This window comes from Burkholderia sp. KL41 (genome assembly GCF_057005415.2).
The window spans coordinates 2,382,142-2,437,175 of sequence record NZ_CM174446.1 but is presented as its reverse complement, the minus strand read 5'-3'; the positions used below and the strand labels follow the sequence as shown (position 1 = coordinate 2,437,175).

Annotated in this window: 59 protein-coding genes and 1 pseudogene (2 of these 60 only partly in view); 40 read left to right on the top strand and 20 right to left on the bottom strand. The window is 66.4% G+C overall.

Annotation, left to right across the window (positions count from 1 at the left end):
• The 12 genes from uppS to PQB87_RS11400 all read left to right on the top strand — a co-directional run.
• On the top strand, window positions 1-564 hold the 3' portion of the coding sequence (gene uppS, locus PQB87_RS11455; protein ID WP_006478494.1) for a polyprenyl diphosphate synthase. It extends 219 nt beyond the left edge of the window; only the last 564 of its 783 coding nucleotides appear in the window; its start codon lies beyond the left edge, outside the window; the stop codon is at window positions 562-564.
• The gene (locus PQB87_RS11450) at window positions 558-1,379 is read left to right on the top strand and encodes a phosphatidate cytidylyltransferase (RefSeq protein WP_059687324.1); all 822 of its coding nucleotides are present in this window, start codon (window positions 558-560) and stop codon (window positions 1,377-1,379) included. Before uppS ends, PQB87_RS11450 begins: the two co-directional genes overlap by 7 nt.
• A 15-nt stretch (window positions 1,380-1,394) precedes the next feature.
• The gene (locus PQB87_RS11445) at window positions 1,395-2,591 is read left to right on the top strand and encodes a 1-deoxy-D-xylulose-5-phosphate reductoisomerase (RefSeq protein WP_027787091.1); all 1,197 of its coding nucleotides are present in this window, start codon (window positions 1,395-1,397) and stop codon (window positions 2,589-2,591) included.
• An 11-nt stretch (window positions 2,592-2,602) separates the two neighbouring features.
• Window positions 2,603-3,988 (top strand): RIP metalloprotease RseP, encoded by a 1,386-nt coding sequence (rseP, locus tag PQB87_RS11440; protein WP_153488530.1) that lies wholly within the window; start codon window positions 2,603-2,605, stop codon window positions 3,986-3,988.
• Window positions 3,989-4,049: 61 nt separating this feature from the next.
• Complete coding sequence (gene bamA, locus PQB87_RS11435) at window positions 4,050-6,359, top strand: outer membrane protein assembly factor BamA (protein ID WP_057056463.1); 2,310 nt, start codon at window positions 4,050-4,052, stop codon at window positions 6,357-6,359.
• 64 nt (window positions 6,360-6,423) lie between these two features.
• A complete protein-coding gene (locus tag PQB87_RS11430) occupies window positions 6,424-6,921 on the top strand; it encodes an OmpH/Skp family outer membrane protein (RefSeq protein WP_059687326.1) in 498 nt (165 codons plus the stop codon).
• Window positions 6,922-6,937: 16 nt separating this feature from the next.
• Window positions 6,938-8,017, top strand: coding sequence for a UDP-3-O-(3-hydroxymyristoyl)glucosamine N-acyltransferase (gene lpxD, locus PQB87_RS11425; protein ID WP_021159111.1), 1,080 nt, complete (start codon window positions 6,938-6,940; stop codon window positions 8,015-8,017).
• 129 nt (window positions 8,018-8,146) lie between these two features.
• Complete coding sequence (gene fabZ / locus PQB87_RS11420; RefSeq protein WP_021159112.1) at window positions 8,147-8,614, top strand: 3-hydroxyacyl-ACP dehydratase FabZ; 468 nt, start codon at window positions 8,147-8,149, stop codon at window positions 8,612-8,614.
• A gap of 58 nt (window positions 8,615-8,672) precedes the next feature.
• Window positions 8,673-9,461, top strand: a complete 789-nt coding sequence (gene lpxA, locus PQB87_RS11415) for an acyl-ACP--UDP-N-acetylglucosamine O-acyltransferase (protein WP_021159113.1) — start codon at window positions 8,673-8,675, stop codon at window positions 9,459-9,461.
• Window positions 9,462-9,464: 3 nt separating this feature from the next.
• Window positions 9,465-10,634 carry a lipid-A-disaccharide synthase gene (lpxB, locus tag PQB87_RS11410; protein ID WP_059687327.1) on the top strand — a complete coding sequence of 390 codons (1,170 nt, stop codon included), beginning with the start codon at window positions 9,465-9,467 and terminating at the stop codon, window positions 10,632-10,634.
• Window positions 10,631-11,275 (top strand): ribonuclease HII, encoded by a 645-nt coding sequence (gene rnhB / locus PQB87_RS11405; RefSeq protein ID WP_021159115.1) that lies wholly within the window; start codon window positions 10,631-10,633, stop codon window positions 11,273-11,275. The genes lpxB and rnhB overlap by 4 nt, the downstream gene beginning before the upstream one ends.
• Window positions 11,272-12,048 carry a TrmH family RNA methyltransferase gene (locus PQB87_RS11400; protein WP_059494106.1) on the top strand — a complete coding sequence of 259 codons (777 nt, stop codon included), beginning with the start codon at window positions 11,272-11,274 and terminating at the stop codon, window positions 12,046-12,048. Before rnhB ends, PQB87_RS11400 begins: the two co-directional genes overlap by 4 nt.
• 103 nt (window positions 12,049-12,151) lie before the next feature.
• Here PQB87_RS11400 and ppsR read toward each other — a convergent pair whose 3' ends face one another.
• Window positions 12,152-12,967 (bottom strand): posphoenolpyruvate synthetase regulatory kinase/phosphorylase PpsR, encoded by an 816-nt coding sequence (gene ppsR / locus PQB87_RS11395; protein WP_021159117.1) that lies wholly within the window; start codon window positions 12,965-12,967, stop codon window positions 12,152-12,154.
• Window positions 12,968-13,342: 375 nt separating this feature from the next.
• Between ppsR and ppsA the strand changes: the two genes are divergently transcribed.
• The 3 genes from ppsA to PQB87_RS11380 all read left to right on the top strand — a co-directional run bounded on the left by ppsA (window position 13,343) and on the right by PQB87_RS11380 (window position 17,351).
• Window positions 13,343-15,742 carry a phosphoenolpyruvate synthase gene (ppsA, locus tag PQB87_RS11390; RefSeq protein ID WP_059687330.1) on the top strand — a complete coding sequence of 800 codons (2,400 nt, stop codon included), beginning with the start codon at window positions 13,343-13,345 and terminating at the stop codon, window positions 15,740-15,742.
• 205 nt (window positions 15,743-15,947) lie between these two features.
• Window positions 15,948-16,382, top strand: coding sequence for an NfeD family protein (locus PQB87_RS11385; protein WP_048020913.1), 435 nt, complete (start codon window positions 15,948-15,950; stop codon window positions 16,380-16,382).
• Between the two features lie 33 nt (window positions 16,383-16,415).
• Window positions 16,416-17,351: an SPFH domain-containing protein gene (locus PQB87_RS11380; protein ID WP_014896750.1), complete on the top strand. Its 936-nt coding sequence runs from the start codon at window positions 16,416-16,418 to the stop codon at window positions 17,349-17,351.
• Window positions 17,352-17,609: 258 nt separating this feature from the next.
• Here PQB87_RS11380 and smpB read toward each other — a convergent pair whose 3' ends face one another.
• Entirely contained in the window at window positions 17,610-18,056 is a 447-nt protein-coding gene (smpB, locus tag PQB87_RS11375; protein WP_006478511.1) for an SsrA-binding protein SmpB, read from the bottom strand.
• A gap of 98 nt (window positions 18,057-18,154) precedes the next feature.
• Between smpB and PQB87_RS11370 the strand changes: the two genes are divergently transcribed.
• Window positions 18,155-18,592: a type II toxin-antitoxin system RatA family toxin gene (locus tag PQB87_RS11370; protein WP_027787100.1), complete on the top strand. Its 438-nt coding sequence runs from the start codon at window positions 18,155-18,157 to the stop codon at window positions 18,590-18,592.
• A gap of 4 nt (window positions 18,593-18,596) precedes the next feature.
• A complete protein-coding gene (locus PQB87_RS11365; RefSeq protein WP_021159122.1) occupies window positions 18,597-18,920 on the top strand; it encodes an RnfH family protein in 324 nt (107 codons plus the stop codon).
• Window positions 18,921-18,974: 54 nt separating this feature from the next.
• Here PQB87_RS11365 and PQB87_RS11360 read toward each other — a convergent pair whose 3' ends face one another.
• The 3 genes from PQB87_RS11360 to PQB87_RS11350 form a co-directional block, all read right to left on the bottom strand.
• Window positions 18,975-19,970 (bottom strand): DMT family transporter, encoded by a 996-nt coding sequence (locus PQB87_RS11360; protein ID WP_489241845.1) that lies wholly within the window; start codon window positions 19,968-19,970, stop codon window positions 18,975-18,977.
• 134 nt (window positions 19,971-20,104) lie between these two features.
• Window positions 20,105-20,788: a Vgb family protein gene (locus PQB87_RS11355; protein WP_489242844.1), complete on the bottom strand. Its 684-nt coding sequence runs from the start codon at window positions 20,786-20,788 to the stop codon at window positions 20,105-20,107.
• 31 nt (window positions 20,789-20,819) lie between these two features.
• Window positions 20,820-22,040, bottom strand: coding sequence for a helix-turn-helix domain-containing protein (locus PQB87_RS11350; protein WP_233344692.1), 1,221 nt, complete (start codon window positions 22,038-22,040; stop codon window positions 20,820-20,822).
• A 124-nt stretch (window positions 22,041-22,164) separates the two neighbouring features.
• On the opposite strand from PQB87_RS11350, the gene PQB87_RS11345 reads away from it, so the two are divergent.
• The 6 genes from PQB87_RS11345 (at window position 22,165) to guaA (ending at window position 27,857) form a co-directional block, all read left to right on the top strand.
• Window positions 22,165-22,929: a DUF899 domain-containing protein gene (locus tag PQB87_RS11345; protein ID WP_060068136.1), complete on the top strand. Its 765-nt coding sequence runs from the start codon at window positions 22,165-22,167 to the stop codon at window positions 22,927-22,929.
• Entirely contained in the window at window positions 22,907-23,764 is an 858-nt protein-coding gene (locus tag PQB87_RS11340) for a copper chaperone (RefSeq protein ID WP_369869728.1), read from the top strand. Before PQB87_RS11345 ends, PQB87_RS11340 begins: the two co-directional genes overlap by 23 nt.
• Before the next feature lie 38 nt (window positions 23,765-23,802).
• The gene (locus PQB87_RS11335; RefSeq protein WP_489241842.1) at window positions 23,803-23,991 is read left to right on the top strand and encodes a hypothetical protein; all 189 of its coding nucleotides are present in this window, start codon (window positions 23,803-23,805) and stop codon (window positions 23,989-23,991) included.
• Between the two features lie 51 nt (window positions 23,992-24,042).
• Window positions 24,043-25,503 carry an IMP dehydrogenase gene (gene guaB / locus PQB87_RS11330; protein WP_048020927.1) on the top strand — a complete coding sequence of 487 codons (1,461 nt, stop codon included), beginning with the start codon at window positions 24,043-24,045 and terminating at the stop codon, window positions 25,501-25,503.
• Window positions 25,504-25,509: 6 nt separating this feature from the next.
• Window positions 25,510-26,121, top strand: coding sequence for a hypothetical protein (locus PQB87_RS11325; protein WP_059490060.1), 612 nt, complete (start codon window positions 25,510-25,512; stop codon window positions 26,119-26,121).
• Between the two features lie 116 nt (window positions 26,122-26,237).
• Window positions 26,238-27,857, top strand: coding sequence for a glutamine-hydrolyzing GMP synthase (gene guaA / locus PQB87_RS11320; RefSeq protein WP_027787108.1), 1,620 nt, complete (start codon window positions 26,238-26,240; stop codon window positions 27,855-27,857).
• Window positions 27,858-28,161: 304 nt separating this feature from the next.
• On the opposite strand, the gene PQB87_RS11315 is transcribed toward guaA, so the two are convergent.
• Window positions 28,162-28,521, bottom strand: coding sequence for a hypothetical protein (locus tag PQB87_RS11315; protein WP_489241838.1), 360 nt, complete (start codon window positions 28,519-28,521; stop codon window positions 28,162-28,164).
• 180 nt (window positions 28,522-28,701) lie between these two features.
• Here PQB87_RS11315 and PQB87_RS11310 point away from each other — a divergent pair, with 180 nt between their 5' ends.
• Complete coding sequence (locus PQB87_RS11310) at window positions 28,702-30,057, top strand: glycosyl hydrolase family 18 protein (protein WP_489241836.1); 1,356 nt, start codon at window positions 28,702-28,704, stop codon at window positions 30,055-30,057.
• A 203-nt stretch (window positions 30,058-30,260) separates the two neighbouring features.
• Here the strand turns inward: PQB87_RS11310 and PQB87_RS11305 are convergent, their stop codons facing one another.
• Both PQB87_RS11305 and PQB87_RS11300 read right to left on the bottom strand, forming a co-directional pair.
• Window positions 30,261-30,878, bottom strand: coding sequence for a 3'-5' exonuclease (locus PQB87_RS11305; protein ID WP_059494117.1), 618 nt, complete (start codon window positions 30,876-30,878; stop codon window positions 30,261-30,263).
• 235 nt (window positions 30,879-31,113) lie between these two features.
• The gene (locus tag PQB87_RS11300) at window positions 31,114-31,767 is read right to left on the bottom strand and encodes a DJ-1/PfpI family protein (RefSeq protein WP_174413470.1); all 654 of its coding nucleotides are present in this window, start codon (window positions 31,765-31,767) and stop codon (window positions 31,114-31,116) included.
• A gap of 108 nt (window positions 31,768-31,875) precedes the next feature.
• On the opposite strand from PQB87_RS11300, the gene PQB87_RS11295 reads away from it, so the two are divergent.
• A complete protein-coding gene (locus tag PQB87_RS11295; RefSeq protein ID WP_042975612.1) occupies window positions 31,876-32,430 on the top strand; it encodes a TetR/AcrR family transcriptional regulator in 555 nt (184 codons plus the stop codon).
• 131 nt (window positions 32,431-32,561) lie between these two features.
• Here the strand turns inward: PQB87_RS11295 and PQB87_RS11290 are convergent, their stop codons facing one another.
• The 5 genes and pseudogenes from PQB87_RS11290 to PQB87_RS11270 form a co-directional block, all read right to left on the bottom strand.
• On the bottom strand, window positions 32,562-33,026 hold the full coding sequence (locus PQB87_RS11290) for an acetyltransferase (protein ID WP_059624065.1): 465 nt from the start codon (window positions 33,024-33,026) through the stop codon (window positions 32,562-32,564).
• A 154-nt stretch (window positions 33,027-33,180) separates the two neighbouring features.
• Window positions 33,181-33,636: pseudogene (locus PQB87_RS11285) on the bottom strand (NUDIX hydrolase); the annotation flags it as partial.
• A gap of 46 nt (window positions 33,637-33,682) precedes the next feature.
• Window positions 33,683-34,567, bottom strand: coding sequence for an NAD(P)-dependent oxidoreductase (locus PQB87_RS11280; protein WP_111939887.1), 885 nt, complete (start codon window positions 34,565-34,567; stop codon window positions 33,683-33,685).
• Window positions 34,568-34,664: 97 nt separating this feature from the next.
• Window positions 34,665-34,988, bottom strand: coding sequence for a gamma-butyrobetaine hydroxylase-like domain-containing protein (locus PQB87_RS11275; RefSeq protein ID WP_174413468.1), 324 nt, complete (start codon window positions 34,986-34,988; stop codon window positions 34,665-34,667).
• Complete coding sequence (locus PQB87_RS11270; RefSeq protein WP_489241832.1) at window positions 34,985-35,980, bottom strand: HEAT repeat domain-containing protein; 996 nt, start codon at window positions 35,978-35,980, stop codon at window positions 34,985-34,987. The genes PQB87_RS11275 and PQB87_RS11270 overlap by 4 nt, the downstream gene beginning before the upstream one ends.
• Window positions 35,981-35,998: 18 nt before the next feature.
• Between PQB87_RS11270 and PQB87_RS11265 the strand changes: the two genes are divergently transcribed.
• Complete coding sequence (locus PQB87_RS11265) at window positions 35,999-36,205, top strand: hypothetical protein (protein WP_489241830.1); 207 nt, start codon at window positions 35,999-36,001, stop codon at window positions 36,203-36,205.
• Here the strand turns inward: PQB87_RS11265 and PQB87_RS11260 are convergent.
• The 3 genes from PQB87_RS11260 to PQB87_RS11250 are packed head-to-tail and all read right to left on the bottom strand — an operon-like array spanning window position 36,174 to window position 38,937.
• The gene (locus PQB87_RS11260) at window positions 36,174-36,419 is read right to left on the bottom strand and encodes a 4Fe-4S dicluster domain-containing protein (protein WP_006764074.1); all 246 of its coding nucleotides are present in this window, start codon (window positions 36,417-36,419) and stop codon (window positions 36,174-36,176) included. The genes PQB87_RS11265 and PQB87_RS11260 overlap by 32 nt on opposite strands.
• 11 nt (window positions 36,420-36,430) lie before the next feature.
• The gene (locus PQB87_RS11255; protein WP_489241828.1) at window positions 36,431-38,170 is read right to left on the bottom strand and encodes a fumarate reductase/succinate dehydrogenase flavoprotein subunit; all 1,740 of its coding nucleotides are present in this window, start codon (window positions 38,168-38,170) and stop codon (window positions 36,431-36,433) included.
• Window positions 38,167-38,937: a GntR family transcriptional regulator gene (locus PQB87_RS11250; RefSeq protein WP_489241826.1), complete on the bottom strand. Its 771-nt coding sequence runs from the start codon at window positions 38,935-38,937 to the stop codon at window positions 38,167-38,169. The genes PQB87_RS11255 and PQB87_RS11250 overlap by 4 nt, the downstream gene beginning before the upstream one ends.
• A 324-nt stretch (window positions 38,938-39,261) precedes the next feature.
• On the opposite strand from PQB87_RS11250, the gene PQB87_RS11245 reads away from it, so the two are divergent.
• From PQB87_RS11245 to PQB87_RS11195, 11 genes are all read left to right on the top strand, one after another.
• Entirely contained in the window at window positions 39,262-40,518 is a 1,257-nt protein-coding gene (locus PQB87_RS11245; protein ID WP_489241824.1) for an MFS transporter, read from the top strand.
• Between the two features lie 279 nt (window positions 40,519-40,797).
• The gene (locus PQB87_RS11240) at window positions 40,798-41,199 is read left to right on the top strand and encodes a DnaJ family domain-containing protein (RefSeq protein WP_006478536.1); all 402 of its coding nucleotides are present in this window, start codon (window positions 40,798-40,800) and stop codon (window positions 41,197-41,199) included.
• The gene (tadA, locus tag PQB87_RS11235) at window positions 41,196-41,792 is read left to right on the top strand and encodes a tRNA adenosine(34) deaminase TadA (RefSeq protein ID WP_021160355.1); all 597 of its coding nucleotides are present in this window, start codon (window positions 41,196-41,198) and stop codon (window positions 41,790-41,792) included. Before PQB87_RS11240 ends, tadA begins: the two co-directional genes overlap by 4 nt.
• Before the next feature lie 100 nt (window positions 41,793-41,892).
• Window positions 41,893-42,831 (top strand): muramoyltetrapeptide carboxypeptidase, encoded by a 939-nt coding sequence (gene ldcA / locus PQB87_RS11230; protein ID WP_301862435.1) that lies wholly within the window; start codon window positions 41,893-41,895, stop codon window positions 42,829-42,831.
• A gap of 307 nt (window positions 42,832-43,138) precedes the next feature.
• On the top strand, window positions 43,139-43,843 hold the full coding sequence (locus PQB87_RS11225) for a GntR family transcriptional regulator (protein WP_048020953.1): 705 nt from the start codon (window positions 43,139-43,141) through the stop codon (window positions 43,841-43,843).
• Window positions 43,844-43,992: 149 nt separating this feature from the next.
• Window positions 43,993-45,477 carry an NCS1 family nucleobase:cation symporter-1 gene (locus PQB87_RS11220; RefSeq protein WP_059687348.1) on the top strand — a complete coding sequence of 495 codons (1,485 nt, stop codon included), beginning with the start codon at window positions 43,993-43,995 and terminating at the stop codon, window positions 45,475-45,477.
• A gap of 10 nt (window positions 45,478-45,487) precedes the next feature.
• A complete protein-coding gene (locus tag PQB87_RS11215; protein ID WP_059624046.1) occupies window positions 45,488-46,279 on the top strand; it encodes an aspartate/glutamate racemase family protein in 792 nt (263 codons plus the stop codon).
• Between the two features lie 148 nt (window positions 46,280-46,427).
• Window positions 46,428-47,381 (top strand): allantoinase PuuE, encoded by a 954-nt coding sequence (gene puuE / locus PQB87_RS11210; protein WP_027787128.1) that lies wholly within the window; start codon window positions 46,428-46,430, stop codon window positions 47,379-47,381.
• Window positions 47,378-47,899, top strand: a complete 522-nt coding sequence (gene uraD, locus PQB87_RS11205) for a 2-oxo-4-hydroxy-4-carboxy-5-ureidoimidazoline decarboxylase (protein WP_027787129.1) — start codon at window positions 47,378-47,380, stop codon at window positions 47,897-47,899. The genes puuE and uraD overlap by 4 nt, the downstream gene beginning before the upstream one ends.
• 62 nt (window positions 47,900-47,961) lie before the next feature.
• On the top strand, window positions 47,962-48,975 hold the full coding sequence (gene alc / locus PQB87_RS11200) for an allantoicase (RefSeq protein ID WP_489241819.1): 1,014 nt from the start codon (window positions 47,962-47,964) through the stop codon (window positions 48,973-48,975).
• The gene (locus PQB87_RS11195) at window positions 48,972-49,484 is read left to right on the top strand and encodes an ureidoglycolate lyase (protein ID WP_027787131.1); all 513 of its coding nucleotides are present in this window, start codon (window positions 48,972-48,974) and stop codon (window positions 49,482-49,484) included. Before alc ends, PQB87_RS11195 begins: the two co-directional genes overlap by 4 nt.
• An 86-nt stretch (window positions 49,485-49,570) precedes the next feature.
• Here PQB87_RS11195 and PQB87_RS11190 read toward each other — a convergent pair whose 3' ends face one another.
• Entirely contained in the window at window positions 49,571-50,536 is a 966-nt protein-coding gene (locus PQB87_RS11190) for a LysR family transcriptional regulator (protein WP_111939879.1), read from the bottom strand.
• A gap of 152 nt (window positions 50,537-50,688) precedes the next feature.
• Between PQB87_RS11190 and PQB87_RS11185 the strand changes: the two genes are divergently transcribed.
• Window positions 50,689-51,093, top strand: coding sequence for a RidA family protein (locus tag PQB87_RS11185; protein WP_059687351.1), 405 nt, complete (start codon window positions 50,689-50,691; stop codon window positions 51,091-51,093).
• Window positions 51,094-51,119: 26 nt separating this feature from the next.
• Here PQB87_RS11185 and PQB87_RS11180 read toward each other — a convergent pair whose 3' ends face one another.
• Complete coding sequence (locus PQB87_RS11180; RefSeq protein ID WP_489241816.1) at window positions 51,120-51,935, bottom strand: aminotransferase class IV family protein; 816 nt, start codon at window positions 51,933-51,935, stop codon at window positions 51,120-51,122.
• 134 nt (window positions 51,936-52,069) lie between these two features.
• Between PQB87_RS11180 and PQB87_RS11175 the strand changes: the two genes are divergently transcribed.
• A complete protein-coding gene (locus PQB87_RS11175; RefSeq protein WP_489241814.1) occupies window positions 52,070-52,990 on the top strand; it encodes a LysR substrate-binding domain-containing protein in 921 nt (306 codons plus the stop codon).
• Window positions 52,991-53,065: 75 nt separating this feature from the next.
• Window positions 53,066-53,476, top strand: a complete 411-nt coding sequence (locus PQB87_RS11170; RefSeq protein ID WP_233344677.1) for an ACT domain-containing protein — start codon at window positions 53,066-53,068, stop codon at window positions 53,474-53,476.
• Between the two features lie 104 nt (window positions 53,477-53,580).
• Here the strand turns inward: PQB87_RS11170 and PQB87_RS11165 are convergent, their stop codons facing one another.
• Both PQB87_RS11165 and uraH read right to left on the bottom strand, forming a co-directional pair.
• The gene (locus PQB87_RS11165; RefSeq protein WP_021160368.1) at window positions 53,581-54,774 is read right to left on the bottom strand and encodes a urate hydroxylase PuuD; all 1,194 of its coding nucleotides are present in this window, start codon (window positions 54,772-54,774) and stop codon (window positions 53,581-53,583) included.
• Between the two features lie 52 nt (window positions 54,775-54,826).
• A protein-coding gene (gene uraH / locus PQB87_RS11160) for a hydroxyisourate hydrolase (protein WP_233344676.1) crosses the window boundary here: on the bottom strand, window positions 54,827-55,034 show its 3' portion. 146 nt of this gene lie beyond the right edge of the window; only the last 208 of its 354 coding nucleotides appear in the window; its start codon lies beyond the right edge, outside the window — the gene reads right to left on this strand; the stop codon is at window positions 54,827-54,829.

The window sequence follows — 55,034 nt, the reverse complement described above, 5'->3', positions numbered from 1 at the left end:
TGGCGCCGGCCGAACGACGAAGTGTCGTTCCTGATGCGGCTCTTCATCACCGCGCTCGAGCGCGAGGTCGGCAAGCTCCATGCGAACGGGATCCGCCTGCGTGTCGTCGGCGATCTCGACCGTTTCGAGCCGCGCATCCGCGAACTGATTCGCCGCGCCGAAACCAAGACGGCGCGCAACACCCGTCTTACGCTCACCATCGCGGCCAACTACGGCGGCCGGTGGGACATCCTGCAGGCGACGAAGAAGCTCGTCGAGCAGGCCGTGCGCGAAGGGCGCGAGGTCGAGGTGACCGAGGACGCGTTCGCGCCGCACCTGGCGATGGCCTATGCGCCGGAGCCCGATCTCTTCATCCGTACCGGTGGCGAGCAGCGCGTCAGCAACTTCCTGCTGTGGCAGCTCGCGTACGCCGAATTCTATTTCACCGACAAATACTGGCCGGATTTCGACGGCGCGGCGCTGGCCGACGCCATGGCGTCGTATACGGAGCGCGAACGTCGTTTCGGCCGCACGAGCGCACAGCTCGAACCGCAATCGCAGAACGCCGACTCCCTTTCATGCTGAAAACCCGTGTGATCACGGCGATCGTGATGCTGGCGGTACTGCTGCCGGTGACGCTGTTCGCGCCGCTCACCGCGTTCGGCGCGCTGATCGGCGTCGTGCTCGTGTTCGCCGCGTGGGAATGGGCGCGCCTGCTCAAGCTCGGCGGCGCCGGCCCGGTCGTCTATGCCGTCGTCGCGGCGCTTGCGCTCGCGGCAACGGTGCCGCTCGGCGTCGATGCGGCTTCGTCCCGTCCCCTTTTCATGGCAGCCGGCGTGTTCTGGCTGCTGGTCGGCCCGTTCGCGCTGCGGCGCAAGCCCGAACTCGCGGGCGGCGTCTGGCGGCCGTTCCTGCTGGCGGCCGGCCTCGTGGTCTTTGCGGCCTGCTGGCATGCGCTCGTCGCGGCGCGCGCGCTGGGCGTGCCGTTCGTGCTGTCGTTGCTTCTGGTCGTCTGGCTGGCCGATATCGGCGCATACTTCGCGGGCAAGGCCTTCGGAAAGCGTAAACTGGCCGTCACGATCAGTCCCGGCAAGAGCTGGGAAGGCGCGATCGGGGGCTGGCTCGCCGTGATGGCCGTCGCCGGTGTCGCGATGGTCGTGCACGCGTTCGAGCCGACCCTGTTTTCCGCGTTCGCCGTGCGTTACGGGATGCCCGGCGCGTGGGCCGCACTTACGCTGCTGGTCGCGTACAGCGTGATCGGCGACCTGTTCGAGTCGCTGCTGAAGCGGCAGGCGGGCGTGAAGGATTCGAGCGGACTGCTGCCTGGCCATGGCGGCGTGCTCGACCGTGTCGACGCGCTGCTTCCGGTGCTGCCGCTCGCGATGCTGCTGCTTGGTTAAACCACTATTTCTGTTATGCAAAAACGTCTGACATTGCTCGGTTCCACGGGCTCGATCGGAGACAGCACGCTCGACGTGGTCGCGCGCCATCCCGAGCGTTTCTCGGTCTACGCGCTGACCGCACACCGCAACGGCGACAAGCTGGTCGAGCAATGCCTGCGCTTCGCGCCTGAAGTGGCGGTGGTCGGCGATGCCGCGACCGCCGCGCACGTCGAAGCGAAGCTGCGTGCGGCGGGCAGCAAGACGACCGTGCTGCACGGGCCGCAGGCGCTCGTCGACGTGTCGAAGAGCGACGGTTGCGACACGGTGGTCGCGGCGATCGTCGGCGCGGCCGGCCTCGCGCCGAGCCTCGCGGCCGCGCGCGCCGGCAAGCGCATCCTGCTCGCGAACAAGGAATCGCTGGTGATGTCGGGCGCGATCTTCATGGACGCCGTGCGCGACCATGGCGCGATCCTGCTGCCGGTCGACAGCGAACACAACGCGATCTTCCAGTGCATGCCGCGCGACGAGAACGAGCACGGCGGGATCTCGAAGATCATCCTGACCGCGTCGGGCGGCCCGTTCCGCACGCGCGAGCCGGCCACGCTCGTCGACGTGACGCCGGACGAGGCGTGCAAGCATCCGAACTGGGTGATGGGCCGCAAGATCTCGGTCGACTCCGCGACGATGATGAACAAGGGTCTCGAGGTGATCGAGGCGCACTGGATCTTCGGGCTGCCGGGCGACCGGATCGACGTGCTGATCCATCCGCAGAGCGTGATCCATTCGCTCGTGTCGTACCGCGACGGCTCGGTGCTCGCCCAGCTCGGCAACCCCGACATGCGCACGCCGATCGCGCACGCACTCGCGTTCCCCGAGCGCGTCGATGCGGGCGTCGATCAGCTCGACCTCGCGCAGATCGCCCAGCTGTCGTTCGAGAAGCCCGATTACGCGCGCTTCCCGTGCCTCGCGCTCGCGCTGAAGGCACTCGAGGAAGGCGGTATCGCGAGCGCCGCATTGAACGCGGCGAACGAAGTGGCGGTCGAAGCGTTTCTCGCGCGCCGCATCGGCTTCATGGCGATTGCGGCGACGGTCGACGCCGTGCTCAACACGCTGCCGAACCGCGCGCCCGACGGGCTCGACGACGTCCTGGCGGCGGATGCAGAGGCACGCCGCCTCGCCGCCGAGATCATTGCCAAAGCGCCTGCGCCACGCGTGGAGCGCACTGTCTGAATGGGGTGCTCATGAACGTGCTGGTCGAACTGATCGCGTTTGCGGTGGCGATCGGGGTGCTGGTCGTCGTGCATGAGTACGGACATTATCGCGTCGCGCGCTGGTGCGGCGTGAAGGTGCTGCGTTTCTCGATCGGCTTCGGTCAGCCCGTCGCGCGCTGGGTCAGCCGCCGGACAGGCACCGAGTGGACGCTCTCCGCGTTGCCGCTCGGCGGCTACGTGAAGATGCTCGACGAGCGGGATCCCGGCCCCGGCATCCCGCCCGAGGAGCTCGGCCAGGCGTTCAACCGGCAATCGGTCTACAAGCGCATCGCGATCGTCGCGGCCGGCCCGATTGCCAACTTCCTGTTGGCAATCTTCCTGTTTTCCGTCGTATTTGCCACCGGCGTGACCGAGCCTGCCGCGATCGTCGCGCCGCCGGCCGCCGGTACGGCGGCGGCGCGCGCGGGCTTCGACGGTGGTGAGGCGATCGTGTCGATCCGCAACGTGCGCACGGGCGACGCGCAAGGCGGCGAGTCCGAGCCGGTAAGGTCGTGGTCGGACCTGCGCTGGAAGCTGCTCGCGGCCGCGTTCGATCACCGCGAGATCGTGCTCGGCGCGCGCGACGGCAACACGACGTTCGATTTCCGCGTCGACCTGCGCAACGTTCCCGAAAGTCAGCTCGACGACGATTTCATGGCCCGTCTGGGTTTCGAGGCCGGCGGCGGCACGCTGTCGGTCGCGTCGGTGCAGCCCGGCAGCGCGGCGGAACAGGCGGGCCTGAAGTCCGGCGACAAGCTGGTCGCGCTCGACGGCAAGCCGATCGGCGGCGCGACGCGCTTCATCGATTTCGTGAAACACCATGCGGGCAAGCCGCTCGAGCTGCAGATCGAGCGCGACGGCGCCGCGCAGACGGTGTCGATCGTGCCGCAGATGCAGCGCGACGACGAATCGGGGCAGCAGGTCGGCCGTATCGGTGCGGCCCTGTCGATGCATGCGCCGTCCGTCGACGTGCGTTACGGGCCGATCGAGAGCCTGCGGCTCGGCGCGCACCGCACGTGGGACATCTCCGTGTATTCGCTGCGGATGTTCGGGCGCATGATCACGGGCAACGCGTCGCTGAAGAACCTGTCCGGCCCCGTGACGATTGCCGACTACGCGGGCAAGAGTGCGCGGCTCGGTCCGTCGGCGTTCCTGTCGTTCCTCGCCCTTGTCAGCATTAGCCTTGGCGTCCTGAACTTGTTGCCGATTCCCGTTTTGGACGGGGGGCATCTGTTATATTATGCGGTTGAAGCCGCGACCGGGAAAGCCGTCTCGGAGCGCTGGCAGCTGATTCTGCAAAGAGCCGGGTTGATCTGCATCGTCGCGTTGTCGGCGATCGCGCTGTTCAACGATCTGGCTCGGTTAATCCATTTCTGAAGCGTCAGGCGGCGGCCGCTGGGCAGCCGCCTGATTTGATGCAGCTAAATATTGGGGATGCATGTTGTTCAAACCTCATCGTTTTGTACCTAAGACAGTTGCAGCGGCCGCGCTCGCCGCGCACGGCCTCGCGGCGCATGCAGCGGCACCGTTCGTGGTGCAAGACATCAAGATCGAGGGGCTGCAGCGCGTCGAAGCGGGTTCGGTGTTCGCCTACCTGCCGATCAAGCAGGGCGATACCTTCACGGACGACAAGGCATCCGAAGCAATCCGCGCGCTGTACGCGACGGGCTTTTTCAACGACGTACGCATCGCCACGCAGGGCAACGTCGTGATCGTGCAGGTGCAGGAGCGTCCGGCCATCGCGTCGATCGACTTCACCGGCACGAAGGAATTCGACAAGGACAACCTGACGAAGGCGCTGCGCGCGGTCGGCCTTGCCGACGGTCGTTATTACGACAAGGCGCTCGTCGACAAGGCGGAGCAGGAGCTCAAGCGCCAGTACCTCACGCGCGGCTTCTACGCGGCCGAGGTCAAGACGACGGTCACGCCGGTCGACGCGAACCGTGTGTCGATCCTGTTCGCGGTGGCCGAAGGCCCGAGCGCGAAGATCCGCCAGATCAACTTCATCGGCAACAAGGCATTCAGCACCAGCACGCTGCGCGACGAGATGCAGCTGTCCACGCCGAACTGGTTCTCCTGGTACACGAAGAACGACCTGTACTCGAAGGAAAAGCTGACGGGCGACCTCGAAGCGGTGCGCTCGTACTACCTGAACCGCGGCTATCTCGAGTTCAACATCGATTCGACCCAGGTGTCGATCTCGCCCGACAAGAAGGACATGTACCTGACGGTCACGCTGCACGAAGGCGAGCCGTACACGGTGTCGGGCATCAAGCTGTCGGGCAACCTGCTCGATCGCGAGGCCGAACTCAGCAAGCTGATCAAGATCAAGCCGGGCGACCGCTTCTCGGCCGAAAAGCTGCAGCAGACCACCAAGTCGATCGTCGACAAGCTCGGTGAATACGGTTATGCATTCGCGACCGTCAACGCGCAGCCGGACATCGACCAGGCGAACCACAAGGTGAACCTGAACCTCGTCGTCGATCCGAGCCGCCGCGTGTACGTGCGCCGGATCAACGTCGTCGGCAACACGCGCACGCGCGACGAAGTCGTGCGCCGCGAAATGCGCCAGCTCGAAAGCTCGTGGTTCGATTCGAACCGCCTCGCGCTGTCGAAGGATCGCGTGAACCGTCTCGGCTACTTCACCAACGTCGACGTGACGACGGTGCCGGTCGACGGCACGAACGACCAGGTCGACGTGAACGTGAAGGTCGATGAAAAGCCGACCGGCGCGATCACGCTGGGCGCCGGCTTCTCGTCGACGGACAAGGTCGTGCTGTCGGCGGGCGTGTCGCAGGACAACGTGTTCGGCTCGGGTACCAGCCTGTCGGTGAACGTCAACACCGCGAAGAGCTACCGCACGCTGACCGTCACGCAGGTCGACCCGTATTTCACGGTCGACGGCATCAAGCGGATCACGGACGTCTACTACCGCACGTACCAGCCGCTCTACTATTCGACGAGCTCGAGCTTCCGGATCATCAGCGCGGGCGGCAACCTGAAGTTCGGCATTCCGTTCTCGGAAGTCGACACCGTCTACTTCGGCGCCGGCTTCGAGCAGAACCGTCTCGACGTCGATTCGAACACGCCGCAGAGCTACCAGGATTACGTGAACGAGTTCGGCCGCGTGTCGAATACGGTGCCGCTGACGGTCGCGTGGTCGCGCGATGCGCGTGACAGCGCGCTGATTCCGAGCCGCGGCTACTTCACGCAGGCGAACATGGAGTACGGCGTACCGGTCGGCAAGATCCAGTACTACAAGGCCGACCTGCAGGCCCAGTACTACTATTCGTTCTCGCGCGGCTTCATCCTGGGCCTGAACCTGCAAGGCGGCTACGGTAACGGTATCGGCAACCCGTACCCGATCTTCAAGAACTACTACGCGGGCGGTATCGGCTCCGTGCGTGGCTACGAGCCGAGCTCGCTGGGCCCGCGCGACACGAAGACGAACGACCCGATCGGCGGTTCGAAGATGCTCGTCGGCAACATCGAGCTGACGTTCCCGCTGCCGGGCACGGGCTACGACCGCACGCTGCGCGTGTTCACGTTCCTCGACGGCGGTAACGTGTGGGGCAACGCGCCGGGCGGCACAAGTACGGGCGCCAACGGCCTGCGTTACGGCTACGGTGTGGGTCTCGCGTGGATCTCGCCGATCGGTCCGCTGAAGCTGAGCCTCGGCTTCCCGCTGCAGAAGCACGAAGGCGACCAGTACCAGAAATTCCAGTTCCAGATCGGGACGGCGTTCTGACCGAACGCATGACAACAGCAACGAGAGGGTAATTTTGCTAACCGGTAAGTTTTCGAAACGAGTGATGTGCGCGCTGACCGTTGTGCTGGCCTTGGGCGCGGCAACGGTGCACGCACAGGACGTCGCCCGCATCGCGGCGGTCAATTCGGATCGGATCCTGCGCGAGTCGGCGCCCGCGAAGGCGGCGCAGACGAAGCTCGAAGCCGAGTTCGCGAAGCGTGACAAGGATCTGCAGGATCTGGCGGCACGCCTGAAGTCGATGTCCGATTCGCTGGACAAGAACGGCGCGTCGCTGTCGGCGGCCGACCGCGCGCAGAAGCAGCGCGATCTCGCCCAGCTCGATACCGACTTCCAGCGCAAGCAGCGCGAGTTCCGCGAAGACCTGAACCAGCGCCGCAACGAGGAGCTGGCGGCCGTGCTCGAGAAGGCGAACAAGGTCATCAAGCAGATCGCCGAGCAGCAGAATTACGACCTGATCGTGCAGGAAGCCGTGTACGTCAGCCCGCGCATCGACATCACCGACAAGGTGCTCAAGGCGCTCGCGTCCGGCTCGACGAACTGAACGGAGCAGACGACGAATGGCATTGACGCTTGAGGAACTCGTAAAGCGGTTCGGCGGCGAGATCGCCGGCGACGCACAGTGCAAGGTGGGCGGGCTCGCACCGCTCGACCAGGCAGGCCCGCAGCAACTCGCGTTCCTCGCGAATCCGAAGTACCTGTCGCAGGTCGAGTCGACCCGCGCCGGCGCGGTGCTGATCGCGCCGAAGGATCTGGAAAAGCTGGGCGCGGCCGCGACGGGTCGCAATTTCATTGTCACGCCGAATCCGTACGCGTATTTCGCGCGCGTCGCGCAGATGTTCATCGATCTGGCCACGCCGCAGCGTGCCGCCGGCGTGCATCCGAGCGCGACGATCGATCCGGCCGCGCAGGTCGCCGCGAGCGCGGTGATCGGCCCGCACGTGACGGTCGAGGCCGGCGCGGTGATCGAGGACGGCGTGCAGCTCGACGCGAACGTCTTCATCGGCCGCGGCACGACGATCGGCGCGGGCTCGCACATCTATCCGAACGCGTCGGTGTACCACGGCTGCAAGGTCGGCCCGCGCGCGATCATCCATGCGGGCGCCGTGATCGGCTCCGACGGTTTCGGCTTCGCGCCGGATTTCGTCGGCGACGGCGACGCGCGCACCGGCAGCTGGGTCAAGATCCCGCAGGTCGGCGGCGTATCGATCGGCCCCGACGTCGAGATCGGCGCGAACACGACGATCGACCGCGGCGCGATGGCGGACACCGTCATCGACGAATGCGTGAAGATCGACAATCAGGTGCAGATCGCCCACAACTGCCGGATCGGCGCCTACACGGTGATCGCCGGCAAGGCGGGCATCGCGGGCAGCACGACGATCGGCCGCCATTGCATGATCGGCGGCGCGGCCGGGATCGCCGGCCACGTGACGCTCGGCGACTATGTCATCATCACCGCGAATTCGGGCGTATCGAAGTCGCTGCCGAAGGCCGGCATCTATACCAGCGCGTTCCCGGCCGTCGACCACGGCGAATGGAACAAGAGCGCCGCGCTCGTGCGCAACCTCGACAAGCTGCGCGAGCGCATCAAGGCGCTCGAAGCCGCGCTCGCCGCCCAGGGCGGCACGGGCGCCTGAGCGCATCATGCGAGACCTCGAACCGGGCACGGCCAGCGCAACCGGCCCGGTTTGCCAGACTGGGCCGCACGGCGGCCCGCTTCAGCCTTTGCATCACCACCGCGCAGCCTCTGCGTGAGACGAACCATCATGAGCACTGAAAAAATCAATCTCGACATCCACAAGATCCTCACGCTGCTGCCGCATCGCTACCCGATTCTGCTCGTCGATCGCGTGCTCGAACTCGAACCGCACAAGGGAATCAAAGCGCTGAAGAACGTGTCGATCAACGAGCCGTTCTTCCAGGGGCATTTCCCGAAGCGGCCGGTGATGCCGGGCGTGCTGATCCTCGAGGCGCTCGCGCAGGCCGCGGCGCTGCTGACCTTCTCGGAAGAGCAGCCGAAGGATCCGGAGAACACGCTGTACTACTTCGTCGGGATCGACGGCGCGCGCTTCAAGCGTCCGGTCGAACCGGGCGACCAACTGATTCTGAACGTGACGTTCGAACGCTACATCCGCGGCATCTGGAAGTTCAAGGCGGTGGCGGAAGTGGACGGCAAGGTGGCGGCGGAAGCCGAACTGATGTGCACGGTCAAGACGACCGACGTGGCGCCCTGAGCGACGCGGCACGCACAGGCAACGCAACGCGACACATCACATCGAGAGGCAACGGCGCATGACCAGGATTCATCCCACCGCGATTGTCGAACCGGGCGCGCAGATCGACGAATCGGTCGAGATCGGCCCGTACGCGATCGTCGGCCCGCACGTCACGATCGGCGCGCGCACGACGATCGGCTCGCACAGCGTGATCGAAGGCCATACGACGCTCGGCGAAGACAACCGCATCGGCCATTACGCGTCGGTCGGCGGCCGTCCGCAGGACATGAAGTACAAGGACGAGCCGACGAAGCTCGTGATCGGCAGCCGCAACACGATCCGCGAATTCACGACGATCCACACGGGCACCGTGCAGGACGGCGGCGTGACGACGCTCGGCGACGACAACTGGATCATGGCCTATGTGCACATCGGTCACGATTGCACCGTCGGCAGCCACGTGATCCTGTCGAGCAACGCGCAGATGGCCGGCCACGTAGAGATCGGCGACTGGGCGATCGTCGGCGGGATGTCGGGTGTCCACCAGTTCGTGCGCATCGGCGCGCACTCGATGCTCGGGGGCGCTTCGGCGCTCGTGCAGGACATTCCGCCGTTCGTGATCGCGGCGGGCAACAAGGCAGAGCCGCACGGCATCAACGTCGAAGGGCTGCGTCGGCGCGGCTTCTCGCCTGATGCGATCTCGGCGCTGCGCAGCGCTTACCGCCTGCTGTACAAGAACGGCCTGTCGTTCGAGGAAGCGAAGGTACAGCTGCGCGAGCTCGCGGAAGCGGGCGGCGACGGCGACGCGGCGGTCAAGGCGTTCGTCGAGTTCATCGACGCGTCGCAACGCGGCATCATCCGCTAAGCGATGCCGCTTCCGACCACTCAGCTCCGGCTCGCGATGGCGGCCGGCGAACCGTCGGGCGACCTGCTCGGGGCGTCGCTGCTCGGCGGGCTGCGCGAGCGGCTGCCCGAATCGGCCCAGTATTACGGGATCGGCGGGCAGCGGATGATCGCGCAGGGCTTCGACTCGCACTGGCAGATGGACAAGCTGACCGTGCGCGGCTACGTCGAGGCGCTCGGCCAGATTCCCGAGATCCTGCGGATTCGCGGTGAGCTGAAGCGCCAGTTGCTCGCCGAGCGACCGGACGCGTTCATCGGCATCGACGCACCCGACTTCAACTTCAGCGTGGAACAGGCCGCGCGCGACGCCGGTATCCCGTCGATCCACTTCGTGTGCCCGTCGATCTGGGCATGGCGCGGCGGCCGGATCAAGAAGATCGCGAAGTCCGTCGACCACATGCTGTGCCTGTTCCCGTTCGAACCGGCGATTCTCGACAAGGCAGGTGTCGCCTCGACCTACGTCGGCCATCCGCTGGCCGACGAGATCCCGCTCGAACCCGACACGCACGGCGCGCGCATCGCGCTCGGATTGCCGGCCGACGGCCCGGTGATCGCGGTGCTGCCGGGCAGCCGGCGTTCGGAAATCGCGCTGATCGGCCCGACGTTCTTTGCGGCGATGGCGCTGATGCAGCAGCGCGAGCCTGGCGTGCGGTTCGTGATGCCGGCGGCGACGCCCGCGTTGCGCGCGCTGCTGCAGCCGCTCGTCGACGCGCATCCGCAGCTTGCGCTGACGCTCACCGACGGCCGTTCGCAGGTCGCGATGACGGCGGCCGACGCGATCCTCGTGAAGAGCGGCACGGTCACGCTGGAAGCCGCGCTGCTGAAGAAGCCGATGGTGATCTCGTACAAGGTGCCCTGGCTGACCGGGCAGATCATGCGCCGGCAGGGGTACCTGCCGTACGTCGGCTTGCCGAACATCCTGGCGGGGCGTTTCGTCGTGCCCGAGCTGCTGCAGCATTTCGCGACGCCCGAGGCGCTCGCCGATGCGACGCTCACGCAGCTGCGCGACGACGCGAACCGCCGCACACTGACCGAAGTCTTCACCGAAATGCATCTTTCGCTGCGGCAGAACACGGCTACGAAGGCGGCCGAAGCGGTCGTGCGCGTGCTCGAACAACGCAAGGGGCGCGCATGACCGCAGTACGTGCATCACGCCGCCGCGCGTCGAGCGACGTGCAGGACGGTTTCGATTTCAGCCGGCCCGACGAGATCGTCTGCGGTGTCGACGAAGCCGGTCGTGGCCCGCTCGCGGGGCCGGTGGTGGCCGCCGCCGTGATCCTCGATCCGGCGCAGCCGATCGACGGGCTCGACGATTCGAAGGCGCTGTCCGCGAAGAAGCGCGACGCGCTGTACGACCTGATCGTCGCACGCTCGCGTGCGTATTGCGTCGCGTCGGCAAGCGTCGACGAAATCGACACGCTGAACATCCTGCACGCGACGATGCTCGCGATGAAGCGGGCGGTCGAGGGCCTGTCGCTGCTGCCGACGCTCGCGCAGATCGATGGCAACCGCTGCCCGACGCTGACGGTGCGTGCCGAGGCTATCGTCAGCGGCGATGCGCTCGTGCCGAGCATCTCGGCCGCGTCGATTCTCGCGAAGGTCACGCGCGATCGCATGCTCGTCGACCTGCACGAACGCTTCCCGGTGTACGGCTTCAACGTACATGCGGGCTACGGCACCGCGAAACACCTTGCCGCGCTACGCGAGCACGGGCCATGCGAAGCGCACCGGCGCTCGTTCGCGCCGGTTCGCGCGGCACTCGACCTGATTCGATGAAAAGCATTACTTCCCGCGACAACCCGCTGTACAAGCGCCTGAAGGCGCTCGCGGGTTCGACGCCCCATCAGCGCCGCAGCGGCCAGGCGCTGCTCGAAGGATTCCATCTCGCGAGCGCGTACCTCGATACGGGCGCGACGCCCGAGCTGTGCGTGGCGACCGAAGGCGCACTCGGCCACGCGGAGGCGCAGGCGATCGTCGCGCGCATCGATGCGCAACGGATCGTCACACTGCCCGACGCGCTGTTCGGGCAGTTGTCGAACGTCGTCAACGGCGTCGGCTTCCTGCTGCTCGTCGACCGGCCGGCGCAACCGCTGCCCACTCGCGTCACGCATACGTCGGTCGTGCTCGATGGCGTGCAGGACGCCGGCAACGTCGGCTCGATCCTGCGCAGCGCGGCGGCCGCAGGCGTGCGCCACGTGTTCTGTGCGCCGGGAACCGCGTACGCATGGTCGTCGAAGGTGCTGCGTTCGGGCATGGGCGCGCATTTCCTGCTGTCGATCCACGAGGACGTCGAAGCCGGTGAACTCGCCGAACGCCTCGATGTACCGGTTGCGCTGACCGACTCGCACGGCGCGCAGGCGATCTACGATTGTGACCTGTCGGGCCCCGTGGCGTGGGTGTTCGGCAACGAGGGCGCAGGCGTCTCCGCGTACTGGCGCGAGGTGGCCACGCATCGCGTGACGATTCCGCAGCCGGGCGGGATGGAGTCGCTGAACGTCGCAGCCGCGGCGGCGGTGTGCCTGTTCGAGCAGGTGCGCCAGCAGCGGTGAGCGTGACGCCACGCTCGCGCGTTCCCCGCACCACGAAAAAAGGCCGCGTTCGACGCGGCCTTTTTGTTTCCGGCGGCGGCAGGGCGGCCGCCGGCGCTCGACCTTAGTACGACTGCCGGTCGAGGCGGACTTCCTGCAGGATCGTCGTCGCGATTTCCTCGATCGACTTGTGCGTCGACGACAGCCACTTGATCCCCTCGCGGCGCATCATCGCTTCCGCCTCGTTGATTTCGTAGCGGCAGTTCTCGGGTGCCGCGTACTTGCTGCCGGGGCGCCGCTCGTTCCGGATCTCCGACAGGCGCTGCGGGTCGATCGACAGCCCGAACAGCTTCTCGCGGTGCGAGGCGAGCGCCGACGGCAGCTTGCCGCGTTCGAAGTCTTCCGGAATCAGCGGATAGTTCGCTGCCTTCACGCCGTACTGCATCGCGAGATACAGGCTCGTCGGCGTCTTGCCGCTGCGCGACACGCCGACGAGGATCACGTCGGCCTCCGACAGGTTGCGGTTCGACTGGCCGTCGTCGTGCGCGAGCGAGAAGTTGATCGCCTCGATCCGGGTCTTGTATTCCTCGGTGTCCGCGTTCTGGTGGCCGCGGCCCATCGCATGGCTCGACTTGAGCTCCAGTTCCTGTTCGAGCGGTTCGACGAAACGCTGGAACATGTCGAGCACGAGTGCGTTCGAGCGTTTGACGATGTCGTTCGACTCGCTGTCGACGAGCGTCGTGAACACGATCGCGCGGCGGCCGTCGTGCACGGCGGCCTCGTTGATCTTCTCGACGGTCGCATAGGCCTTGTCGAGCGAGTCGACGAACGGCACGCGCACGAGACGGAATTTCTGGTCGAACTGGGAGAGGATCGAGTGCGCGAAGGTTTCGGCAGTGATCCCGGTGCCGTCGGAGACGATGAATACGGTAGGCAGCATGAATCTGGGCGTCGAGCGTGAAGGGCGGTTGCGCGGGCGGCTGGAGGGTCGCCTCCAGACGCAGTGACAAGGTCGCGCCACATCCGGCAGCCGGCACGGTAGAATAGCGGCAACCTGTTGGATAAGCAATTGCGGGGGCAGGGCGCGAACGGCGCCCCAGGCTTTGCCGCTCGATTCCATAATTCCCGGCAAGTTTGGCGATTTGTCTGCAAATATCGCCCTTCTGCCGGGATTTTTGCAAATCGGGTCGGAAGATTTTCGCCGCTGCGAGTGTTTCTCCAACAGGTTGCGCAAGACGCGCCGCGCCTTTTTGCAAGCGCCCGCGTCCGAGCCCACTTGCGCAATCGAGCATTTTTTTCACACTTAGGGGCTTGTATGACTAACGCAGCAAACGTCGCAAAGGACCAGGCGTATGTAATTCCGTTCGAGCAGTTGCGGATGACCGATGTGGAAATCGTCGGCGGCAAGAATGCGTCGCTTGGCGAAATGATCAGCCAGCTTTCCGAAGCAGGCGTTCGCGTACCCACCGGTTTCGCCACGACCGCGCTCGCGTTCCGCGATTTCCTCAAGCACAACGACCTTACCGACCGCATCGCCAAGCGTCTCGAGTCGCTCGACATCGACGACGTGAAGGCGCTCGCCGAAGCCGGTGCAGAAATCCGCAAGTGGATCGTCGATGCGCCGATGCAGGCACGTCTCGAGCAGGAAATCCGCGAGCAGTTCGACATCCTGAAGAACGGCTCGCCGGGCGAGCTGTCGTTCGCCGTGCGTTCGTCCGCTACCGCGGAAGACCTGCCCGACGCATCGTTCGCCGGTCAGCAGGAGTCGTACCTGAACGTCGTCGGCATCGAAGACGTGCTCGACCGCATGAAGCACGTGTTCGCGTCGCTGTACAACGACCGCGCGATCTCGTACCGCGTGCACAAGGGCTTCACGCACGCGGAAGTCGCGCTGTCGGCCGGTGTGCAGCGCATGGTCCGCTCGGACGTCGGCGCGGCCGGCGTGATGTTCACGATCGACACCGAATCGGGCTTCAAGGACGCCGTGTTCATCACGTCGAGCTACGGCCTGGGCGAAACCGTCGTGCAGGGCGCGGTGAACCCGGACGAGTTCTACGTGTTCAAGACGACGCTCGCACAGGACAAGTACCCGATCATCCGCCGCTCGATCGGCTCGAAGCTGATCAAGATGGAATTCACGCAGCCGGGCGAGCCGGGCCGCGTGAAGACGGTCGACGTGCCGCACGAACAGCGCAACCGCTACTCGATCACCGACGAAGACGTGATCGAGCTGGCGAAGTACGCGGTCATCATCGAGAAGCACTATCAGCGTCCGATGGACATCGAGTGGGGCAAGGACGGCCGCGACGGCAAGATCTTCATCCTGCAGGCACGCCCGGAAACCGTGAAGAGCCAGGCAACCGGCAAGGCCGAGCAGCGCTTCAAGCTGAAGGGCCAGTCGCAGGTGCTCGCGACGGGTCGTGCGATCGGCCAGAAGATCGGCGCGGGCCCCGTGCGCGTGATCCAGGATCCGTCGGAAATGGAACGCGTGCAGCCGGGCGACGTGCTGGTGGCCGACATGACCGACCCGAACTGGGAACCGGTGATGAAGCGTGCGGCCGCGATCGTCACGAACCGCGGCGGCCGGACCTGCCACGCGGCGATCATCGCGCGTGAGCTCGGCGTGCCGGCAGTCGTCGGCTGCGGCGATGCGACCGACATCCTGAAGGACGGCGCGCTCGTCACCGTGTCGTGCGCGGAAGGCGATGAAGGCAAGATCTACGACGGCCTGCTCGAGACGGAAGTCACGGAAGTGCAGCGCGGCGAACTGCCGGAAATCCCGGTCAAGATCATGATGAACGTCGGCAACCCGCAGCTCGCGTTCGACTTCTCGCAACTGCCGAACGGCGGCGTGGGTCTCGCGCGTCTCGAGTTCATCATCAACAACAACATCGGCGTTCACCCGAAGGCGATCCTCGAGTACCCGAACATCGACCAGGACCTGAAGAAGGCTGTCGAGAGCGTCGCGCGCGGTCACGCATCGCCGCGTCAGTTCTACGTCGACAAGCTGACGGAAGGTGTCGCGACGATCGCGGCGGCGTTCTATCCGAAGCCCGTGATCGTGCGCCTGTCCGACTTCAAGTCGAACGAGTACAAGAAGCTGATCGGCGGTTCGCGTTACGAGCCGGACGAGGAAAACCCGATGCTGGGTTTCCGCGGCGCATCGCGCTACATCGCCGAAGACTTCGCGCAGGCGTTCGAGATGGAATGCCGTGCACTGAAGCGCGTGCGCGACGAAATGGGCCTGACCAACGTCGAGATCATGGTGCCGTTCGTGCGTACCGTGAAGCAGGCGGAGCGTGTCGTCGGCCTGCTCGAGAAGTTCGGCCTGAAGCGCGGCGAAAACGGCCTGCGCCTCGTGATGATGTGCGAAGTCCCGACCAACGCGATCCTCGCCGAAGAGTTCCTGGAACACTTCGACGGTTTCTCGATCGGCTCGAACGACCTCACGCAGCTCACGCTCGGCCTTGACCGCGATTCGGGCATGGAACTGCTGGCTGTCGACTTCGACGAACGTGACCCGGCCGTCAAGTTCCTGCTGAAGCGCGCGATCGATACCTGCCGCAAGATGGGCAAGTACGTCGGTATCTGCGGCCAGGGCCCGTCCGATCATCCGGACTTCGCGCAATGGCTGACCGACGAAGGCATCGTGTCGATCTCGCTGAACCCCGACACGATCATCGATACGTGGCAGGCGCTTGCCAACCGGAAGTAACGGTCGGCGATGCCGCTTCGGCGAAAGCGCGGTGCCGCCGCGCTTTCGTTGAAGGCAAAATGCAAGGTTCGTGTTATAAACACCCCGGTACGCACCGGGGTGTTTTTATTTGTCGGTACGCAACGTGCCGATCCGGGCGTGCCGGTCGCCTCCGCTCGCGGCAGCGAATATAGTGAGTATCGGGGGCGTTTTTCTGGAGGCCAAAATGATGTCGGGGCATCTGTTCTGGTGGATCGCGGTGGGCGTGCTGGTCGTGGCCGAACTGCTGACGGGCACGTTCTACCTGCTGATGATCGCACTCGGCTTTCTCGCGGGCGGCTTGCTGCAACTGGCCGGTTTCGCGCCGCACGTGCAGTTCGGCGCGGCGGCCGCGGTCGCGATCGTCGCGATGATCGCGCTGCGCCGCTCGGGGCTCGGCCGCAAGCAGAAGCGCGACACGTCGACGAATCCCGACGTCAATCTCGACATCGGCTCGACCGTTACGGTCGATGCGTGGCGCGACGGCCGCGCGCGCGTGCAGTATCGCGGCGCCGACTGGGACGTCGAGCTGGCGAACGGCGAGCGCGACGATGTGCACGTGTATCAGGTGAGCGCCGTGCGCGGCAATTGTCTCGTGGTCGTGGCGAAACCCGCGGGCTGATCGTCCGCCGATACAACAAGGAGGGAATATTTCATGGATTCGCTGATCATCTGGGTTGTCCTGCTCGTCATCGCGATCGTGATCGTGTCGAAGACGGTGAAGATCGTGCCGCAGCAGCATGCGTGGGTGCTCGAGCGCTTCGGGCGCTATCACGCGACGCTGTCGCCCGGCCTGAATATCGTGCTGCCGTTCGTCGATCGCATCGCGTACCGGCACGTGCTGAAGGAAATCCCGCTCGACGTGCCGAGCCAGGTCTGTATCACGCGCGACAACACGCAGCTGCAGGTCGACGGCGTGCTGTACTTCCAGGTGACCGATCCGATGAAGGCGTCTTACGGGTCGAGCAACTTCGTGCTCGCGATCACGCAGCTCGCGCAAACGACCTTGCGTTCGGTGGTCGGCAAGCTCGAGCTCGACAAGACGTTCGAGGAGCGCGACTTCATCAACCACAACATCGTGTCGGCGCTCGACCAGGCCGCGGCGAACTGGGGCGTGAAGGTGCTGCGTTACGAGATCAAGGACCTGACGCCGCCGAAGGAAATCCTGCATGCGATGCAGGCGCAGATCACCGCGGAGCGTGAAAAGCGCGCGCTGATCGCCGCATCCGAAGGCCGCAAGCAGGAGCAGATCAACCTCGCGTCGGGCGCGCGCGAAGCGGCGATCCAGAAATCCGAAGGCGAGCGCCAGGCTGCGATCAACCAGGCGCAGGGCGAGGCCGCTGCGATTCTGGCGGTGGCCGAGGCGAACGCGCAGGCGATCCAGAAGATCGCGAACGCGATCCAGTCGCAGGGCGGGATGGATGCGGTGAACCTGAAGGTCGCCGAGCAGTATGTCGGGGCGTTCTCGAATCTCGCGAAGCAGGGCAACACGCTGATCGTGCCGTCGAACCTGTCGGATCTCGGCACCGCGATCTCGTCGGCGCTGACGATCGTCAAGAACGCGGGGGCGGCCTCGGGCGGGAAGGCCTGAGTCGGACGTACGCGGTGTGCGAAGGGCGCGCTGCGTGCGATCGGTGTGCGGCGAATCGTCGCGCAGCCGGGGCGCAGATGATGCCCGCGGCACCTTTCTTCAGCCGACGCAGGCGGTATGGCGTGCCGAAAGCCGCCTCGGCCGCCTCGGCCGCGTCGCCTCAGCCGCCGCCGCGCAGCCGGCGTCGGCGATTCACGTAGTCCAAAGCAACACGGCCCGCTTCGAGCGGGCCGTGTCGTTTGCGGGGTGCGTCGCGCGTCAGGTGCCGGCGCGCATGATGCGTGCCTTTTCGCGTTCCCAGTCGCGCTTCTTCTCGGTTTCGCGCTTGTCGTGCAGCTTCTTGCCCTTCGCGAGCGCGATGTCGCACTTCACGCGGCCGCCCTTGTAGTGGAAGTTCAGCGGCACGAGCGTGTAGCCGCGCTGCTCGACCTTGCCGATCAGCTTCTTGATTTCCTCACGGTGCAGCAGCAGCTTGCGCGTGCGAACCGGGTCGGGCTTGATGTGCGTCGAGGCTTCGGGCAGCGGGCTGATATGGGTGCCGATCAGGAAGATCTCGGCGTTCTTCACCACGACGTAGCCTTCCTTGATCTGGCCTCGCCCGGCGCGCAGCGCCTTGACTTCCCAGCCCTCCAGCACGAGCCCCGCCTCGTAGCGTTCCTCGATGTGATAATCGAAGTGCGCTTTCCTGTTGTCGATGATGCTCATGAATGGATTGGGCCAACTCGTTTAAAATCACGATTTTAGCAAAGCGGGGCGAGAATCGCCCGGCTTGCGTTCTCACCTTGAGCGATGCCGCGCGATTTATGGCAGATGTCCAGAAAACCGTATTGATCCGTCATTCGGCGGAACAGATGTTCGACCTCGTCACCGACGTGGCCGATTACCCCAATTTCCTGCCCTGGTGCGGCGGTGTCGAGGTTCGCCGTCAGGACGAGAGCGGGATGGAAGCGCGCATCGACATCAACTTCAAGGGCATCAAGCAGCACTTCGCGACGCGCAACACGCAGCAGCGCCCGACGCGGATCGACATGGAGTTCACGGACGGCCCGTTCAAGAAGTTCACGGGCTCGTGGCGCTTCACGGCGCTGCGTGCCGATGCGTGCAAGATCGAATTCGCGCTGCACTACGAGTTCTCGAACATCCTGCTCGAGAAGATCATCGGGCCGGTGTTCAGCCACATCGCGAACACGTTCGTCGATTCGTTCGTGAAGCGCGCCGACCAGCGCTACGGGAAGGGGTGACGCGATGCTCTCGATCGAAGTCTGTTACGCGCTGCCGGATCGTCAGACGTTGATTCCGCTGTCGCTCCCCGAAGGGGCGACCGTTCGTTCGGCGATCGATGCGAGCGGCGTGCTCGCGCTGCATCCGGAAATCGATCTCGCGAACGCGAAGACGGGCGTGTACGGGAAGCTCGCGCCGCTCGACACGCTGCTCGCCGACCACGACCGCGTCGAGATCTACCGCCCGTTGATCGTCGATCCGAAGCTCGCGCGCCAGCGGCGCGTCGACAAGTCGCGTCGCGACGGCTCCATCGAGGGCCGCAAGTGGATGCACAAGGACGCGCGCTGACGCGGAGCGATCCGCGTCTTTCAGCTCGATTCGTCTGAGCAAACGCCGCGGCGTTCAGTGGGCTGCGGCATTCGCGTTTGCCGCCTCGCTTCCCGGCGCGCTTCCTGACGTCCCGCCGCCGGCGGGCGTGTCGCCATGCCGGCGCACCGATCCATAGACGCCGGCGAGCAGCAGCACCAGCGCGGCGATCTCGAGCGCATGCGGCATCCGCCGGTCGTACACGAACGCGTAAAGCATCGCGAATACGGTTTCGAACACGATCAGCTGGCCCGACAGCGTGAGGGGCAGCCGCTTCGACGCCGCATTCCACAGCCCGTTGCCGAGCCACGACGCACCGATCGCGAGCACGAGGTTCAGCAGCCAGAACAACTGCCAGCGCGACGCGGGCACCGTTTCCTGGAACGTGCCGGCCGGCAGCGCGAGGATCGCGATCCAGACGAGCCCGCCGATCAGGCCCGTCACGACACCCCACAGCACCGACCACTCGTTGCCGCCGAAACGATGATGGCGCTGCAGATAACGTGCATTCGCGACCGCATACCAGGTCCAGCTCGCGAGCGCGCCCGCCGCGCAGGCGATGCCGGCGAGTTTCTGGCCGAGCGTCGTCGCATGCGCGGCCTCGGACGTGAACAGGTCGACGTTGATGCAGACGATGCCCGCGATCACCAGCGCCAGCGGGGCGGCGAGCCGGCGCAGCGGCACGGCGCCGTGGTCGCCGAGGCCTGCGAGCGTCACCGTGACGGGCAGCACGCCGACGATCAGGGAGCTGGGTGCGATGCCGATCAGGTGCACCGCACCGGACAGCAGCATGTAGTACGCGACGTTGCCGATGACGGCGAGCCTGACCAGCGCGACGAGATCCTCGCGGGTCAGCCGCGCGAGCAGCGAGCGGGCGGCCGGCAGCGCGGCCGCGAGCGACACGAGACCGTACATCGCATAGCGGCCGGCGCTCAGCAGCAGCGGCGAGAAGTCGGTCAGCAGCCGCGGAACGAGAAACACCATGCCCCACAGGGCACCTGCCAGGACACCATAGACCACACCGCGCTGCATCGACCGCTCCGAACATGACTGACGAGCGCGCATCTTAGCGACGCCGTCGCGGCGTCGTCTTGTTCATTCCTGCACTCGGTGCAGGCCGGTGGGTGGGCGCGCCGCGCGCAGCAGCGATCGCGGCAGGCGGCGGATCAGTCGTCAGCCGGATCGGGCGTCGCCGCACCGTCGCCCGGTTCCCGCGCCCGCGCGGGCCGCCGCACGGCGCGCAACGTGCCGCTGTTGCCGCCGCCGCAGTAGAAGCGGTCGTGGCCGTCGGATTCGAGCCCCGACACACCGACGCCGACCGGCATGTCGATCTGCTCGAGCACCCGGCCCGTGCGCGGATCGATGTGCCGCAAGTCGGCCTGGTCGGCTTCCCAGGTGCCGTGCCACAGCTCTCCGTCGACCCACGTCACGCCGGTGACGAAGCGGTTCGACTCGATCGTGCGCAGCACGGCGCCCGACTGCGGATCCACCTGATGAATCTTGCGATCGCGGTACTGGCCGACCCACAGCGCGCCTTCGGCCCATGCCAGCCCCGAATCGCCGCCGCCGCCGGGAGCGGGAATCGTCGCGAGCACGCGGCCCGATTCGGGGTCGATCTTCTCGATGCGGTCCTCGACGATCTGGTACAGGTGGCGGCCGTCGAACGCCGTGCCCGCGTGCGCGGCGACGTCGATCGAGCGGACGGTCGTGCCGCGCTCCGGGTCGAGCGCATTCAGCTTGTCGCCGGACGCGTACCACACGTACTTCCCGTCGAACGTGACGCCGTGTACGCCGTCGACGCCGGGAAACGGGCCGTATTCGCGAAGGATCTCTGCACTGGAGCGTTTCATGTTCGTCACCTCGTCGTTCGGTGAGGTCATCCTAATCTCCCGGCAGCGGGGCAGGGAGTAACAAGGTCGTCGCGAAACCGGGCAGCGGCGGCGTCATCCAGCGGCGCGCGCGGCCGCGGCCGAGCGCCTGGACCTTGTCGGCTTCGGCGAGCACGTCGAGCGCGCGCTGCACGGTGCGCTGGCTCGCGCCGAGGGCCAGCGCCAGCGCGGAACTCGACCATGCTTCGCCATCGGCGAGGAGCGCGAGCACGGCTGCGTGGCGATCGTCGACCGGGCGCGCGAGGACGACGGTCTCGCGTACGCCGAGCGGTTCGAGCGCAAAGCCGCGCGGCGTCGCGACGATGTTTGCGAGCGGCCGCAGCACCGCGCGCAACCGGCCGATCTCGACGCGCAGGCGCGCGCGATGCGATTCGTCCGCGTGTTTCGCGCGGAACGCGGCCGCGACGAGCGCGTTTCGCGACACGTCGGCCGGCCATGCCTCGCCGAGCGCGCGGGCGAGCACGAACAGCACCGGCCGCCGCGCGAGCGACACGGTCGTGCGCGCGTCGCGCACCGTGTGGCGGCACGCATCGATGACGAGTGCGTTCGACGCGAACAGCGTCTCGACTTCGTCGAGCTGCACGAGCCGCGACGTGCCGCGCGCGATGAGGCGCGCGGCCGGTGCGTCGAGCACGCGTGCCGCGGTGTCGATCTCGGCCGTCAGCGCGGCGATGCCGGCGTCGCGGGCTGCCGCGCGCGCCCGCACGAGCGCCGCGCGGGCCGCCTGCGTGCGGATGCGGCGCATCGCGATGCCGGCCGCGATCAGCTCATGGGCGGCGCGCGATGCAGCCGGCAGCGGCGCGGGATCGAGATTCGCGAGCATCCGCTCGGCGTCGTCGAGCTGGCCGACCAGCAGCAGCCGTCGCACGCCGAGGTAGCGCGCGTGCGCGGCGTTCGCGCGGTCGCCGTGCGCGTCGAGCGTTGCACAGGCGGCATCGAGCGCGCGTGTCGGCCAGCGCAAGTCGCGCGATGCGAGCGCGATCTCCGCTTCCGCGACGACGCAGCGCGCACGCGCCACGGCCTCCCGAGGGCCGAACGCGCGTGCGGCGCCGCGCACGAGTGTGCGCGCGCGTTCGAAATCGCCGAGCTGCGCCATCGCGATCCCGCGCAGCGCGAGCGCCGGCGCATCGTCGCGCAGCGCGACGCGGTTCAGCGCGCCGAGCGCGTCACCGGCCGCGAGCGCGCGCGCGGCCGCCGTGATCAGCGAATCCATCCGAATCCATCCGAATCCCGACACACTTGTCACTCCCTCCGGCTCGATGCCCGCCACTAATCTAGCACCACGCACACGGCACCGGACGCCGTGCCCGGATACCCATCGGAAGGAGGAACCCGCAATGACGACCCATCTCACCGGAACGCGCGACGAATGGCTGGCCGCGCGGCGAGCGCTGCTCGACGCGGAAAAGGCGCTGACGCGGCAAGGCGACGAACTCGCGCGGCGGCGCCAGGCGCTGCCCTGGGTACGCGTCGACAAGACCTACCGGTTCGACACCGAAGACGGGCAGGCCACGCTCGGCGACCTGTTTCGCGGCCGTTCGCAACTGCTCGTCTATCACTTCATGTTCGGCCCCGACTACAAGGCAGGCTGCCCGTCGTGTTCGGCGCTCGCCGACGGTTTCGACGGCTTCGCCGTGCACCTGGCGAACCACGACGTGACGCTCGCCGCCGTGTCGCGTGCGCCGCTCGCGAAACTCCTCGCTTACCGGCAGCGAATGGGGTGGCGCTTCCCGTGGGCGTCGTCGGTCGGCAGCGATTTCAACTTCGACTTCAATGTGTCGTTCACCGAAACGCAGCAGCGCGCGGGCACCGTCGAATACAACTACGCGCTGGCCGGCCACGCGATGGACATGGATCCGCCGCCGGCACCCGTCGTGCAGTTCGCTGCGACGTGCGGCACCGATGCGCGCACGTATTCGCTCGACCGGCCGGGGATGAGCGCGTTCGTGCGCGAGGACGACGCCGTTTATCACACGTACTCCACCTATGCGCGCGGGCTCGACGGGCTGTGGGGGATGTACCAGTGGCTCGATCGCGCGCCGCGCGGACGCAACGAGGCCGGCCCGTGGTGGCGCCGTCATGACGAGTACGCACGCGGCTGAGCGCGCCGGCGACGGGCGGGGGCGGGCGATGGCACGGCCGCCGGCCGGCGACGCTGGCCCCGGTCCGCGAGCCTTCGGCGCGGCGCTCGCGGCCGTGTTCGCCGTTGCCGCGCTCGCGACCGTGGCGCAGCATGCGTCGATGGCCGCGATGGGCCGCGAACCGATGGCCGGCGGCTGGATGGCTTCGGCCGCATGGCTGCAGCCGTGCGGCCGAAGCGCCGGACGCGCATTCGCGGCGTTCGCCGGAATGTGGGGCGCGATGACGGTGACGATGATGCTGCCGGTGCTGGCGCCGATGCTCTGGCGATACCGGCAGCGCATCGGCCCGGTGGCGACGGCGCGTTCCGCCTGGCTCGTCGTGGTGGCGGGCGCCGGGTACTTCGCGGTGTGGATGGCGCTCGGGACGCTCGTGTTTCCGGCCGGCGCCGCGCTGACGGCCGCCGCCGCACGGTTGCCGGCATTTGCCCGTGCGCTGCCGTTTGCGGCCGGCGCGGTCGTGTCGGTTGCGGGCATGCTGCAATTCTCCGCGTGGAAGGCCCGGCGGCTGGCGTGCTGCCGGCATGCGGCAGGCGACGCACACCGGTCGTCGGCGGTTGCCGGTGCGGCATGGTGGCACGGCGTGCGGGGCGCCATGCACTGCGGCGCCTGTTGCGGGAACCTGATGGCGATCGCGCTGGCGGCCGGCATGATGGACCTGCGCGTGATGGCTGCCGTGACGGTCGCGATCACCGCCGAGCGTCTCGCGCCGCCCGGCGGGCGTGTCGAGCGGATCGCCGGTTGCGTGGCGGTCGGCGGTGGCATCGCGATGATCGCGCGCGCGGCCGGGCTGCTATAACTCAAGGTAGGCAGGCCGATTCGACACGTTGCCGGGCCTTGCTTCGCCGCGACCGCTTCGGCCACGTGACCCGTTTGCAACAGGCAGATGGGCCGTATTGCCGCCCGTTGCGCGAATGGCTCGATGCGGCGGTGAAACGAAAGGCGATCGAAAACGAACCGAACGGCGAACCGAACGATTCGGCCCCCGAACGGCCGAAACCGGCTAAGCCGTTGTTCGTGTTGTGAAAATTCACGGCGCTTCGCGTATAATTCGCTTTTGCGCCCATAGGATTTGCCATGCGTCTGATCCAAAAAGCACTCACTTTCGATGACGTGCTCCTCGTTCCCGCCTTCTCCGACGTTCTCCCGCGCGACACCAGCCTCAAGACCAAGCTGACCCGCAACATCTCCCTGAACATGCCGCTCGTGTCCGCCGCGATGGACACGGTCACCGAAGGTCGCCTCGCGATCGCGATGGCCCAGCAGGGTGGCGTCGGTATCGTCCACAAGAACCTCACGCCGGCCGAGCAGGCTCGCGAGGTCGCGAAGGTCAAGCGTTTCGAATCGGGCGTCGTCCGCGACCCGATCACGGTGCCGCCGCAAATGAAGGTGCGCGACGTGATCGCGCTGTCGCGCCAGCATGGCATCTCGGGCTTCCCGGTCGTCGAAGGCCCGCAGCTCGTCGGCATCGTCACGAACCGCGACCTGCGTTTCGAAACGCGCCTCGATGAGCCGGTCAAGTCGATCATGACGCCGCGCGAGCGCCTCGTCACGGTCAAGGAAGGCACGCCGCTCGCCGAAGCGAAGGCGCTGATGCACAGCCACCGCCTCGAGCGCGTGCTGGTCGTCAACGACGCATTCGAACTGCGCGGCCTGATGACCGTCAAGGACATCACGAAGCAGACCGAGCACCCGGATGCGTGCAAGGACGAACACGGCAAGCTGCGCGCAGGCGCGGCGGTCGGCGTCGGCCCGGACAACGAAGAACGCGTCGAGCTGCTGGTGCAGGCCGGCGTCGACGTGATCGTGGTCGATACCGCGCACGGCCACAGCAAGGGCGTGCTCGAGCGCGTTCGCTGGGTCAAGCAGAACTTCCCGCACGTCGAAGTGATCGGCGGCAACATCGCGACGGCCGCCGCCGCGAAGGCGCTCGTCGAATACGGCGCGGACGCGGTCAAGGTCGGTATCGGCCCGGGTTCGATCTGCACGACGCGGATTGTCGCCGGTGTCGGCGTGCCGCAGATCAGCGCGATCGCGAACGTCGCGGAAGCGCTGAAGGGCACGGGCGTGCCGTGCATCGCCGACGGCGGCGTGCGCTTCTCGGGCGACGTGTCGAAGGCCCTCGCGGCCGGCGCGAACGCGGTGATGATGGGCAGCATGTTCGCGGGCACCGAAGAGGCGCCGGGCGACGTGTTCCTGTACCAGGGCCGCCAGTACAAGTCGTATCGCGGCATGGGTTCGGTCGGTGCGATGAAGGACGGCGCGGCAGACCGCTACTTCCAGGACAACTCGGCGAACATCGACAAGCTCGTGCCGGAAGGCATCGAAGGCCGCGTCGCGTACAAGGGTTCGGTCAACGCGATCCTGTTCCAGCTGGTCGGCGGTGTGCGCGCCAGCATGGGCTACTGCGGCTGCCGCACGATCGACGAGCTGCACGACAAGGCCGAATTCGTCCAGATCACCGCGGCAGGCATGCGCGAGTCGCACGTGCACGACGTGCAGATCACGAAGGAAGCGCCGAACTACCACGTGGACTGATCGCCGATGAAACCGCTGCTGCGAGCCGTGCTGATCATCGATGCCGTGCTGCTGCTGGCGTTCGGCGTGCTGTTCGTGCTGACGCCCTGGCAGTCGCTTTTCAACGCGCTGCAGCTTGCGAACGTCCAGCCGGCGATGCTCGGCCAGGCGTTCGGCATCGCGTTGCTCGGGCTTGCGTGGCTCGCGTTTCATGCGGCGTTCAACGGGGATCTCACCGCGCCCGTCGCGCGCGCGGTCGGCCATGTGTACTGGCTGACCGGCGCGCTGACGATCGTCTGGTCGATCGGCACCGGCAGCGGTCCCGCGCTCGCCGCTGCCGGCAGGGTGCTGTCGGCCGTGGCCGGTGTTGCACTGATCGTGCTTGGCCTCGGCGGCGTGCGGCTCGCATCGGCCGTGCGCCGGCGCGAAAAAGCGCAGGCGCTCGAGGCGCGCGCGCCGGCGCCGCGTCCGGCCGAGCCGGCGATGGCGCAAGCGTCGTCGGCCGCGCCGCAGCGCGTCGAACCCGTCGTCAGCCGTCCCGCGGCGGCGTCGCCGGCCGCCGCACCGTCATCGGCCGCATCCGGCCAATCGTCGTCAGGCACCGTCGCACTCGACGAGCGCCCGCCGATGCAGGATTGACCGGCCATGCGTCGCGCGTGCAGCCTTCCGCCCGACGCCGCTGTCCATGCTTTTGACGCAGCGCATGATGCAAACGATGCGCTGCTTTTCTTATTCTCTTCATCCCGTCCGCAGCCATGCACGACAAAATCCTGATTCTCGACTTCGGTTCGCAAGTCACCCAACTGATCGCGCGCCGCGTGCGTGAAGCGCACGTCTACTGCGAAATCCATCCGAACGACGTGTCCGACGACTTCGTCCGCGAATTCGCGCCGAAGGCGGTGATCCTGTCGGGCAGCCACGCGAGCACGTACGAAGACCACCAGCTGCGCGCGCCGCAGGCCGTGTGGGATCTCGGCGTGCCGGTGCTCGGCATCTGCTACGGCATGCAGACGATGGCCGTGCAGCTCGGCGGCAAGGTCGAGTGGAGCGACCACCGCGAATTCGGTTACGCGGAAATGCGCGCGCACGGCCATACGCGCCTGCTCGACGGCATCGAGGATTTCAAGACCGACGAAGGCCACGGGATGCTGAAGGTCTGGATGAGCCACGGCGACAAGGTGGCCGAGCTGCCGCCGGGCTTCGCGCTGATGGCGTCGACGCCGAGCTGCCCGATCGCCGGGATGGCCGACGAGGCACGCGGGTACTACGCGGTGCAGTTCCACCCGGAAGTCACGCATACGGTGAAGGGCCGCCAGATCATCGAGCGCTTCGTGCTGCAGATCGCCGGCGCGAAGCCCGACTGGATCATGAAGAATCACATCGAGGAAGCCGTCGCGAAGATCCGCGAGCAGGTCGGTGACGAGGAAGTGATTCTCGGCCTGTCGGGTGGTGTCGATTCGAGCGTCGCAGCCGCGCTGATCCATCGCGCGATCGGCGATCAGTTGACCTGCGTGTTCGTCGACCACGGCCTGCTGCGCCTCAACGAAGGCAAGATGGTGCTCGACATGTTCGAAGGCCGCCTGCATGCGAAGGTCGTGCACGTCGACGCATCCGAACAGTTCCTCGGCCACCTGGCCGGCGTGACCGATCCGGAAGCGAAGCGCAAGATCATCGGCCGCGAGTTCGTCGAGGTGTTCCAGGCCGAGGCGAAGAAGCTGTCGAAGGCGAAGTGGCTCGCGCAGGGCACGATCTACCCGGACGTGGTCGAATCGGGCGGCACGAAGACGAAGAAGGCGACGACGATCAAGAGCCACCACAACGTCGGCGGCCTGCCGGAAACGCTCGGCCTGAAGCTGCTCGAGCCGCTGCGCGACCTGTTCAAGGACGAAGTGCGCGAGCTGGGTGTCGCACTCGGCCTGCCGCCGGAGATGGTGTACCGCCATCCGTTCCCGGGCCCGGGCCTCGGCGTGCGGATTCTCGGCGAAGTGAAGCGCGAGTATGCAGACCTGCTGCGCCGCGCCGACGCGATCTTCATCGAGGAACTGCGCAACACGACCGCGACCGCGCAGGATGCGGCTGCCGGCCTGTGCGGCGAAGCCGACGTCGGCAAGACCTGGTACGACCTGACGAGCCAGGCGTTCGCGGTGTTTCTGCCGGTCAAGTCGGTGGGCGTGATGGGCGATGGCCGCACGTATGACTACGTGACGTCGCTGCGCGCCGTGCAGACGACCGACTTCATGACCGCACACTGGGCGCACCTGCCGTACGCGCTGCTCGGCCGCGCGTCGAACCGGATCATCAACGAGGTGCGCGGGATCAACCGGGTCGTGTATGACATCTCGGGCAAGCCGCCGGCGACAATCGAGTGGGAGTGAGCGGTAAAAAGCGCCTCTTGAATCATTGGCTGACGCAGGACCTTGCAGGGTTTTCGTTGCGATCCGCATGGTTCTAAGCCATTGACGTAGAAGCGAACTTTCTACGAATCCGGAGACTGCCCGCCGCGTATGCGCTGCCAATGACAGTGGGGCGGGCGGTAGCCGAATGCACGATTGCGACTCGATAATCTCCGGGTAACGGGATTCGGTCGTGGCAGTAAAACTCCTTCCAGAATGCGGGACGCGGTGCGGGTTTGTGGGCACATCGAGGGCTCGTGATTGGTAACGGTAAAAGCGGTACCAATCACGAGAACAAGAAACGAGGCTCACTGAATTCGCATTCCGCAATCCTCTTGAATCCCGTACAGCCCTGTACAAGATCGCCGACCGCGACGGCATGCATGTCGCAGTATCTCCGGCGGGCATATTTCCTTTCTTCGATACGATTAACCGTATTATTGAGTGAAGAGAAGCGACGGCGGCCGTGCGCCACGTCGAAGCCCTTCGCTGAATGCGTCGCCAGTTGGCGTAATGAAGCCGGAATGGCGAATCCGAAAGTGCATTGTTGCGCTCGACAGGGATTTTGTCGTCGAATTGGTGTCGCGTGTTTCTCCAAAGGATCGATGTTTTTTCGCGCAGTTTGCACCGTTTTATCTTTTTCCACTTCCTATAATGGTCTTCAGCAACGTGGAACGCCTTGGTTCATTACGTGGCTGTATCGTCTCCGGGCGTGACCGCATTGCCGATGCGCCACGGTCAATTGGCCGTGGTATTTGGTGGCCTTCTACTGTAGTTGCAGCGTCGTGCGCCACCGCCAAAAAACGCTACGTCACAGGAAAGAAAAATGGCAAACCTACAAAACGGCATCAATGCGTGGATTTTCTTGAACGAAGACGAACCGCCACAAACCAACTACAACAGTCCCGAAAGTTGCTATCAATCGCTGATCGATTGCAAGGTTTACGACAGTGCAAATTTTCTTGGCATTGCTTTTTTCGAAGTCGTTCCTGCCGCACAGGGTTCCACGATCCAGATCGGCAACGCATCGCATTCGGGTGGGCTGACCAATCAGGATTATTTGAATTTTGTACTCCGTGATGCGCGCCAGGTGAATCCTGGAATCAAATTTCTGGCCACGATGGTGTATTCCGGCGCCAATACATTGGCGGCGGTTTTCTCGGGAGGTGGGGATCCGCAAACGCAGGCGGCCAATTTTGCGAATAATCTGGTGACATATCTCCGGAATAACGGAATGAATGGCCTGGATATCGATTGGGAAGGCGATGTTTCCGATAAAATGACGCGATCGCAGTTCCAGATTCTGTTTTCTGCAATTCGCGCCGAATTCGATCGGCAGCCGGTGAAATATTATCTATCATTCACGCCTGCATGGCCCACCAGTTCGATTGATTACGCTACGGTCAATAGCCAGTTCGATTTTTTCTCGCCTCAATTCTACGACGGCACGCCACTGTCGGATTTTCTTGATGCCGGCATATCGCCGTCCAGGATTGGCTATGGCGCTCAGTTCGAACCAGGAAATTCAGCCCCCAATGCCAGTGCGCAACAGGTCTGGAGCATGGTTTCGGAAGGTTTTTCTTCCGGGGGTACGCGGTACGATTATCAGGACATTTTCGTCTGGCGCTTCAATTCTGGAAACTTCCAGTTCGAGCAGGCGCAGTTCATGATTCTTGATCAACTCGGCAATCCGCCCACCAGCAACACCTTCGACGACACACCGATTATCAGCGCCGCAGGTAATCCCAACCTAACCCGAGTGACGATCCGGTCAGGCGACGTACTCAACGCGGTTCAGGCCGTCAATACCGGGACGGGGCCCTATAACACCGGCACCCAGGGAACGGGAACCGGAATATTTACCTTGGTGCAACACGGCGGAAACAGCGGGACTGCCCAGGTCATCAATATTCCGCTTGACGATCCGATCGTGTCCATTTCCGGCTACACGGGCGTGTGGTACGGCTGGCAATGTGTTTTGCAACTCACATTGACCGGGAAAAGCGGGGCGACTTATGGCCCGTTCGGCAGTATGGCCGGCTCGACCACCCGGAATGGTTTCGTACAGTCTGCTCCGGCCGGACAAAGCGTGGTCGGCTTCAGTGGATCTACGGTGACGGTTCCGTTGGCAGGGGGCAGCCAGACCGCAATCCTTGCGACGCTGAATGCCGTTTTCGCCTGAGGCACCTGATAACGAATTTTCAGTACCTGCGGCAATCGTTGAACAAGGCCATGCGACTGCATGGCCTTTTTTCAATGCGTGTCGGGAGATTCCCAAGCCGTTTTGCGCTCACATGCTGCCTGACTCATGAAACGTCGTGGCACGCGAGATGCGGCAATCGGTCATGTGCCCGACAGCGATCGCCCGCGGCCGTCGACCGATTCTCACGCATGCGCGCCCGCGAGCGAGCGCAGGTACATCGGCACTTTCGCCTTCGCCGTTGCCTGGACACGTGTCATGAGCGCGTGATCGATACGGTCCAGCCCGTAAGTCCGGGCAATGTCCTGCTGCAGCCTGCACCACAGGTGGCTGGCCATTTCGGCATCGACCATCGCCCGGTGCGCTCGTCCCGATTTCGGCAGCCGCAGCATGTCCGCGAGGCTCGACAGGCGATGACTCAGCGCGTCCGGGTAAATGCGTCGCGCCACGAGCATCGTGCAGGCAAAGGCATGCTCGGCCGTCATGCCAAGCAGCCCGAGTTCCGCCTGCCAGAACCGTTTGTCGAAACCGGCGTTGTGGGCCACGACCGCGTGTTTGCCGACGAACGCAGCCGCTTCCTTCATGACTTTCGATGCCGGCGGCGCCGATGCGATCATCTCGTTCGTGATGCCGGTCAGCGCGACGACGTCCGACGGTATGCGTCTGCCTGCATTCATCAGACTCTGGAAACGATCGACGACTTGTCCGTCCCGGAGGAGGATGACGGCGATTTCGGTCGCACGATCACCCAGGTTCGGCGAAAGCCCGGTTGTTTCGAAGTCCAGTACCGCAACGGTTTGCATGGTCGAATCCTGTTGCTTCACGCGGTGTCGTTCAGAGAGGCCGAGAGGTTAGCATTTCCCGGCCCACGACGGACTCGTTCAGCCCGGCAAACAACCATCCGTGCGGCACAAGCCGATCCGATCGATGCCTGGGATCACCCGCGAATGCGTCCCGATGCGCCGTTGGCCTGGCAGGACGCACGAGGCGCGACGATGCAGAAGGGTGCCGGCTATCGACAGCCCATCGATCCGCGCGTCATGCCGCGAGCCCGTTTTCGCCTTCGACGATCCGGATCGGGCCCGTCGCTTGTCCCGCACCCTGCCTGATGCTGAACTCGATCAGGTCCTCGTAAGTCTCCCGTTGCCCGGCAGGCAGCACGGGCAGCAGCGTTTCGCGCCGCTTGTCCGCATCGAACATCGATTCGACCAGCCATCCCGTCAGATAGAGCGACGCAAGGCATCCGCCCGCGGTCGCGACGTTGCCGTGACACACCAGCGGCTGGTCCATCACTTGCAGCCCGACTGCCTGCAAACCCTGCCGCGCTTCGGGGTGCGTCGTCGCGCGGCGCTGCGGTAGCAGCCCGAGCCGTTCGAGAATGAAGGCGCCGCCGCAGATCGACCCGACAAGCTGGCGTTCGGGATCGAGATCGAACGACGGCAGGAAACCGGGATCGGCGAGCGCGGCCGGTACACCTTCCTTGCCGCTCGAAAACAGGACCGCGTCGGCGCGATTGGCGTCGGCGAGCGGGCCGTGCGTCGGGATCGCCAGGCCATGGGCGGAACGCAGCACCGGCTGCGCGCCCAGGATCCGGACGCGCCAGTCCTTGCTGTTGCGACCGAGAATGTCCCACATCAGGAACAGGTCGATATCGGTGAACCGGTCGAATGCGATGAGCGCGATGTCTTTCAAGGCGGACTCCTTATGTAATGGCGCGCTGCCGGAAGCGGCGGCGGCCGTGATAGAGTGCGCAGCCTATCTGTCCATGCCGCACCATACACAGCCTGTATGGCGATGACGATGAGCACACTGACGCGAAATGACTGGATTGCCGCGGGCTTCGACGCCCTCGACGGAGAGGGGTACGCGGGGATTTCGGCCGAGAGCCTCGCGCGTCGGCTGAACGTGACGCGCGGATCGTTCTATCACCACTTCCGCAATCGCGAGGACTTCGTCAGGACGTTGCTGACCGCGTGGGAGGACGACTACACCGCGCGCATGCTGGCGTATGCGGCGGAGGGCCACGGTGCCGGCGACACGCTGTTGCGCTACCTGCGCATTGCCGCCGAGAAACGGCCCGGGCGTGAAATCGCGATCCGCGCCTGGGCGTTGCACGATCCGCTGGTCGCGGAATGCCAGCAGCGCGTCGATGCGGCGCGGCTCGCGTTTGCGATCGACACGTCGCGCCGGCTGGTGCGCACGCCGGGCGAGGCCGAGATCGTCGGGCAGGCCGTGCACTTGTGCCTGATCGGCGGACAACAGGCCGGGCTGCGGCGTGATGCCGACCGGTTCAACGGCTTCGTGCAGCGTGCTTTTTCAATGGTCGAACGCGTGCTGCCGATGCGTCGCCCATGACGCGCCATCTGGCACACGTACCGGTGCGCGCGCGGCATGCGTGGCGCGGACGCGGTAGTACGCAGCCGCATTCGCGTGCCCGGCGCGGGTGACGTGGCGGGCGGCGCGATATCCCTGTCAGGCCAGGTGGGTTACGCGTGCCGTGGCGACGAGGGTGGTGCCGCGCGATGGCGCAGGTGGATCAGCGGATACGGCCGTCCTTGTCCATCGAGCGCCGATCGCCCGCAGCGCTCGAAGCCGAGCCGTTCATAGAATCGTGCCGCCGATTCGTTCTGCTCGTTGACGTCGGTCGACAGGTCGGGATGACGCGTGAGTGCGTCTTCCACGAGCAGGCGCCCGATGCCTGCGCGATGGTGCGCGGGATCGACGAACAGGGCTTCCATGTGACTGCCGTCGAGCAGCATGAAGCCGATCGCATGGTCGGCTTCGTCGACGGCGAGATCGAGCGGCGCACCGGGCAGGAACCCGACCACTTCGGATTCGATCGCGCGACGATCGTCGTCGCTCAGGAAGTGATGCGTGGCGTCGACCGCGTTGCGCCAGATATCCAGCACGCGTGCGCCGTCGGCCTCGGTGGACTTGCGAATTCTGATCATGTCTGACCTGTTTTGATTTGTAGTTTGAAGGTCGGCGGCTCGCCGACACCGTCATGGCCGCGATCGGGCCGCTCGCAAGGGATGCGGGCAGACGGCGTTGTTTCAGGGAATGGCCGGACGCCGTGCGTCGCCGAGGCTCGCTGCACGCTCGATCGCTCGATCGCTCGATCGCTCGGCGCGCGACGTCGCGAACGCCCGCGCTCATCGGCAAATCGTCGCGGTCGAGCTCGGCGAGGTCGAACCAGCGCGCGTCGAGCGCATCGTCGCCGGCAGCAGGTGTGCCGCGCAACCAGTTGCACAGCACCGCGACCATGACGAAATGCTGGCGCACGTTGCCGCCAGCATCGTAATCGAAGGCATCCAGCGCGGTAAAGACGTCGAGTGCCTCGACGTCGACGGTCGTTTCTTCCACGATCTCGCGCACGATCGCGTTCGCAATCGATTCGCCTGCTTCGATCTTGCCGCCAGGAAAGCCCCAGCAGCCGGCATCGGGCGGATTGGCGCGGCGCACCAGCAGCACGTCGCGTTCCCGCAGGACGACGCCGATCACGGCGGGAACGGGGCGTACGGCGGCGATGACGCCGGTCGGGGAGCGGGGCGAATCGGACATGACGGATCGATGCGTGCGCGTGGTCGAGGGGGCGGCCGGTGACGCTTCACCGCGCGTCGTGCGTGCGCTGCTCGATCGCGCGGATCACGGCGACCATGTCGTCCGCGCCGTGTCCGGCCCGCTCGGTCTCGCCGTAAAGCGCGTGGCAGATGTCGAGCAGCGGCGACGCGATGTTGGCGCCGCGCGCGGATTCCGCGACGAGGCGCGCATTTTTCAGCACGTCGGTGATCGCGGCCTGCACCGAGAAATCCGCCGCGACGAGTTTGCCGAGTTTCACGCGCGACACGTCGCTCGCCATCGGTCCCGCGTTCAGCACGTCGGCGAAGCGGGCGAGGTCGATACCGTGGCGTTGCGCGAAATGCGTGGCTTCGGTCAGGCCGGTGACCATCGTGATGAGGAACAGGTTCACGGCGAGCTTCATCGTCAGCGCCGACGGTACGTCGCCGCACACGAAGCTGTCGCGGCACAGCGGCTTCACGAGCGCGCGGACGGCGTCGACGTCGTCCGGCGCGCCGGCGAGCATCACGACGAGTTGACCGGCTTCGGCCGGCTTGCGTGAACCCGACACCGGTGCCTCGACGTAGCGCCCCGACGCGGCGGCGATTTCATCGGCCAGCGCGCGCGAATAACCGGGTGCGTTCGTGCCCATGTTCACGATGGTGTGCCCGCCGACACGGGTAGCGAAACCGGGCGTGCCGCGCGCGAGAACGGCGTCGATCGCCGCGTCGTTCGCGAGCATCAGGATCACGGTGGAGCAGGCGGCGAACACGTCGTCGGCGTGCTCGGCCACGCGTGCGCCGGCGTCGCGCAACGCATCGTCGCTGCCGTGCGACCGGCTCCATACGACGAGCGGCGTGCCGGCCCGCGCGAGATTGAGCGCCATCGGCGTGCCCATCACGCCGAGGCCGATGAATCCGACTGCGGTTTGCATGTTCTGACTCCCACGGTGGGTGGAGACGATCGTGGGCGTCAGTATCGCAGCGTTTCCGCGCGTCTGCCATGTCGTCCCCGCACCCGCGGGAGCCACGTCACGGCCGCGCCGTCGTGTCCGCCCTATCAGCCATGTCTGCCATGTCTGCCATGTCGGCCAGAAACGGCCACGGATAGATGCCGCGGGCATGGCCGTCGCCGAAGAGGGCGCGGATGCCGTAGCCGGCTGCCTCGAGGCCGGCCAGCGTCAGGTCGGGCCGCGTATCGACACGACCGCCGTCGAGCCGGATCCTTCGGCATTCCGCACACGGGCAATCGCCGCGCAGCTGCGCGTAACCGATGTGTTGCGTGCGACCGTCCGGCCAGCGGAGTGTCAACGTGCGTGCAGCGTGATCGAGCGCGATTTCGGTCGGCGCGATCATCGCGACGCCTCGTCGATTTGCCGGATCGCGATTCGCACGGCTTTGCGCACTTCCGGATCGTGATCCTCCAATGCGTGAGTGAGCGCGGCCAACGTCGCGCGGTCGCGCAGTTCACCGAGCGCAAGCGCGGCTTCCTTGCGCAGGTTGCTGATCGCATGCGACAGCAGTGCTGCGACGGCCGGCGCCGCAGCAGCATCGCGCAGTTGCCCGAGCGCACGCGCGGCACGCAAGCGCACCTGCCAGTAGTCGTCGTCGAGCGCGGCGGCGAGCGGGTCGCGCGCGGCCGCAACACGCAACTTGCCGAGCGTCGTGGCCGCTTCCTCGCGCACCTGCCATTCGCGGTCGCGCAGCGCAGCGAGCAGTGCGTCGATGGTGGCCGCATCGTCGGGTGCCGCGAACCCGATCGCGCCGACCGCGGCGCGTCGCACGTCCGCTGCGGCATCGGTGGTCGCGATGCGCGCGAGCGGCGGCAGCGCACGTGGGTCCCTGAGCCAGCCGAGCACCGCGACGGCTTCGGCGCGCACGGCGGCGTGTTCGGCATCGAGTGCGCGCAGCGCGGGCGCGAACGCGCCGGGGTCGCGCAACTCGCGTAATCCGCGCAGCACGGCACGGCGCACGAACGACTCGGGCCGGTCGGCCCATCGGCACAGCACGGTACCCGATGCCGCGTCCTTCAGTTCGGACAGGCTCTGCGCGGCGGTGGCGCGTACACCTTCGTCCGGATCGAGCAATGCGCCGCACAGTGCGTCGACGACGTCGGGCTGTTCCCATGCGCCGAGTACGCGCGCGGCCTCGCTGCGTACGTTGGCCGACGGATCGTCGCACAGTGCCGCAACGAATGACGGCACCAGATCGGATTCCTCGAGATCGGCAAGCTCGATCAGTGCGATGCGGCGCACGGATGCGTCGGGCGCGGCGAGGCGGAGGGCGAGTGCGGTACGATCCGGATCGTGCGTGCCGGGCAGCGAGGCGGTGGAGGAGAAGGCGGTCATGGGCAAAGGATCGGTTCGGTGAAAAAGCCGCTGCTCGCGGAGCGCGATGCATGGGCGGCACGGCATGGAGACGCGAACCTGGCGAACGCCGGCCCGGCCGTCACGTCGTCGATGCACGGCCTGCACGGCCTGCACGGCCTGCGTGGCCTGCACGGCCCGCACGGGCGGCACGACGACGACCGGCCGCGCGCGCTCAGCGCAGCAGGTAAGGGATGTCGACCTTGACCGCGCCGGTCGGGCAGTCGCGCTCGCACGGCATGCAGTACCAGCATTCGTCGAACTGCATGTAGGCCTTGCCCTTGGTCACGTCGATCGCGAGCAGGTCGAGCGGGCACACGTCGACGCAGACGGTGCAGCCCTTGTCGGCAATGCAGCGTTCCTCGTCGATCGTCACGGGCGCGCTGCTGCGCAGGAAGATGTCGTGCGGGGTATGGGGCACGGTAGGGCTCCTCAGAGGGCGGCCGCGAGCGCGGCGGGTTCGCGGATGCGCAGATTCGTGTAGGCGCCGCGATCGTCGTCGGCGAGCGGCACGACGTACGGCTCGACCGGGCGCTTCTCGTTGCGCATCGCGCCGTCGGCGTCCTTGCGCAGCCAGGTGTGGCAGAACCATTCGGCGTCGTTGCGATGAGGAAAGTCGACGCGATGGTGGTACAGCCCCCAGCGGCTCTCGGTGCGGAACAGCGATGCACGCGCAGCCATTTCCGCGCAGTCGCGGATCGCGCGCACCTCGGCGGCGCGCATCAGTTCGTGCGGATGGCTTGCCTTTATTTCTTCGATATCCTCAGTAATGGCGTCAAAGCGCTGGAGGCCAATTTCCATTTTGCGCGTCACCTTCGGCGGTTGCAGATAGTCGTTCACCATGCGGCGCAGCTTGTATTCGACCTGCGCCGGTGCCAGGCCGCGCTCGCGCAGCAGCGGGGCAAGCACGCGCTTGCGTTCGGCGGCGACCTGTTCGTCGTTCACCGGCGCATGCTCGCGGCCGGCCACGTAGTCGGCCGCGTTCTGCCCGGCAAACCAGCCGTACGTAAATGCGCCGAGCATGTAGTTGTGCGGGACGGCCGCCATGTCGCCGGCCGCGTAAAGGCCGGGCACGGTCGTCTCCGCGCGTGCGTTCACGTACACGCCGGACGCGCTGTGGCCGCTGCAGAGACCGATCTCGGAGATGTGCATCTCGACCATCTGGCTGCGGTAGTCGGTGCCGCGCCCCGCGTGGAAGCGACCACGGCTCGGCCGCTCGTTCGTATGCAGGATCTGCTCGATGGTCTGGATCGTTTCCTCCGCGAGATGATCGAGCTTGAGGAACACGGGGCCATTGCCGCTTTGCAGTTCCTGGTAGAACTCCCACATCATCTGGCCGCTCCAGTAGTCGCATTCGATGAAGCGTTCGCCCTTGCCGTTCGCGGTGAAACCGCCGAGCGGGCCGGTCACGTACGCGCACGCGGGGCCGTTGTAGTCCTTGATCAGCGGATTGATCTGGAAGCATTCGAGATTCGCGAGCGCGGCACCGGCGTGATAGGCCATCGCGTAGCCGTCGCCCGCGTTGGTCGGGTTCTCGTACGTGCCCATCAGGTAGCCCGAGGCCGGCAGGCCGAGGCGGCCGGCTGCGCCGCAGCAGAGAATCACGGCCTTCGCGCGGATCACGTGGAACTCGGCCGTGCGGCAGTCGAAGCCGAGTACGCCGCTCGCGCGGCCCTGTGCGTCGGTCAGCACGCGCGTCGCGACGATGCGGTTCGTGATCGCGATGCGTGCGCGCTTCAGTTGCCGGTACAGCACCTTCTTGATGTCGTGTCCTTCCGGCATCGGCAGGACGTACGAACCCATGTGATGGACCTTCTTCACCGCGTAGTCGCCGGTGCCGTCCTTCTCGAACTTCACGCCCCAGCGGTCGAGCTGCTCGATCGTCGCGAAGCTGTGTGTCGCATACGCGTACACGGCTTCCTGGTCGACGATCCCGTCGTTGGCGATCGTGATCTCGCGCGTGTATTGCTCGGGCGTCGCATGCCCGGGAATCACCGCGTTGTTCAGGCCGTCCATCCCCATCGAGATCGCGCCGCTGCGTTTCACGTTGGCTTTTTCGAGCAGCAGCACGCGCAGGGACGGGTCGCGCTCCTTCGCCTTGATCGCCGCCATCGGGCCGGCCGTGCCGCCGCCGACCACGACGATGTCGTATTCCAGCACATGGGTAGTCATCGTTGTTTCCTTGCAGGTTTGCGCGGTTTTTGCCGGTCGATGCGCAGCCGGTACTGGAAGGCATCGCCGCGGAAGTACAGGTATTCGTAGTCGATCGGTGCACCCGACGCGTCATGCGTGAGGCGCTCGATGCGCAGCACGGGGCTGCTTTCCTCGACGTGCAGCGCGTCGACGATCTCGTCGTCGGCGAGGATCGCGTCGATCGACACGTCGGCATGGCCGAGCGGAATGCCGCAGTCGTTTTCCAGCACGAGGAAGATGTCGCGGGTCGCGAGATCGGCACCCGAGAGGCGCTTGCCGAGTGCTTCCGGCACCCAGGTCTGTTCGAGCGACACGGGCTCGCGGTTCAGCAGCCGCACGCGGTGAATCTCGACGAGCGGCGCGCCTTCCGGCACGTTCAGCTTCGTTGCGAGATGGCGGTCGGCCTTGACGGTGCGGACACTGCGTACCTGGTTGACGATCTCGTAGCCCATCGACGACATCGCCTCGGCGAAGCCCTGCAGCGACGTCACGTTCTGGAATGCCTTCGGCTTCGACACGAAGGTGCCCTTGCCGTGCAGCTTGAACAGCAGTCCTTCCTTCTGCAGATCGCCGAGCGCCTGGCGCACCGTGATCCGGCTGACGCCGAACGCCGCGCAGAGTTCGTGCTCGGAAGGCATCCGGCTGTGCGGCGCATAGGTGCCGTCGAGGATGCGCGCGCGCAGCGTGTCCTTGATCTGCACGTAGAGCGGGGCCGCCGACAGCGGCACGACGTTGGGTGAGGTCATCGATCAACTTGTTATGACAAGATCGCTCGAGTGTAGTCAGCGCGATCGCGCGTCCCAACCAACGATTTCTGATTTCGACTTTCCGATTCCGGAAAAGCACGGCGGCAGGGGCGGACCGAACGGACGATCCGGCGTGCGGTGTCGATCCGATCCGCCCATGACGGGCAAAGTGGAGCGGCGGACAATCAAGGCAATTCGCAGGCGCATGTGTCGCGCGTGTCGATTTCCCGATGCGTCGCCCGTCGTATCCATGTCGACCGGGCATTGCGCCACGCGGGTAGCGCCCGGGAACCGAGGATTGCCATAACGAAAAGGAGACATCCCATGCCGGATTCCCGATACCGCTGGGTCATCGTCGCCGCGGGCGGCTTGATGGGCTGCATCGCCATCGGCGCGATGTTTTCGCTGCCCGTTTTCCTGCGCGCGATCGCGCGCGATACCGGCTGGTCGATGACCGGCATTTCCGGCGCGATGACGCTCGGCTTCATCGCGATGGCCTTCGCGAGCATGGGGTGGGGCAGCCTGTCGGACCGCGTCGGCACGCGCCCGGTCGTCATGACGGGTGCCGTCCTGCTGTCGGCAAGCCTCGCGCTGGCGAGCCGCGCGCCGTCGCTGCTCGCGTTCCAGCTTACTTTCGGCCTCGCTGTCGGCGGTGCGACGGCCGCGATATTCGCGCCGATGATGGCATGCGTGACGGGCTGGTTCGACACACACCGCAGCCTGGCGGTGTCGCTCGTGTCGGCCGGCATGGGGATGGCGCCGATGACGATGGCCCCGCTGGCCGCGTGGCTCGTGTCGGTGCGCGACTGGCGCACGTCGATGCTGCTGATTGCGGCGCTGGCGGCCGTCGTGATGATTCCGGTGTCGCTGCTGGTGCGCCGGGCACCCGCGCTCGACGGCGCGCATGCGGCCCCGGCGGCCCCGGCGGCCCCGGCGGCTCCGGCGGCCTCCGCGGCCCTCGCGCCGGCCGCTGACCCCGCGGCGATGTCGGTCGCGCACGCATTGCGTTCGCCGCAGTTCATCGTGCTGCTGCTGACCAACTTCTTCTGTTGCGCGACGCATTCCGGCCCGATCTTCCATACGGTCAGCTACGCGGTGACGTGCGGGATTCCATTGATCGTCGCGGTGTCGATCTACAGCGTCGAAGGGCTCGCCGGCATGGGCGGCCGGATCGCGTTCGGGATCCTGGGCGACCGCATCGGCGCGAAGCGCACGCTGGTGGCCGGGCTGTTTGCGCAGGCGCTCGGCGCGCTCGGGTACGACTTCGTGCGCACGCTCGACGGGTTCTACGCGGTCGCGACCCTGTTCGGCTTCATCTATGCGGGCGTGATGCCGCTGTATTCGGTGCTCGCGCGCGAGAATTTCCCGCTGCGGATGATGGGCACCGTGATCGGCGGCTGCGCGATGGCCGGCAGCCTCGGGATGGCCGCGGGCCCCGTGGCCGGTGGCCTGATCGTCGATACGTTCGGCAGCTATGGCTGGTTGTACGTCGGTTCGTTCGCGATCGGCGTCGGCGCGTTCCTGATGGCGATGATGTTCCGCCCGTTCGCGAAAGCGCGGCCGGAAACGGTGGCCGCGTGACCCGGCGGCGGAAACGCGGGGGGCCCGAATTTCACCGTGTCGGCGCGCCTCGGCCCGCGTTGCCACTGACAAAAAACAGGGCCGGCATTGTGTCCGTTCGCGAGTGTCTGGGCAGCCCGCAGCCCGCTGCGGCGCAGCAGCGCGGCAAATGATGCAGATCGGCACGCATGCGCGGCGATTCGGCCCCTAAAAACGCAATATCGAGCATATATTCGAAGGGCCTGTCATACCCGCGTCACCCTGCTAGAATTCGGCCTGCCGCATTGTTCCGATTGACTGATGAGATTGCTTGACGCCCTGGTCGAACAACGTATTGCCGCCGCCGCCGCGCGGGGCGAGTTCGACGATTTGCCGGGTACCGGCGCGCCGCAGGCGCTGGATGACGACCTGCTCGTGCCCGAGGAGGTGCGGGTGGCCAACCGTATCCTGAAGAATGCAGGCTTCGTGCCGCCGGCCGTCGAGCAATTGCGCGCGCTGCGCAACCTGCACGACGAAGTGCAGGCGGTCAGCGACCGTGCCGCGCGGTGCCGGCTGCAGGCGAAGATCCTCGCGCTCGACATGGCGCTCGAATCGCTGCGCGGCGGCCCGATGGTGATGCCGCGCGACTACTGCCGGCGCATCGCGGAGCGCCTGTGCGAGCGCGGGCTCGACGAAGCGTCCGCCGAAGCGGGGCCGATGTGACGTCCGACGCGCTGCACGACGCAGCCCGCCCGGCAGACACCCCGGCGGCCGAACCCGCCGCCGATTCCCCCGTTCCCGAAGCTGCGCCCGTATCGGCGCGCGACCTGCATTTCATGCGTCTCGCGCAGGCCGCCGCCGAAGAGGCGCGCGCGGCCGGCGAAGTGCCGGTCGGTGCGGTGCTCGTGCGCGGCGACGAAGTGATCGCGCGCGGCTTCAACCATCCGATCGGTGGGCATGACCCGTCGGCCCATGCGGAAATGGCCGCGCTGCGCATGGCCGCGCAGCATCTGCAGAATTACCGGATGCCCGGCTGCGAGCTGTACGTGACGCTCGAACCGTGCCTGATGTGCGCGGGCGCGATCATGCATGCGCGTATCGCGCGAGTCGTCTACGGTGCCGCCGATCCGAAGACGGGCGCGTGCGGCAGCGTGATCGACGCGTTCGCGAATCCGCAGCTGAACCACCATACCGAAGTGACCGGCGGCGTGCTCGCCGACGAGTGCGGCGCCGCGCTGAAGTCGTTCTTCGCCGAGCGCCGTCGCGCGCTGCGCGAAGCGCGGCTGGCCCGCGACGCCGAATCCGGCGCGTCATAGGCGCGCCTGCCGCCCCGACCCGAGCCGGGCGTGCACGGCTTCGTGAACCGGAGACGGTTCAGACCCTCTAAGCAGGTTTGACGACCCGACACCTTTCGCCATGTCCTTCCAGCCCGCCGCGTCCTACACCATCCGGCTGCTTGCGCCGTCCGGCTATCCGCACGACCCCGACGCGATCAACCGCGCGCTCGAGCGCCTCAGCACCGCACAGCACCGCATCGAGAACATCGAGGCGACGCAGCGGCGCTTCCAGCGGTTCGGCGGCACCGACGGCGAGCGGGCAGGCGACCTGAACCGTCTTGCCGATCCCGAGCGGCCGCTGCCGGACATCGCGCTGGCGGTGCGCGGCGGCTACGGCGCCGCGCGCATCCTGCACGGGCTCGACTATCGCGGGCTCGAACGCAGGCTGCGCGACCAGCCGGTCGCGCTCGTCGGCCACAGCGACTTCACGGCACTCCAGCTCGCGCTGTATGCGAAGGCGCGCATCAAGACGTTCGGCGGCCCGATGCTGTCCGCCGATTTCGGCGCGGAAACGCCGAGCGACTTCACGATGCAGCACTTCTGGCAGACGCTGACGCAGCCGAGCACGACGATCATCGCCGACGCGCCGCAGGTGCAGAGCGTGAACGTGACGGGCACGTTGTGGGGCGGCAATCTCGCGATCCTCTCGTCGCTCGTCGGCACGCCGTACATGCCCGACATCGAAGGCGGCATCCTGTTCATCGAGGACGTCAACGAGCAGCCGTTCCGGATCGAACGGATGATCTATCAACTGCACCTGTCGGGGCTGCTCGCGCGCCAGCAGGCGCTGGTGCTCGGCCAGTTCACCGGTGCGCGGCCGTTCGAGTACGACAACGGCTACGACATGCAGGCGATGATCGAGCAGGTGCGCGCGGTGGTCGGGATTCCGGTCGTCACGGGGCTCCAGTTCGGCCACGTGCCCGACCTGCTGACGCTGCCGTTCGGCGCGCACGCGCAACTGGTCGCGAATGCGCACGGTTTCCGGCTCACGCTGTCGGACTATCCGCACCTCGGCTGAGGTGGGCGCGATCGATCGAAAGGCGGGCTTCCCGCCTTTTTCTTTATGCAGGCACGCAACTAACGATCAAGTTTTTTCGTCGGCATCCGCAGTGCGATCGCCGAATCTTGCACCAGTTTTGTCAACAAAAATGCCGGAAGGGTATACGACGAGAATGGCCTCTGTCATACGTCTCAGCCTTGTCATGCATGGATTCGACGCATCATGCACCGAACGGGGTCGCGTCGATGCACGCCGATTGTGCGCAATACCGGAAAAGAATTGTTGACAATCTTTATGTCCGCCCTAGGATGAGGATCATCACACGATGCCGATCATGAACGAGCCCGAAGCCCACCTGTCCGGTGCAGCCAGCCCCGAAGCGATCGCCGAGCGGATCCGCACGGCGATCCTCGAGCATCGGCTCGCGCCTGGTTCGAAGCTGACGGAGGCGCAGCTCTGCGACGTATTCGGCGTGAAGCGCGGGGCGATCCGTCAGGCGCTTGCGCAGCTCGCGACCGACAAGCTCGTCGAGCTCGAGCCGAACCGCGGTGCGTTCGTCGCGAGCCCGACGCTGCAGGACGTGCACGAGGTGTTCGAGATGCGCCGGATCATCGAGCTCGCCGTGGTCGAGCGGCTCGCGACCGGGCCCGGCGCGAAGCGGCTGAAGGGCGTCGCCGCGCTGATCGACAAGGAACGCAAGGCGTTCGAGCGGCACGACTTCGCGGCGTGGATCCGGCTGTCGGGCGAATTCCACACGGCGCTCGCGACGCTGATGGGCAATGCGACGCTCAGCGAGTGCCTCGAAGGGCTCGTCGCACGCTCGACGCTGATGTCGGCGCTGTACGAATCGCATGGGCGCAGCCCGTGCTCGTGCGACGACCACGACGAGATCCTCGCCGCGCTGGAGGCGGGCGATCCGAAGCGGGCGGTGACGCTGATGGCGCACCACCTGCAGCATGTCGAACTGAAGATGCTGGACCGGCCCGCACAAGGGCAGGTCGATTTGCGCGAAGTGTTCGGCGGCGCCTGAGCGGCGACGCGAACCCGGCCGCGCGCCACAGAACGAGCGAAATGCAGGCCCGCGGCGTTTGCCGCGGGCCGCTGGTCCGACTCCGGGCGTCGATCCGGAGCGATATCGATGACGGTGGAGCGGCCATCCGGTCGCGTCAAGGAGAAGTCATGGCTCAGTTCAGTGTGGCGCACGATAGCGCCTATCCGGCGGAAGAAGGCGGCGAGGGCGGCGACCCGATGCTGCCGAAGGGGTACAGCGAACGTCTGTACAACGAAGATTTGGCACCCCTTAAAAACCAGACATGGGGTTCGTACAATATCTTCGCGTTCTGGATGTCGGATGTGCACAGCGTTGGCGGCTACGTGTTCGCGGGCAGCCTGTTCGCGCTCGGGCTGACGAGCTGGCAGGTGCTGATCGCGCTGATCGTCGGGATCAGCCTCGTGAACGTGCTGTGCAACCTGATCGCGCGGCCGAGCCAGCAGATCGGCGTGCCGTATCCGGTCGCGTGCCGCGCGACGTTCGGCGTGCTCGGCGCGAACGTGCCGGCCGTGATTCGCGGGCTGATCGCGATCGCGTGGTACGGCATCCAGACCTATCTCGCGTCGAGCGCGCTCGTGATCGTCGTGCTGAAATTCTTCCCGCAATGGCTGCCTTACGCGGACGTGCATCGCTACGGCTTCCTCGGGCTGTCGGCGGTGGGCTGGGCCGGCTTCATGCTGCTGTGGGTGCTCCAGGCGTTCGTGTTCTGGAACGGGATGGAGACGATCAAGAAGTTCATCGACTTCGCGGGGCCGGCCGTCTACGTCGTGATGTTCATCCTCGCCGGCTACATGGTGTGGCGCGCGGGCTGGCGCAACATCGGCATCAACCTCGGCGGCGTCAAGTATCACGGCGCGGAAGTGATTCCGGTGATGATCACGGCCGTGTCGCTGGTCGTGTCGTACTTCTCCGGGCCGATGCTGAACTTCGGCGATTTCTCGCGCTACTGCCGCTCGTTCGGCGACGTGAAGCGCGGCAATTTCTGGGGGCTGCCGGTCAACTTCCTCGCGTTTTCGCTCGTCACGGTGATCACGACGGCAGCGACCTTGCCCGTGTTCGGCGAACTCATCACCGACCCGGTCGAGACGGTCGGCCGCATCGACCATCCGACCGCGGTGATCCTCGGCGCGCTGACGTTCACGATCGCGACGATCGGCATCAACATCGTCGCGAACTTCGTGTCGCCCGCGTTCGACTTCTCGAACGTCGCGCCGCGCCTGATCAGCTGGCGCGCGGGCGGGATGCTCGCGGCCGTCGCGTCGATCTTCATCACGCCGTGGAACCTGTTCAACAACCCGGCCGTGATCCACTACACGCTCGACGTGCTCGGCGCGTTCATCGGCCCGCTGTACGGCGTGCTGATTGCGGACTTCTACCTCGTCAAGCGCGGCCGGCTCGTGCGCGACGACCTGTACACGATGTCGGAAAGCGGGACGTACTGGTACACGGGCGGCGTGAACCGCCGCGCGCTCGCCGCGCTGTTGCCGGCCGCGGTGATCGCGATCGTGTGCGTGATGGTGCCGGGCTGGCAGGGCGTCGCGAACTTCTCGTGGTTCATCGGCGCGGGGCTCGGCTTCGTGTTCTACCGGCTGCTCGTGAACACGAAGGCCTGAGGAGCGTGCGATGAAGATCCGGCTGATCAATCCGAATACGACGCAGCGGATGACCGACGCGATGGGCCGCTGCGCGCGCGAGGTCGCGGCCGCCGGCACGGAGATCGTGGCGGTGAGCCCGCCGATGGGGCCGCCGTCGATCGAAGGGTATTACGACGAGGCGCTCGCGACACCGGGGCTGCTTGCCGAGATCGCGCAAGGCGAGCGCGACGGCTGCGACGCATACGTGATCGCGTGCTTCGGCGATCCGGGCCTGTACGCGGCGCGCGAACTCGCGCGCGGGCCGGTGATCGGCATTGCCGAGGCCGCGATGCATGCGGCGAGCGTGCTCGCGCCCGGCTTCTCGGTCGTCACGACGCTCGCGCGCACCTGCGGGATGGCGTGGCACCTCGCGGAGCGCTACGGAATGAAGCGGTTCTGCCGCAACGTGCGCGCGACCGACGTCGCGGTGCTCGAGCTCGACCGGCCGGGCTCGGCCGCGCGGCGGATCATCGTCGACGAATGCCGGCGCGCGCTCGACGAGGACGGTGCCGACGCGATCGTGCTCGGCTGCGCGGGGATGGCCGAGTTCGCGCACGAAATCGAGCAGCAGATCGGCGCGCCGGTGGTCGAGGGCGTCACGGCGGCGGTCAAGTGGGCCGAGGCGCTCGTCGCGCTGCGCCTCGCGACGGCGAAGCGCGGCGATTACGCGCGGCCGCTGCCCAAGCGCTACGACGGCGCGTTCGCCCGCTTCAGCCCGCCGGACGGGGATGTGGCAGAGCCGGCCCCGAATTTGCCGCAACCGCACATACACACCGTCTGACACGCACTATCTGCGCCGCTGTATGGGCGCGTATGGGCGTTTTCGCTACACTGGGCCGTCATCGCATCGGCCCGCGCGGCCGGCCTGCGGCACCCGCGCGGTCGATGCGAACCCATTATTTCAGCGAGCTTTCGCCGCACTTCGAACCATGTCACTCGATCCCAACTATCCTCGCGACCTGATCGGCTACGGCCGCCATCCCGTGCAGGCGAACTGGCCGGGGCGCGCCCGCGTCGCCGTGCAATTCGTGCTGAACTACGAAGAGGGCGGCGAGAACTGCGTGCTGCACGGCGATCCGGGCTCCGAGCAGTTCCTGTCCGAAATCGTCGGGGCGGCCGCGTATCCCGACCGCCACATGAGCATGGAGTCGATCTACGAATACGGTTCGCGGGCCGGCGTGTGGCGCATCCTGCGCGAATTCGAGAAGCGCGGGATGCCGCTGACGGTATTCGGCGTCGGCATGGCGATCGAACGCCACCCGGAGCTCGCGCGCGCGTTCGTCGAGCTGGGCCATGAGATCGCGTGCCACGGCTGGCGCTGGATCCACTACCAGAGCATGACGCCGGAACTCGAGGCCGAACACATGCGCCTCGGGATGGAAGCGATCGAGCGCGTGACGGGCGAGCGCCCGCTCGGCTGGTACACCGGCCGCGACAGCCCCAACACGCACCGTCTCGTCGCGGAATACGGCGGTTTCCTGTACGACTCCGACAACTACGGCGACGACCTGCCGTTCTGGATGGACGTCGAAGTGTCGGGCGGCAAGACGTCGCCACAGCTGATCGTGCCGTACACGCTCGACACGAACGACATGCGCTTCGCGACGCCGCAGGGCTTCAACACCGGCGATCACTTCTTCGACTACCTGCGCGATGCGTTCGACGTGCTGTACGCGGAGGGCGACGAGGCGCCGAAGATGCTGTCGATCGGCATGCACTGCCGGCTGCTCGGCCGGCCGGGCCGTTTCCGCGGGCTGCAGCGTTTCCTCGATCACATCGAGAAGCACGATCGCGTATGGGTGACGCGCCGTGTCGATATCGCGCGTCACTGGCGTGAACATCATCCGTATCAGCCCAATCATCGAAACGAAGGGAAAGCATGAAGGCGATGCGCTACACGTTGGATCAACTGAACACGATGGCGCCGAGCGCATTTGTCGCGGCGCTGTCGGGGATCTTCGAACATTCGCCGTGGGTGGCCGAAGTCGCCGCCGGCGAGCGGCCGTTCGCGAGCATCGACGCGCTGCACAAGACGATGTCGGGTGCCGTGGAATCGGGCGGCGAAGCGCGCCAGCTCGCGCTGATCAACGCCCACCCGGAACTGGCCGGCAAGGCCGCCGTGCGCGGCGAGCTGACGGCCGAGTCGACGCGCGAGCAGAGCGGCGCGGGCCTCGACCAGTGCACGCAGGAAGAGTTCGACAAGCTGCTGACGCTGAACCGCACGTATCGCGAGAAGTTCGGCTTCCCGTTCATCCTCGCGGTGCGCGGTTATGACCGGCACGGCATCATCGCGAACTTCGAGTCGCGCGTGAATCATTCGCGCACCGAGGAACTGCGCGCGAGCCTCGACCAGATCTACCGGATCGCGCGCTTTCGCCTCGACGACCTCATCGACGCCTGACACCGCGGTACGGCCAGCTGCGTCGCAGCGGCCGGATCGTCTCACTGAAACAAGGAAACATCATGGCTGTTCCGCTTCTCGATCCCAACGCACCCGAATTCACGCGGCGCTACGTGAATCTTGCCGACCCGCGTCTCGGTGCGCAGGCGCTCGAGGCCAGCGACGATTTCTTCGCGCCGAAGGACCGGATGCTGAACCCCGAGCCGGCCGTCTTCATTCCCGGCAAGTACGACGACCACGGCAAGTGGATGGACGGCTGGGAAACGCGCCGCAAGCGCACGACGGGCTACGACTGGTGCATCGTCAAGCTCGCGCGCCCGGGCGTGATCAAGGGCTTCGACATCGACACGAGCCACTTCACCGGCAACTTCCCGCCGGCCGCGTCGATCGAGGCCGCGTTCGTGGCCGACGGCGCGCCGACGCATGCGACCGAGTGGGTCGAGATCGTGCCGTCGACGACGCTGCAGGGCAACAGCCATCACTATGTCGACGCGAGCGACGCGCGTGCGTTCACGCACCTGCGCGTGAACATCTACCCGGACGGCGGCATTGCACGCCTGCGTGTGTACGGCCAGCCGCAGCTCGACTGGGCCGGCGCGAGCGCGACCGAGCAGTTCGACCTCGCGGCGATGGAAAACGGCGGTTACGTGGTGGCCGCAAACAACCAGCACTTCGGCGTCGCGTCGAACCTGCTGCTGCCGGGGCGCGGCGTGAACATGGGCGACGGCTGGGAAACCCGCCGCCGCCGCGAACCGGGCAACGACTGGGCGATCATCGCGCTCGCGCAGCCGGGCGTGATCCGCAAGATCGAAGTCGATACCGCGTTCTTCAAGGGCAACTATCCGGATCGCTGCTCGATCCAGGCCGCGTACGTGTCGGGCGGAACGGACAGCTCGCTGATCACGCAGTCGATGTTCTGGCCGGTGCTGCTCGGCGAACAGAAGCTGCAGATGGACAAGCAGCACTACTTCGAACAAGACATCGCGTCGCTCGGCCCCATCACGCACGTGCGACTGAACATCATTCCGGACGGCGGCGTGTCGCGCCTGCGTCTGTGGGGGACGCTCGACAAATGAAGACGCTTGTCATCGAACCGCTGACCAGGGAAGCGTTCGCGCCGTTCGGCGACGTGATCGAAACGGAAGGGGCAAAGCAGATCCCGATCAACCTCGGCACGACGATCCGCTTCCACGATCTCGCGAAAGTCGACGTGACCGATGAAGACGGCCGCACGCTCGTCAACCTGTTCCGCGGCCAGCCGCGCACGCTGCCGTTCGAAGTGAAGATGCTCGAACGGCACCCGCTCGGCAGCCAGGCGTTCGTGCCGCTGAACGACCAGCCGTATCTCGTCGTCGTGGCGCCCGCGGGCGATCTCGATCCGGCAAAGATCCGCGCGTTCGTGACGAGCGGGTGGCAGGGCGTCAATTATGCGAAGGGCGTGTGGCATCACCCGCTGATCGCGCTCGGCGGCGTCAGCGACTTCATCGTCGTCGATCGCGGCGGCGACGGCCTGAACCTGAACGAGCAGGACCTGCAGGAATCGCTGTGGCTCACCGACGAGGCGCTGCACGCGCTGACGGCCTGAGTCGTTGCTGGCGGTTCCGCCATGGCCGATCGAAAACCCGCGCACGTTGCGCGGGTTTTTTCATGGTGCCGCCGTTTCGACGCGATTCAGGTCGCGGCGGTCTTGCGCGCGTCGCGCAAACCGTGGGCGCCGCGGCGCCGGTTCGCGACCGGCGCATGCTCGGCGATCAGCCCGGCGGCCCACTCGATGAAGACACGCAGCTTCGCGCTGACGTGCCGGTTCGGCGGGAACGCGACGTACATCGGCATCGGGTCGAGCTGCCATCGCTCGAACAGCGGCACCAGTTCGCCACGGGCGCGATGCACACCGGCCATGTAGTCGGGCAGCCACAGAATGCCCAGCCCGGCGAGGCCGGCCTCGAGGTACGCATTGCCGTCGTCGACCGCGAGCACGTAGCGTCCGCGCACGGTGATCCGCTCGTCGTCGCATGCCATCGCAAACGGCAACGCCTTGCCGGTGCGCGCCCACAGGAACCCGACGATCCGGTGATGCGAGTCCTCCAGCTCGTCCGGATGGGCCGGCGTGCCGGCACGCGCGAGATAGGCCGGCGACGCGTACACGCCGAGCCGCAGGTCGCCGACATGCCGCGCGACCAGCGAGCGGTCGGTCGGCTCGCCGCCGCGCACGACGCAGTCGACGTTCTCGCCGATCACGTCCACCACGCGGTCGCTTACGCCCATGTCGAGCTGGATGTCCGGATAGCGCGCATGGAACGCGGGCAGCGCGGGGATCAGGATCAGGCGCGCGAACGGGCTCGGCACGTCCACGCGCAGCCGCCCGCGGGGCGTCGCGGACGCCGCGGACAGGCTGGTTTCGGCATCGTCCATGTCGGCCAGCAGCCGCACGACGCGGTCGTAGTACGCGGCGCCGTCCGCGGTGACGACGACCTTGCGCGTCGTGCGGTTGAACAGCTTCACGCGCAGCCGTGCCTCGAGCTGCTGCACGAGTTGCGTGACGGTGGTGCGGCTCATGTGCAGTGTCTCGGCGGCCTTCGTGAAGCTGCCGGCTTCCACCACGCGGGCGAACGCCTGCATTGCGTCGAATCGGTCCATCGGGTCAGGGCTCCGCGTCGGTCGGGAATTGTTTGGGGCGCGCAAACAGTGTTGGACAGGGTTGCCGGTTTATTCGCCGTGCCACCGTCCTTAAAGTGCCTTCATCGTCGATGCCGGGGCGGTTTCGCCCCACCAACCGAAGGAGGTGCTGAATGGTAAAGCGTAGCGTGGTTTTTCCGCCCGGTCGGCAGGCACTGTACGAGCGCAACCGCTATTCGCCGGCGCTGCGCTCGAACGGCTTCCTGTTCGTGTCCGGGCAGGTCGGCAGTCGCGAGGACGGCTCGCCCGAACCGGAACTGGGCGCGCAGGTCCGCCGCGCATTCGACAACCTGAACGCGGTACTGCGCGCGGCCGGCTGCACGTTCGACGACGTCGTCGACGTGACGGTGTTCCTCGTCGATCCCGAAGCGACGTTCGAGCGGATCTGGGAGATCGTCCCCGAGTACTGGGGCGACGCGCCTCATCCGACGCTGACTGCCGTCGGCGTGACCTGGTTGTACGGCTTCCAGTTCGAGATCAAGGCGATCGCGCGGCTGCCGGAGACGGTCGACGGGTGAGCCATGCCCGACACGGGGCCCGCGCGTTACGGCGCGACGGGCACCTCCTGTTCGTACGCGCGATGCAGCAGGGCGACGAACGACGACGCGTCCGGCAGCGTCGCCGTGCCGAAGCGGTGCACGGCGACACCGGGCGTCCACGAGTTCATCACGACGGCGCCGGCCATCGACGGCAGGTCGGCCGGCGTCAGTTCGCGATCGTGCTGCGCGACGCCGAGGCGCGCCAGCTGCCGGCGCACGATGCGCATCGTGACCCCGCCGAGCATGCCGGCCACCGGCCACACGACCGCGTTGCCCGTCCAGAACGCCAGGTTCCAGATCGAGCCTTCGCTGATGCGTCCGCGGCGATCGACGAATGCCGCATCGTCGAAACCCTGCGCGATCGCGCGGCGCAGGAAGTGCGTCTTGGCGACTTCGCCGACGTGCTTGATCTCCGGCAGCACGCGCTCGTGGTCGAACAACGCGAGATCGAGCGGGCCCGCCGGCCCCGACGACGGCGCGGCGGTGCGCACCAGCATGTCGAGCGCTTCGTCGTCGCGCGGCGCGACGAATTCACCCGTCGTCGCATGCACGGTCGCCGTCAGCGACAGCGCCGACGGCGCGCGCTCGAGCGCAGCGTGCAGGAGCGCGCGAATCCGGTCGTCGGGCAGCGCCTGGCCGAACAGTGCGTTCGACGCATCGCGCAGCCGTGCGAGATGCAGGTCGAGGCCGCGCACGCGGCCGTCGCGCACCTGCATCGCGGTGAAATGGGCGTGGCCCGCGAATGCGAGCGGCGCGAGCGCGTCCGCGGTGGCGGCGCCGCCGTTGAGCTGAACGACGGACGGGAACGGGGCAACGGTCATCGGTGGATCTCCGGGTTCGGTCGCGAGCGCGGGGCGGCTCGCGGCATCGTCAAGAAAGCCTATTGTTTGCGGATTGATGGCATCTTGAAAAACGAGTAGTTTTGGAATGGTCATCAAATCCGGTTTGAAGATCGATGGAACGCATGTGGCCCGGTACGCGCGCGCTGAGGACGTTCGATGCGGCGGCGCGGCACCTGAATTTCTCGCGGGCGGCCGACGAGGTCGGGCTGACGCCGGCGGCGGTCAGTCATCAGATCAAGGAAATCGAGGCGCAGCTCGATGTCGTACTGTTCGTCCGCACGAGCCGCAGCATCCGGCTGACGCCGGCCGGTGTCGTGCTGGCCGCCGCGGCCGCCGATGCGCTGGCGGGCCTGCAGCGCGCGACGGCCCGGGCGCGGCGCATCGCGCGGGAGCAGACGGAGTTGCGCGTGTCGGTCGGCGCGCGTTTCGCGACGCACTGGCTGCTGCCGCGCCTGCCGCGTTTCAGGGCCGCGCATCCGGCGTTCGAGCTGACGTTCGACATCACCGACCGGTTGCGCGATTTCGACGATGACGACGTCGATATCGCGATCCGCTTCGGCACCGGGCGTTATCGCGACGCGTGCGCGCAGCGCCTGTTCGATACGTCGGTCGTCGCGGTCTGCGGCCCGGCACTGCTGTCGGCCGGGCCGCCGTTGCGAAAGCCGCGTGATCTGCTGCGCCATACGCTCTGCCATGTCGACTGCGAAGTCGACGGCGTGACCTGGCCGCGCTGGTCGGCGTGGATGGCCGCGGCCGGCGTCGACGGTTTCGACGACAGCCGGTGCGTGTCGTTTCCGGATTCGAGCCACGTCGTGCAGGCCGTGACGGACGGCACGGCGGTCGGTCTTGCGGAACCGCACATGATCGCGCGCGATCTCGCGGAAGGGCGCGTCGTGCAGCTGTTCGACGTGAACGTCGGGGTGGCGCCGGGCCTTGCGTATCACGTCGTGTATCCCGAACGCACGCAGGACGATCCGCGCATCGCCGCACTGCGCGGCTGGCTCGCGGACGAAGTCGCGACGATGTGCGCGTAGCGGTAGCAGCGGCGGCGCATGCTATCGTGCCCGCATCTCCACCGCACGATGCCCGGTTCCGGGCGTGTTCTTCCGATGAGCCAACCTGAAAACGACCTCGCGATCCTGCTGCGCACGATGCAGCCCGAACTGCATCCGGGTGCGTTCGCCTTCGTGTCGCTGCCGGCCGATGCAGACGTATCGTTATCCGAAGTCATTGCGACGTTCCGCGAAGTGGAAGGGCTGACGGTCGTGGTCGACGAGGAAACGGCTGCACGTCGCGGCTGGCCGGTGCTGTTCCGCTCGGCCTGGATCACGCTGACCGTGCATTCCGACCTGGCGGCCGTCGGCCTCACCGCGGCGTTCGCGCGGGCACTCGGCGCGGCCGGCATCAGCTGCAACGTGATGGCGGCCGCGTACCACGATCACATCTTCGTGCCGTTCGACGACGGTCCGCGCGCGCTCGATGCGCTCGTCGCGCTCCAGCGCGACGCGACGCGCGGCTGACGCGCGAAGGGCATCCGGTCCACGCCCCCCAAAAAAACGGGCCCGTCACCGGGCCCGAGAATGGAGAGGATTGCACCGGGCACTCACACCCGGCGCGCGGCGGCTTACTTGTTCGCGCCACCCTCGAACCAGGCGGCGAGCTTCGTCCGCTCGTCGTCGGTCATGTGCGTGACGTTGCCGATCGGCATCGCCTTCAGGCGCACGGCCTGTTCGTAGATACGCTGTGCGTTCTTCGACACTTCGTCCGGCGTGTCGAACATCACGCCCGCGGGCGCGCTGCCCATCAGCGTCGGCTTCGACGAGTGGCACTCGACGCAGCGTTGCTGCAGGATCGGCATGATGTCGTTGATCACGATCTTCGGTGCGTTGGCCGCTTGCGCTTCCGGCGCGACCGGCTTCGGCATCGTCCAGACCAGCGCGCCCGACAGCAGTGCGACGCCGCCGATCGGCAGGTACCACAGCTGCTTGCCGCGGTGACGCATCACGAAGAACTGGCGGATCAGCGCGCCGGCCAGCATGATCAGCACGAGCACGACCCAGTTGAACTTGTTCGTGTAGGTCATCGCGTAGTGGTTCGACAGCATCGCGAACACGACCGGCAGCGTGAAGTACGTGTTGTGCACCGAGCGCTGCTTGCCGCGCTTGCCGTAGATCGGGTTCGGCTCTTCGCCCTTGAGCATCTTGTCGACCATCTTGCGCTGGCCGGGGATGATCACGAAGAACACGTTCGCCGACATGATCGTCGCGAGCATCGCGCCGACGATCAGATAGGCGGCACGGCCCGCGAAGATATGGCACGCGAGGTAGGCGGCGGCGACCACGTAGATGCCGACGCAGATGCCGAGCACGCGGTCGTTGGTGCCGAGGATGCGGCACAGCGAGTCGTAGACGATCCAGCCGGCCGCGAGGAAGCCGAGTGCGGACGCGACGGCGACCACCGGGCCCATGTCGAGCACGCTCTTGTCGATCAGGTAGGTGTTCGGTGCGAGCAGGTACAACACGAAGAACAGCGAGAAGCCCGACAGCCAGGTGGTGTACGACGGCCACTTCGACCAGTGCAGGTCATCCGGCATTTCCGGCGGGGCGACCGTGTACTTCTGCATGTTGTAGAAACCGCCGCCGTGGACATGCCACAGCTCGCCGAACACACCGCGCTTGCGCTGGTTCGGGTCGGTCGGCGGTTTCAGGCTGTTGTCGAGCGCGACGAAATAGAACGACTCGCCGATCCACGCAATGGCGACGATGACGTGCAGCCATCGCAGCGCGAGGTTCAGCCAGTCGGTGATGAAGCCTTCCATGAAACTCCTCCAGACTCAAATCGTTTGTTTGATGCGGGCGCTGATTCGAATGTCAGCTGCCGCGATAGGTGCTGTACGACCACGGCGACACGAGCAGCGGCACGTGGTAGTGCGAAGCGGTGTCGGCGATGCCGAAGCGCAGCACGACGCGGTCGACGAAACGGGGTTCGGGCACCTTCACGCCGAGCGACGCGAAGTAGTCGCCGGCATGGAACACGAGTTCGTATTCGCCGGCGGCGAGCGCGGCGCCTTCGAGCAGG

Coding starts and splice junctions, on each gene's coding strand:
- PQB87_RS11450 (WP_059687324.1), top strand. CDS start 558: ATGCTGAAAACCCGTGTGATCACGGCGATCGTGATGCTGGCGGTACTG.
- PQB87_RS11445 (WP_027787091.1), top strand. CDS start 1,395: ATGCAAAAACGTCTGACATTGCTCGGTTCCACGGGCTCGATCGGAGAC.
- rseP (WP_153488530.1), top strand. CDS start 2,603: ATGAACGTGCTGGTCGAACTGATCGCGTTTGCGGTGGCGATCGGGGTG.
- bamA (WP_057056463.1), top strand. CDS start 4,050: ATGTTGTTCAAACCTCATCGTTTTGTACCTAAGACAGTTGCAGCGGCC.
- PQB87_RS11430 (WP_059687326.1), top strand. CDS start 6,424: ATGTGCGCGCTGACCGTTGTGCTGGCCTTGGGCGCGGCAACGGTGCAC.
- lpxD (WP_021159111.1), top strand. CDS start 6,938: ATGGCATTGACGCTTGAGGAACTCGTAAAGCGGTTCGGCGGCGAGATC.
- fabZ (WP_021159112.1), top strand. CDS start 8,147: ATGAGCACTGAAAAAATCAATCTCGACATCCACAAGATCCTCACGCTG.
- lpxA (WP_021159113.1), top strand. CDS start 8,673: ATGACCAGGATTCATCCCACCGCGATTGTCGAACCGGGCGCGCAGATC.
- lpxB (WP_059687327.1), top strand. CDS start 9,465: ATGCCGCTTCCGACCACTCAGCTCCGGCTCGCGATGGCGGCCGGCGAA.
- rnhB (WP_021159115.1), top strand. CDS start 10,631: ATGACCGCAGTACGTGCATCACGCCGCCGCGCGTCGAGCGACGTGCAG.
- PQB87_RS11400 (WP_059494106.1), top strand. CDS start 11,272: ATGAAAAGCATTACTTCCCGCGACAACCCGCTGTACAAGCGCCTGAAG.
- ppsR (WP_021159117.1), bottom strand. CDS start 12,967: ATGCTGCCTACCGTATTCATCGTCTCCGACGGCACCGGGATCACTGCC.
- ppsA (WP_059687330.1), top strand. CDS start 13,343: ATGACTAACGCAGCAAACGTCGCAAAGGACCAGGCGTATGTAATTCCG.
- PQB87_RS11385 (WP_048020913.1), top strand. CDS start 15,948: ATGATGTCGGGGCATCTGTTCTGGTGGATCGCGGTGGGCGTGCTGGTC.
- PQB87_RS11380 (WP_014896750.1), top strand. CDS start 16,416: ATGGATTCGCTGATCATCTGGGTTGTCCTGCTCGTCATCGCGATCGTG.
- smpB (WP_006478511.1), bottom strand. CDS start 18,056: ATGAGCATCATCGACAACAGGAAAGCGCACTTCGATTATCACATCGAG.
- PQB87_RS11370 (WP_027787100.1), top strand. CDS start 18,155: ATGGCAGATGTCCAGAAAACCGTATTGATCCGTCATTCGGCGGAACAG.
- PQB87_RS11365 (WP_021159122.1), top strand. CDS start 18,597: ATGCTCTCGATCGAAGTCTGTTACGCGCTGCCGGATCGTCAGACGTTG.
- PQB87_RS11360 (WP_489241845.1), bottom strand. CDS start 19,970: ATGCAGCGCGGTGTGGTCTATGGTGTCCTGGCAGGTGCCCTGTGGGGC.
- PQB87_RS11355 (WP_489242844.1), bottom strand. CDS start 20,788: ATGAAACGCTCCAGTGCAGAGATCCTTCGCGAATACGGCCCGTTTCCC.
- PQB87_RS11350 (WP_233344692.1), bottom strand. CDS start 22,040: ATGGATTCGCTGATCACGGCGGCCGCGCGCGCGCTCGCGGCCGGTGAC.
- PQB87_RS11345 (WP_060068136.1), top strand. CDS start 22,165: ATGACGACCCATCTCACCGGAACGCGCGACGAATGGCTGGCCGCGCGG.
- PQB87_RS11340 (WP_369869728.1), top strand. CDS start 22,907: ATGACGAGTACGCACGCGGCTGAGCGCGCCGGCGACGGGCGGGGGCGG.
- guaB (WP_048020927.1), top strand. CDS start 24,043: ATGCGTCTGATCCAAAAAGCACTCACTTTCGATGACGTGCTCCTCGTT.
- PQB87_RS11325 (WP_059490060.1), top strand. CDS start 25,510: ATGAAACCGCTGCTGCGAGCCGTGCTGATCATCGATGCCGTGCTGCTG.
- guaA (WP_027787108.1), top strand. CDS start 26,238: ATGCACGACAAAATCCTGATTCTCGACTTCGGTTCGCAAGTCACCCAA.
- PQB87_RS11310 (WP_489241836.1), top strand. CDS start 28,702: ATGGCAAACCTACAAAACGGCATCAATGCGTGGATTTTCTTGAACGAA.
- PQB87_RS11305 (WP_059494117.1), bottom strand. CDS start 30,878: ATGCAAACCGTTGCGGTACTGGACTTCGAAACAACCGGGCTTTCGCCG.
- PQB87_RS11295 (WP_042975612.1), top strand. CDS start 31,876: ATGAGCACACTGACGCGAAATGACTGGATTGCCGCGGGCTTCGACGCC.
- PQB87_RS11290 (WP_059624065.1), bottom strand. CDS start 33,026: ATGATCAGAATTCGCAAGTCCACCGAGGCCGACGGCGCACGCGTGCTG.
- PQB87_RS11280 (WP_111939887.1), bottom strand. CDS start 34,567: ATGCAAACCGCAGTCGGATTCATCGGCCTCGGCGTGATGGGCACGCCG.
- PQB87_RS11275 (WP_174413468.1), bottom strand. CDS start 34,988: ATGATCGCGCCGACCGAAATCGCGCTCGATCACGCTGCACGCACGTTG.
- PQB87_RS11270 (WP_489241832.1), bottom strand. CDS start 35,980: ATGACCGCCTTCTCCTCCACCGCCTCGCTGCCCGGCACGCACGATCCG.
- PQB87_RS11255 (WP_489241828.1), bottom strand. CDS start 38,170: ATGACTACCCATGTGCTGGAATACGACATCGTCGTGGTCGGCGGCGGC.
- PQB87_RS11250 (WP_489241826.1), bottom strand. CDS start 38,937: ATGACCTCACCCAACGTCGTGCCGCTGTCGGCGGCCCCGCTCTACGTG.
- PQB87_RS11245 (WP_489241824.1), top strand. CDS start 39,262: ATGCCGGATTCCCGATACCGCTGGGTCATCGTCGCCGCGGGCGGCTTG.
- PQB87_RS11240 (WP_006478536.1), top strand. CDS start 40,798: ATGAGATTGCTTGACGCCCTGGTCGAACAACGTATTGCCGCCGCCGCC.
- ldcA (WP_301862435.1), top strand. CDS start 41,893: ATGTCCTTCCAGCCCGCCGCGTCCTACACCATCCGGCTGCTTGCGCCG.
- PQB87_RS11225 (WP_048020953.1), top strand. CDS start 43,139: ATGCCGATCATGAACGAGCCCGAAGCCCACCTGTCCGGTGCAGCCAGC.
- PQB87_RS11220 (WP_059687348.1), top strand. CDS start 43,993: ATGGCTCAGTTCAGTGTGGCGCACGATAGCGCCTATCCGGCGGAAGAA.
- PQB87_RS11215 (WP_059624046.1), top strand. CDS start 45,488: ATGAAGATCCGGCTGATCAATCCGAATACGACGCAGCGGATGACCGAC.
- puuE (WP_027787128.1), top strand. CDS start 46,428: ATGTCACTCGATCCCAACTATCCTCGCGACCTGATCGGCTACGGCCGC.
- uraD (WP_027787129.1), top strand. CDS start 47,378: ATGAAGGCGATGCGCTACACGTTGGATCAACTGAACACGATGGCGCCG.
- alc (WP_489241819.1), top strand. CDS start 47,962: ATGGCTGTTCCGCTTCTCGATCCCAACGCACCCGAATTCACGCGGCGC.
- PQB87_RS11195 (WP_027787131.1), top strand. CDS start 48,972: ATGAAGACGCTTGTCATCGAACCGCTGACCAGGGAAGCGTTCGCGCCG.
- PQB87_RS11190 (WP_111939879.1), bottom strand. CDS start 50,536: ATGGACCGATTCGACGCAATGCAGGCGTTCGCCCGCGTGGTGGAAGCC.
- PQB87_RS11185 (WP_059687351.1), top strand. CDS start 50,689: ATGGTAAAGCGTAGCGTGGTTTTTCCGCCCGGTCGGCAGGCACTGTAC.
- PQB87_RS11180 (WP_489241816.1), bottom strand. CDS start 51,935: ATGACCGTTGCCCCGTTCCCGTCCGTCGTTCAGCTCAACGGCGGCGCC.
- PQB87_RS11175 (WP_489241814.1), top strand. CDS start 52,070: ATGGAACGCATGTGGCCCGGTACGCGCGCGCTGAGGACGTTCGATGCG.
- PQB87_RS11170 (WP_233344677.1), top strand. CDS start 53,066: ATGAGCCAACCTGAAAACGACCTCGCGATCCTGCTGCGCACGATGCAG.
- PQB87_RS11165 (WP_021160368.1), bottom strand. CDS start 54,774: ATGGAAGGCTTCATCACCGACTGGCTGAACCTCGCGCTGCGATGGCTG.